56 protein-coding genes (1 of these 56 running past the window's edge) are annotated in these 55622 nt (G+C 59.9%); 31 read left to right on the top strand and 25 right to left on the bottom strand.

Annotated features, from left to right (window positions below; genetic code table 11):
• The 3 genes in view from RSF91_RS07000 to RSF91_RS06990 are tightly spaced (at most 11 nt apart) and all read left to right on the top strand, a layout consistent with a single transcriptional unit that may run on beyond the window.
• Positions 1-47: the end of an L-rhamnonate dehydratase gene (locus RSF91_RS07000; RefSeq protein WP_332567732.1), read on the top strand. Its footprint begins 1126 nt before the window's first position; 47 of the gene's 1173 nt are visible here — the last part of the coding sequence; its start codon lies beyond the left edge, outside the window; its stop codon occupies positions 45-47.
• A gap of 11 nt (positions 48-58) precedes the next feature.
• On the top strand, positions 59-988 hold the full coding sequence (locus RSF91_RS06995) for a dihydrodipicolinate synthase family protein (protein ID WP_332567731.1): 930 nt from the start codon (positions 59-61) through the stop codon (positions 986-988).
• A 10-nt stretch (positions 989-998) separates the two neighbouring features.
• Entirely contained in the window at positions 999-2453 is a 1455-nt protein-coding gene (locus tag RSF91_RS06990) for an aldehyde dehydrogenase family protein (RefSeq protein ID WP_332567730.1), read from the top strand.
• An 86-nt stretch (positions 2454-2539) separates the two neighbouring features.
• Here the strand turns inward: RSF91_RS06990 and RSF91_RS06985 are convergent, their stop codons facing one another.
• From RSF91_RS06985 to RSF91_RS06975, 3 genes are all read right to left on the bottom strand, one after another.
• Entirely contained in the window at positions 2540-2884 is a 345-nt protein-coding gene (locus tag RSF91_RS06985) for a DUF4148 domain-containing protein (protein WP_332567729.1), read from the bottom strand.
• A gap of 268 nt (positions 2885-3152) precedes the next feature.
• Entirely contained in the window at positions 3153-3848 is a 696-nt protein-coding gene (locus tag RSF91_RS06980) for an LrgB family protein (protein WP_332567728.1), read from the bottom strand.
• 3 nt (positions 3849-3851) lie between these two features.
• Entirely contained in the window at positions 3852-4328 is a 477-nt protein-coding gene (locus RSF91_RS06975) for a CidA/LrgA family protein (RefSeq protein ID WP_332567727.1), read from the bottom strand.
• 76 nt (positions 4329-4404) lie between these two features.
• On the opposite strand from RSF91_RS06975, the gene RSF91_RS06970 reads away from it, so the two are divergent.
• On the top strand, positions 4405-5319 hold the full coding sequence (locus RSF91_RS06970; protein WP_332567726.1) for a LysR family transcriptional regulator: 915 nt from the start codon (positions 4405-4407) through the stop codon (positions 5317-5319).
• A gap of 86 nt (positions 5320-5405) precedes the next feature.
• The gene (locus RSF91_RS06965; protein ID WP_332567725.1) at positions 5406-6047 is read left to right on the top strand and encodes a pseudouridine synthase; all 642 of its coding nucleotides are present in this window, start codon (positions 5406-5408) and stop codon (positions 6045-6047) included.
• A 6-nt stretch (positions 6048-6053) separates the two neighbouring features.
• Here RSF91_RS06965 and RSF91_RS06960 read toward each other — a convergent pair whose 3' ends face one another.
• The 3 genes from RSF91_RS06960 to RSF91_RS06950 form a co-directional block, all read right to left on the bottom strand.
• A complete protein-coding gene (locus tag RSF91_RS06960) occupies positions 6054-7148 on the bottom strand; it encodes a hypothetical protein (protein WP_332567724.1) in 1095 nt (364 codons plus the stop codon).
• 129 nt (positions 7149-7277) lie between these two features.
• Positions 7278-7766: a hypothetical protein gene (locus RSF91_RS06955; protein WP_332567723.1), complete on the bottom strand. Its 489-nt coding sequence runs from the start codon at positions 7764-7766 to the stop codon at positions 7278-7280.
• A gap of 133 nt (positions 7767-7899) precedes the next feature.
• Positions 7900-8538: an MBL fold metallo-hydrolase gene (locus RSF91_RS06950; protein ID WP_332567722.1), complete on the bottom strand. Its 639-nt coding sequence runs from the start codon at positions 8536-8538 to the stop codon at positions 7900-7902.
• Positions 8539-8877: 339 nt separating this feature from the next.
• On the opposite strand from RSF91_RS06950, the gene RSF91_RS06945 reads away from it, so the two are divergent.
• Both RSF91_RS06945 and pntB read left to right on the top strand, forming a co-directional pair.
• Complete coding sequence (locus RSF91_RS06945) at positions 8878-10491, top strand: Re/Si-specific NAD(P)(+) transhydrogenase subunit alpha (protein WP_332567721.1); 1614 nt, start codon at positions 8878-8880, stop codon at positions 10489-10491.
• A gap of 21 nt (positions 10492-10512) precedes the next feature.
• A complete protein-coding gene (gene pntB / locus RSF91_RS06940; RefSeq protein WP_332567720.1) occupies positions 10513-11925 on the top strand; it encodes a Re/Si-specific NAD(P)(+) transhydrogenase subunit beta in 1413 nt (470 codons plus the stop codon).
• A 110-nt stretch (positions 11926-12035) separates the two neighbouring features.
• On the opposite strand, the gene RSF91_RS06935 is transcribed toward pntB, so the two are convergent.
• Complete coding sequence (locus RSF91_RS06935) at positions 12036-12656, bottom strand: LysE family translocator (RefSeq protein ID WP_332567719.1); 621 nt, start codon at positions 12654-12656, stop codon at positions 12036-12038.
• Positions 12657-12761: 105 nt separating this feature from the next.
• Between RSF91_RS06935 and RSF91_RS06930 the strand changes: the two genes are divergently transcribed.
• Positions 12762-13217, top strand: a complete 456-nt coding sequence (locus tag RSF91_RS06930; protein ID WP_332567718.1) for an Lrp/AsnC family transcriptional regulator — start codon at positions 12762-12764, stop codon at positions 13215-13217.
• A 161-nt stretch (positions 13218-13378) separates the two neighbouring features.
• On the opposite strand, the gene azu is transcribed toward RSF91_RS06930, so the two are convergent.
• Together azu and RSF91_RS06920 are read right to left on the bottom strand one after the other, a co-directional pair.
• Entirely contained in the window at positions 13379-13834 is a 456-nt protein-coding gene (azu, locus tag RSF91_RS06925) for an azurin (RefSeq protein ID WP_332567717.1), read from the bottom strand.
• A gap of 187 nt (positions 13835-14021) precedes the next feature.
• Positions 14022-14825 (bottom strand): exodeoxyribonuclease III, encoded by an 804-nt coding sequence (locus tag RSF91_RS06920; RefSeq protein ID WP_332567716.1) that lies wholly within the window; start codon positions 14823-14825, stop codon positions 14022-14024.
• 10 nt (positions 14826-14835) lie between these two features.
• On the opposite strand from RSF91_RS06920, the gene pyrE reads away from it, so the two are divergent.
• Entirely contained in the window at positions 14836-15537 is a 702-nt protein-coding gene (gene pyrE, locus RSF91_RS06915; protein ID WP_332567715.1) for an orotate phosphoribosyltransferase, read from the top strand.
• Between the two features lie 8 nt (positions 15538-15545).
• Positions 15546-16217 (top strand): DUF4124 domain-containing protein, encoded by a 672-nt coding sequence (locus RSF91_RS06910; protein WP_332567714.1) that lies wholly within the window; start codon positions 15546-15548, stop codon positions 16215-16217.
• A 43-nt stretch (positions 16218-16260) separates the two neighbouring features.
• Here RSF91_RS06910 and RSF91_RS06905 read toward each other — a convergent pair whose 3' ends face one another.
• The 5 genes from RSF91_RS06905 to RSF91_RS06885 form a co-directional block, all read right to left on the bottom strand.
• Entirely contained in the window at positions 16261-16620 is a 360-nt protein-coding gene (locus RSF91_RS06905; RefSeq protein WP_332567713.1) for a hypothetical protein, read from the bottom strand.
• Positions 16621-16714: 94 nt separating this feature from the next.
• Positions 16715-16933, bottom strand: coding sequence for a hypothetical protein (locus tag RSF91_RS06900; RefSeq protein WP_099740087.1), 219 nt, complete (start codon positions 16931-16933; stop codon positions 16715-16717).
• Between the two features lie 90 nt (positions 16934-17023).
• Positions 17024-18154, bottom strand: coding sequence for an HPP family protein (locus RSF91_RS06895; RefSeq protein WP_332567712.1), 1131 nt, complete (start codon positions 18152-18154; stop codon positions 17024-17026).
• A 136-nt stretch (positions 18155-18290) separates the two neighbouring features.
• Positions 18291-18863 (bottom strand): nitroreductase family protein, encoded by a 573-nt coding sequence (locus tag RSF91_RS06890; RefSeq protein ID WP_332567711.1) that lies wholly within the window; start codon positions 18861-18863, stop codon positions 18291-18293.
• Positions 18864-18956: 93 nt separating this feature from the next.
• Complete coding sequence (locus tag RSF91_RS06885) at positions 18957-19988, bottom strand: hypothetical protein (protein ID WP_332567710.1); 1032 nt, start codon at positions 19986-19988, stop codon at positions 18957-18959.
• A 262-nt stretch (positions 19989-20250) separates the two neighbouring features.
• Here RSF91_RS06885 and serA point away from each other — a divergent pair, with 262 nt between their 5' ends.
• Together serA and RSF91_RS06875 are read left to right on the top strand one after the other, a co-directional pair.
• Complete coding sequence (serA, locus tag RSF91_RS06880) at positions 20251-21480, top strand: phosphoglycerate dehydrogenase (RefSeq protein WP_332567709.1); 1230 nt, start codon at positions 20251-20253, stop codon at positions 21478-21480.
• A 207-nt stretch (positions 21481-21687) separates the two neighbouring features.
• Positions 21688-22026, top strand: coding sequence for a YegP family protein (locus RSF91_RS06875; RefSeq protein WP_332567708.1), 339 nt, complete (start codon positions 21688-21690; stop codon positions 22024-22026).
• 1646 nt (positions 22027-23672) lie between these two features.
• Here the strand turns inward: RSF91_RS06875 and RSF91_RS06870 are convergent.
• The 5 genes from RSF91_RS06870 to gatC form a co-directional block, all read right to left on the bottom strand.
• Positions 23673-24662, bottom strand: coding sequence for a hypothetical protein (locus RSF91_RS06870; RefSeq protein ID WP_332567707.1), 990 nt, complete (start codon positions 24660-24662; stop codon positions 23673-23675).
• Between the two features lie 135 nt (positions 24663-24797).
• A complete protein-coding gene (locus RSF91_RS06865) occupies positions 24798-25493 on the bottom strand; it encodes an excinuclease ABC subunit A (protein WP_332567706.1) in 696 nt (231 codons plus the stop codon).
• A 148-nt stretch (positions 25494-25641) separates the two neighbouring features.
• Complete coding sequence (gatB, locus tag RSF91_RS06860) at positions 25642-27099, bottom strand: Asp-tRNA(Asn)/Glu-tRNA(Gln) amidotransferase subunit GatB (RefSeq protein ID WP_332567705.1); 1458 nt, start codon at positions 27097-27099, stop codon at positions 25642-25644.
• A gap of 25 nt (positions 27100-27124) precedes the next feature.
• Positions 27125-28615 (bottom strand): Asp-tRNA(Asn)/Glu-tRNA(Gln) amidotransferase subunit GatA, encoded by a 1491-nt coding sequence (gene gatA, locus RSF91_RS06855; protein ID WP_332567704.1) that lies wholly within the window; start codon positions 28613-28615, stop codon positions 27125-27127.
• Between the two features lie 21 nt (positions 28616-28636).
• On the bottom strand, positions 28637-28936 hold the full coding sequence (gatC, locus tag RSF91_RS06850) for an Asp-tRNA(Asn)/Glu-tRNA(Gln) amidotransferase subunit GatC (RefSeq protein ID WP_332567703.1): 300 nt from the start codon (positions 28934-28936) through the stop codon (positions 28637-28639).
• A 212-nt stretch (positions 28937-29148) separates the two neighbouring features.
• Between gatC and RSF91_RS06845 the strand changes: the two genes are divergently transcribed.
• From RSF91_RS06845 to mrdA, 4 genes are all read left to right on the top strand, one after another.
• Entirely contained in the window at positions 29149-30195 is a 1047-nt protein-coding gene (locus RSF91_RS06845; RefSeq protein ID WP_099739859.1) for a rod shape-determining protein, read from the top strand.
• 167 nt (positions 30196-30362) lie between these two features.
• Positions 30363-31382 (top strand): rod shape-determining protein MreC, encoded by a 1020-nt coding sequence (gene mreC / locus RSF91_RS06840; protein WP_332567702.1) that lies wholly within the window; start codon positions 30363-30365, stop codon positions 31380-31382.
• Complete coding sequence (mreD, locus tag RSF91_RS06835; RefSeq protein ID WP_332567701.1) at positions 31379-31897, top strand: rod shape-determining protein MreD; 519 nt, start codon at positions 31379-31381, stop codon at positions 31895-31897. Before mreC ends, mreD begins: the two co-directional genes overlap by 4 nt.
• Positions 31898-32020: 123 nt before the next feature.
• A complete protein-coding gene (gene mrdA / locus RSF91_RS06830) occupies positions 32021-33970 on the top strand; it encodes a penicillin-binding protein 2 (RefSeq protein WP_332567700.1) in 1950 nt (649 codons plus the stop codon).
• 52 nt (positions 33971-34022) lie between these two features.
• On the opposite strand, the gene RSF91_RS06825 is transcribed toward mrdA, so the two are convergent.
• Together RSF91_RS06825 and RSF91_RS06820 are read right to left on the bottom strand one after the other, a co-directional pair.
• Complete coding sequence (locus tag RSF91_RS06825) at positions 34023-34781, bottom strand: sulfite exporter TauE/SafE family protein (RefSeq protein WP_332567699.1); 759 nt, start codon at positions 34779-34781, stop codon at positions 34023-34025.
• Between the two features lie 576 nt (positions 34782-35357).
• Positions 35358-37031, bottom strand: coding sequence for a GMC family oxidoreductase (locus RSF91_RS06820; protein WP_332567698.1), 1674 nt, complete (start codon positions 37029-37031; stop codon positions 35358-35360).
• A gap of 335 nt (positions 37032-37366) precedes the next feature.
• Here RSF91_RS06820 and RSF91_RS06815 point away from each other — a divergent pair, with 335 nt between their 5' ends.
• The 5 genes from RSF91_RS06815 to RSF91_RS06795 all read left to right on the top strand — a co-directional run bounded on the left by RSF91_RS06815 (position 37367) and on the right by RSF91_RS06795 (position 41807).
• Positions 37367-38494, top strand: a complete 1128-nt coding sequence (locus RSF91_RS06815; RefSeq protein ID WP_332567697.1) for an MlaE family ABC transporter permease — start codon at positions 37367-37369, stop codon at positions 38492-38494.
• Positions 38495-38616: 122 nt separating this feature from the next.
• Positions 38617-39477, top strand: coding sequence for an ABC transporter ATP-binding protein (locus RSF91_RS06810; RefSeq protein ID WP_442878813.1), 861 nt, complete (start codon positions 38617-38619; stop codon positions 39475-39477).
• Positions 39477-40430, top strand: coding sequence for an MlaD family protein (locus tag RSF91_RS06805; protein ID WP_332567696.1), 954 nt, complete (start codon positions 39477-39479; stop codon positions 40428-40430). The genes RSF91_RS06810 and RSF91_RS06805 overlap by 1 nt, the downstream gene beginning before the upstream one ends.
• A 27-nt stretch (positions 40431-40457) precedes the next feature.
• Positions 40458-41135, top strand: coding sequence for an ABC-type transport auxiliary lipoprotein family protein (locus RSF91_RS06800; protein WP_332567695.1), 678 nt, complete (start codon positions 40458-40460; stop codon positions 41133-41135).
• A 168-nt stretch (positions 41136-41303) separates the two neighbouring features.
• Positions 41304-41807: a hemerythrin domain-containing protein gene (locus RSF91_RS06795; protein WP_332567694.1), complete on the top strand. Its 504-nt coding sequence runs from the start codon at positions 41304-41306 to the stop codon at positions 41805-41807.
• A 96-nt stretch (positions 41808-41903) separates the two neighbouring features.
• On the opposite strand, the gene RSF91_RS06790 is transcribed toward RSF91_RS06795, so the two are convergent.
• Together RSF91_RS06790 and RSF91_RS06785 are read right to left on the bottom strand one after the other, a co-directional pair.
• A complete protein-coding gene (locus tag RSF91_RS06790) occupies positions 41904-42551 on the bottom strand; it encodes a MarC family protein (RefSeq protein ID WP_332567693.1) in 648 nt (215 codons plus the stop codon).
• A gap of 47 nt (positions 42552-42598) precedes the next feature.
• The gene (locus RSF91_RS06785) at positions 42599-43192 is read right to left on the bottom strand and encodes a hypothetical protein (RefSeq protein WP_332567692.1); all 594 of its coding nucleotides are present in this window, start codon (positions 43190-43192) and stop codon (positions 42599-42601) included.
• A 171-nt stretch (positions 43193-43363) separates the two neighbouring features.
• Here RSF91_RS06785 and RSF91_RS06780 point away from each other — a divergent pair, with 171 nt between their 5' ends.
• On the top strand, positions 43364-44056 hold the full coding sequence (locus RSF91_RS06780; RefSeq protein ID WP_332567691.1) for a dienelactone hydrolase family protein: 693 nt from the start codon (positions 43364-43366) through the stop codon (positions 44054-44056).
• A 162-nt stretch (positions 44057-44218) separates the two neighbouring features.
• Here RSF91_RS06780 and RSF91_RS06775 read toward each other — a convergent pair whose 3' ends face one another.
• Together RSF91_RS06775 and hemB are read right to left on the bottom strand one after the other, a co-directional pair.
• Complete coding sequence (locus RSF91_RS06775; protein WP_332567690.1) at positions 44219-45430, bottom strand: magnesium transporter CorA family protein; 1212 nt, start codon at positions 45428-45430, stop codon at positions 44219-44221.
• A gap of 130 nt (positions 45431-45560) precedes the next feature.
• Positions 45561-46571: a porphobilinogen synthase gene (hemB, locus tag RSF91_RS06770; RefSeq protein WP_099739872.1), complete on the bottom strand. Its 1011-nt coding sequence runs from the start codon at positions 46569-46571 to the stop codon at positions 45561-45563.
• Positions 46572-46702: 131 nt separating this feature from the next.
• On the opposite strand from hemB, the gene RSF91_RS06765 reads away from it, so the two are divergent.
• The 9 genes from RSF91_RS06765 to tuf all read left to right on the top strand — a co-directional run.
• Positions 46703-47119: a CopD family protein gene (locus RSF91_RS06765; RefSeq protein ID WP_099740090.1), complete on the top strand. Its 417-nt coding sequence runs from the start codon at positions 46703-46705 to the stop codon at positions 47117-47119.
• Positions 47120-47191: 72 nt separating this feature from the next.
• Positions 47192-48280, top strand: a complete 1089-nt coding sequence (locus RSF91_RS06760) for a VanZ family protein (RefSeq protein ID WP_332567807.1) — start codon at positions 47192-47194, stop codon at positions 48278-48280.
• 21 nt (positions 48281-48301) lie between these two features.
• Complete coding sequence (locus tag RSF91_RS06755) at positions 48302-48658, top strand: (2Fe-2S) ferredoxin domain-containing protein (protein WP_332567689.1); 357 nt, start codon at positions 48302-48304, stop codon at positions 48656-48658.
• A gap of 165 nt (positions 48659-48823) precedes the next feature.
• Positions 48824-49462 (top strand): alpha/beta hydrolase, encoded by a 639-nt coding sequence (locus RSF91_RS06750; RefSeq protein WP_332567688.1) that lies wholly within the window; start codon positions 48824-48826, stop codon positions 49460-49462.
• A gap of 140 nt (positions 49463-49602) precedes the next feature.
• Positions 49603-50775, top strand: coding sequence for a D-alanyl-D-alanine carboxypeptidase family protein (locus tag RSF91_RS06745; RefSeq protein ID WP_332567687.1), 1173 nt, complete (start codon positions 49603-49605; stop codon positions 50773-50775).
• 208 nt (positions 50776-50983) lie between these two features.
• Complete coding sequence (gene rpsL / locus RSF91_RS06740; RefSeq protein ID WP_012202325.1) at positions 50984-51361, top strand: 30S ribosomal protein S12; 378 nt, start codon at positions 50984-50986, stop codon at positions 51359-51361.
• A 167-nt stretch (positions 51362-51528) separates the two neighbouring features.
• Positions 51529-52002, top strand: coding sequence for a 30S ribosomal protein S7 (gene rpsG, locus RSF91_RS06735; RefSeq protein WP_332567686.1), 474 nt, complete (start codon positions 51529-51531; stop codon positions 52000-52002).
• Between the two features lie 147 nt (positions 52003-52149).
• Entirely contained in the window at positions 52150-54258 is a 2109-nt protein-coding gene (fusA, locus tag RSF91_RS06730; RefSeq protein WP_332567685.1) for an elongation factor G, read from the top strand.
• Positions 54259-54435: 177 nt separating this feature from the next.
• On the top strand, positions 54436-55622 hold a 1187-nt coding region (gene tuf, locus RSF91_RS06725), incomplete at its 3' end, for an elongation factor Tu (RefSeq protein WP_169107896.1).

Raw genomic sequence — 55622 nt, 5'->3', positions numbered from 1 at the left:
TCTCGCTCAAGACCGAGTACCTCGACCAGTTCGACATCATTGAATAAGGAGCCGCACCATGCCCGGACTTTCCAATCCCCGCTATCGCGGCATCTACCCCGTCGTTCCCACCACCTTCAACGAAGACGGCACGCTGGACCTGGTCAGCCAACGCCGTTGCGTGGACTTCATGATTGACTCCGGCGTGGACGGCCTGTGCATTCTGGCCAACTACTCCGAGCAGTTTCTGCTGGCCGATGAGGAGCGTGAAATTCTCACCCGCCTCGTGCTGGAACATGTGGCGGGCCGCGTGCCGGTGATCGTCACCACCACCCACACCAGCACTGCCATCTGCGCTGCCCGCAGCCGCCGCGCGCAAGACATGGGTGCGGCCATGGTGATGGTGATGCCGCCCTACCACGGCGCAACGTTCCGCTTCGGTGAGCCGCAGGTTCAGGCCTTCTTCCAGGGCGTGTCCGATGCCATCGATATTCCCATCATGATCCAGGACGCCCCGGCCGCAGGCACGCCGCTGCCACCGGCCTTCCTGGCCCGCATGGCCAAGGAGATAGCCCAGGTCAGCTACTTCAAGATGGAAACCGCCGGCGCGGCCAACAAACTGCGCGAATTGATTGCCCTGGGCGGCGAAGCCATCGAAGGCCCCTGGGATGGCGAGGAGGGCATCACCCTGCTGGCCGACCTGGAGGCCGGTGCCACGGGTGCCATGACCGGCGGTGGTTTTGCCGACGGCATTCGCCCGATCATCGAAGCCCACCGCAACGGCGACAAAGACAAGGCTTTCGAGCAATACCAGCGCTGGCTGCCGTTGATCAACCACGAGAACCGCCAGGCCGGATTTCTGGCCGCCAAGGCGCTGATGAAAGCAGGCGGCGTGATTGCCTGCGATGCACCACGCGCGCCATGGCCTGCACTGCACCCCGAGGTGCGCCGTCAGTTGCTGGATATTGCCCGTCGCTTGGACCCGCTGGTTCTGCGCTGGGCACGCTAAAAGGGTTGTGATGCCACGCTTTGACAATCTGATTGCCGGCCAATGGACGGCTGGCAAAAGCTACGCCCCCAACACCAACACCAACCCCAGCGATCTGTCCGATGTCATCGGCGAATACGCTCAAGGTGATGCCTCGGATGTGGAAGCGGCTGTTGCCGCAGCCACGGCCGTTTTCCCTGCCTGGTCCACCTCGGGCATCCAGGCCCGCTCCGACGCGCTGGACAAGATCGGCAACGAGATTCTGGCCCGCAAGGAAGAACTCGGCGATCTGCTGGCCCGCGAAGAAGGTAAGACCCGCGCCGAAGGCATTGGCGAAGTGGCACGTGCCGGTCAGATCTTCAAGTTTTTTGCCGGTGAATGCCTGCGCCTTGCGGGCGAGACCTTGCCTTCGGTTCGCCCCGGAATCGGCGTGGAGATTACGCGTGAGCCTATCGGTGTGGTGGGCCTGATCACGCCGTGGAACTTCCCCATCGCCATTCCTGCCTGGAAGATTGCCCCGGCCCTGGCCTTTGGTAACTGCGTGGTCTTGAAGCCCGCCGACCTGGTACCCGGCAGCGCCTGGGCCCTGGCCGACATCATCCAGCGCAGCGGTATTCCCGCAGGCGTGTTCAATCTGGTCATGGGTCGTGGCCGTGTGATTGGCGAAGCCCTGGTGCAGCATCCCGGCATTGCGGCCATCAGCTTCACCGGCTCGGTCGGTGTGGGCCATGGCATTGCGGCGGCCTGCGTGGCCTCGGGCAAAAAAGTGCAGTTGGAAATGGGCGGTAAAAATCCGCAAGTGGTGCTGGACGATGCCGATCTGGCCCAGGCCGTGGAGCTGTCGGCACAAAGCTGCTTTTACTCCACCGGTCAGCGTTGCACAGCATCCAGCCGCCTCATCGTCACCGACAAAATCTACCCGGCCTTTGTCGAAGCCCTGCAGGCCCGCATGGCAAAGATCAAGGTCGGCGATGCGCGTGCTGCCGGCACCGACATCGGCCCCGTGGTGAGCCAGGCCCAGCTGGAGCAGGACCTGAGCTATGTGGAAATCGCCCAGGCCGAAGGCGCAGTACTTGCTTCGGGCGGCGGCCGCGTGGCCTGCCACACCGGCAGCGGCAAGCAAGGCTTCTTCATGCAGCCGGCACTGCTGGTAGACAGCACGCCCAGCATGCGCATCAATCGCGAGGAAGTCTTCGGCCCCGTGGCCAGCGTGATCCGCGTCAGCGGCTACGAAGAAGCTCTGGCAGTGGCCAATGACACGGAATTTGGTCTCTCGGCTGGCATTGCCACCACCAGCCTTAAGTACGCCACGCACTTCAAGCGCCACAGCCAGGCCGGCATGGTGCTGGTCAACCTGCCCACGGCAGGCGTGGACTACCACGTGCCGTTTGGCGGCCGCAAGGGCTCAAGCTACGGCCCGCGTGAGCAAGGCCGCTATGCCCAGGAGTTCTACACCACGGTGAAGACGGCCTACACCCTGGCCTGATTCTCCTCAACGCCAAAAAGCACCGTTTCCTTGCCTGGATTCGGTGCTTTTTTTGCCCCCTGCAAGTTAGGCCTTGGGGGCAGCCATTAACCGGCCATGGCTCGATTGCGAGCTTCACGCTCTGCCGGCGTTTCGTTGCGCAGTTCGCGGAGCACTTCTTCGCGCGTTTTACCGGGTCCTTTGACGGCGGGAGGCATGGGGAAATTGCTTTCACTATATGACAGACGACCTTCTCGCATGGCGGCCTCTGTCTCTGCCTTGACCTGGTCGCGCGTTTTCTGGCTGATGAAATGCTCTGGATGCACCACAACGCCTGCTTCAGTGTTGGTCGGATGCTCGTAGGCCGCAGAAGCCATGCCGGGTAAAGCCAGGGCCAGCACGGCGCCAGCATTGGCAAGCAGTAAAGAAATGGACAGATGACGTTGGGACATGGCGCAATCTCCTGATGGAAGTGGATAAGACCTGACTCCCTCATGCCTTGGCGATGGGGTGAGTAGATGGCTTCATCGTAGAAACCCGAGCCCAACAGAATCAGGACAGCGAGGTGATATTCCTGTCAGTTTTCATAGCGCAGGAAAGTATCTCGATGCGACCATGAAAAAGGCAGCGCCTCTGGAGCAGGAAGCGCTGCCTTTTTTCTGAATATTTAGGTGTTTTCGGCCGCTAACGCAGACCTGATATACGCAAACAGCTCCTGCTTTAGAAAAACAGCAGGCGCACCCAAGGCGCTGCCATCACGTTCAGCGCACCGGCAATCATCATCACCAGCGAAGCCATCACGGCCTGAACCTCACCTGATTGGCGGGCGCGGGCCACGCCGCTGCCGTGGGCGGCACCGCCCCAGCTGGCGCCAGTGGCAAGCTTGCTGCGAATGCGGGGCAGAACGCGCAGCACGGTTTCGCCCAGCAGCATGGCGCTGACGCCGGTCAGCATCACAAACAGCGCGGCCAGATCGGTGGGGCCGCCCAGCACTTTTTCGGCCTCGACCGCAAACGGCGTGGTGATGCTGCGCACGGCCAGACCTTTTTGCAGCGCCTCGGACAGGCCAAAGCCCTCGGCAAACGCAATGGTGGTGGAAATGGACACCACGCTGGCCACCAGCACACCGGTGGCAATCGACATCCAGTGCTTGCGCAGCAGGGCGCGGTTCTCATGCAGCGGCAGGGCAAAGGCTACGGTGGTGGGGCCCAGCAGCCAGACCAGCCAGTGCGTCTGGGCGATGTACTGCGGGTAGCTCACGTGGGTGAGCAGGGACAGGCCGATCAGCACCATGGGTGTGGCGACGATGGGCATCAGCAGCGGGTGCGGGTGCTTGCGGTACAGGCGCTTGTTGACCCCGTAGCAGGCTACGGTGGCCAGCAGTGACAGCACGCCAAGCACTTCATTGGAGAGCATGGCTTACTCCATGCCCTGCGCCGCAACATCACGGCTGGATTTGCGCCGCGCCAGCCACAGCTCGAAGCGGTAGACGTGGTCCACGGCCAGTGCGGTCACGGCCATCACGCAGGCGGTGCTTGCCACGATGACGGCCAGAATGCGCAGGCCTTGATGGCGGATCAGCTCGGGATACTCGGTCACCACCAGCATGGCGGGCACAAAGAACAGCAGCATCTCGGCCAGCAGCCAGTTGGTGCCGGTCTGCAGCCAGCGGGCTTTGATGAGGCCGCTGAAGAGACCTACAGCCAGAAGCGCAAAGCCGATCAGCCCGGCCGGCATGCTCCAGCCAAAACGCTGGCGCAGCACATCCATGGCAATCCAGATAGCGCTAAGAAAAGCGACTTGCAGCACGGCTTTGGCCATGTGCCAAAGGGTCTGCTGAAGGGGATGGCTGCTGCCCTGAGCGCTGGGGGCTGCCGCTTCGGAAATCGATGACATGGGTAAATTCTAGGGTTTTCACTCATATTCTTGAAATGACTTATTCTCATTTTTTGCATGCAAAAAAGGAATCTCTATGGACTTGCGTGCCCTGCGTTATTTCATTGAAGTCGTGCGTCAGAACGGCTTTACCCGTGCGGCTGAAGCCCTGCATGTGACCCAGCCCACCATCAGCAAAATGGTCAAGGCGCTGGAAGACGAATTCGGCGGCCAGTTGCTGCTGCGCGAAGGCCGTGGCGTGCAGCTGACCGATGCCGGGCAGGTGGTGTACGACCGGGGCCTGGAGATCCTTGAGCAGGCTCAGTTGCTGCGCAGCCAGGTGGCCGAGGTGGACAACATCACGCGTGGCGACTTGTCCGTGGGCATCATGCCTACCGCCGGGCACTACATGGCACCGGTGATTGCGCTGTTTCAGCAGCGCTATCCGGGTGTGAACCTGCAGGTCAACGAGCAGGGTGCACGCGCCCAGTACCAGTTGATTCAGGAAGGCAAGCTGGACATGGCGCTGGGCCTGTTCTCTGAGCCCGATCCGGCGCTGGAGCGCTACACGGTGGCACGCCAGAAAACCCGCGTGGTGCTGCCCGCCAACCGCGTGACCGACCCTGAAGAGCCCATGCACTGGAGCGATCTGCGTGACTTGCCCTTTGTGCTCTACACCTCTGACTTTGCCCTGCACGAGCATGTGCTGCAGCAGTGCGAAGCAGCGGGCTTTACGCCCCAGGTCAAGCTGCAGACGCGTTACTGGGACTTTATCGGTCACCTTGTCGCTGCCAACGTGGGCGTGGGTGTGATGTTTGAGCATGTGATTGCGCGCTACGACCCGCAGCGCGTGGCCAGCCGCCCGCTGGTGGGGCCGGAGATCACCTGGGATGTGGCCCTGATGTGGCGGCCCGGCTATCTGTCGCGCGCCGCGCAGGCCTGGCTGGACTGCGTGCGAGAGGTGTATCCGCAGCCACTGGTGGGGGCGGCCGTTCCTGAATTTCAAAATTGATAGCTGCTTGCGCTTATCCAGTAAGTGCTACAAAGATTTTTGATTGAAAGCGCAGGCCTATGCCGCTGGCGCTAAGCTTCTGAACTATGCCTCGTCCGTTTTCATCCAATCGCCCCAGTACCGCAAAGCCCAATACGGCGCGCCGCAGCAACGTGGTGCGCCAGCCCGCGCCCCGCCCCGAGGTGCCTCGCCTGCTGTGCTTTCACAAGCCCTATGGCGTGCTGAGCCAGTTCACGCCCGAGGGCAAATGGCAGGGCCTTAAAGACTGGATTGATGTGCCCGGCGTGTACGTGGCGGGCCGGCTGGATGCAGACAGCGAAGGCCTGCTGCTGCTGACCAATGACGGCCAGTTGCAGGCCCGCATTGCCGACCCGCGCCACAAGATGGAAAAAACGTATTGGGTGCAGGTTGAGGGCACGCCCGCTGAAGCTGCGCTGCAGCGCCTGCGCGATGGGGTGGAGCTGAACGACGGCAAGACCTTGCCCGCCAAGGCCCGCCTGATAGCGCCGCAGCCTGAAATGTGGCCGCGCAACCCGCCCATTCGCGTGCGCCAGAACATTCCTGATTGCTGGATAGAACTCATCATCCGCGAAGGCAAAAACCGCCAGGTGCGCCGCATGACGGCGGCCATCGGTCACCCCACGCTGCGGCTGGTGCGCATGGCCGTGGGGCCTTATTCCATCGAGGGGCTGGAGCCGGGCCAGTGGGTGGATGTGCTGCCCGCCTGAGGCGGCTTAGCGCAGGGTATCGAGCTTGAGCAGCTCGTCTTCGTCCTCAGGCAAATCTACTGTCTGCCAGCGGGGCCAGCTCAGCCACGGGCGAAATACATCCCAGCCAAAATCGACCTGCTGCAGATTGCCCTTGAGCAGGGGCAGCGCAGCGTTGAGCGCAGTCTGGCGGCTGTGCACGCATTGCTGCACGGCTTGCATCATCTGCGAGCCCTGACCCAGAAAGCGCTGCCGCGCCAGCCCCTGCGCTGAAGGCAGGCATTGGGCATAAGCCAGCTGCAGTCTGTCAATGCTTTCGTTTTCGACAACGGCCACCAGCGGCTGCAGATGGCGCTGCAGCTGCGCTTCATCCATCAGTCCGCCCAGTCGCAGCTCCAGCACGCCTGCCTGAAAGCGGTAGCGTGCAGGCAAGGCCGCACGCAGGGTGTAGCTGCTGCCGCTGCGCGAGCTGGCGCGGTGGCTGAAGACCTGACTACCTTGCTCAAGCAGTGGCTGCACCAGCGTCAGCAGGGCTTGGCGGTGCTCTGCATCATCGACCTTCAGCGCAATATCAAGCTGAGTGCTGGCATAGCCGCGCAGCTCCTCGCGCAAGACCATCCAGCCTGCCGCATGGGGCGATGCAAACATCATCAAAGGCATGGAAATAAAGCCCAGAAAGCTGGCTGCCAGTGCCCATGCCGCGCGTGTTTGTGCGGCTTGCTGGGCTGGCTGGCGGGTGCTCAGCACATTGCCTGTGGTGTTGATCAAGGCACCCAGCGCAATCGCAAATGCAATGCCTGAAGCCAGCGATAGCATGTCGGGCGAATACAGGCCGCGGGGCAGCAGCAAAAAGGTGACCATACCCGCCGCGCAACCCGCCCAGATGACCAGCAGCGTCAGCAGATAGTGCGTGGCAGTGTTCTGCTGCGCCGCCTGTTGCCAGTCCAGTGCGGGGTTCTGCTCCAGCTCGCGTAGCAGTCGATTGCGTCGCCACTGGCGCAGGGGCAGCCACAGGATGGCGCTGACGATCAGCCCGGCCGCCATGCTGATGAACAGCGCCGCAAACGCCCACATCAGTAGCAGCGCCACTAATACCATGCCAATCCCGGCAATCCAGTTCATTCATCTTCCTTTTCTATAGCAGGCAGCGCTTGATACATAAGCGCAAGAGCGCAAGAGTGTGTTTTAACGGATCCTAAAAAAACGCCTGCTTTTGCAGGCGCTTTGGGGGCAAAGGTTTGAATCTGTCGTTCAGGAACAGGTCTTGTTATTAGCTCCGTGAGCGCCGGCTGCCTTGGCAGCGGCTTCGCTCATGTACTTGCCGGCCTTGGTCTTGCCGTAGTAGCGGTCGCCCTGGCAGTGGTAGATCTTTGTGCCTTCATTCACCCAGACCTGGCCGGGGCCACCGCCAGCCGCTGCGGTGGTTGCCGGTGCGGTCTTGGATGCGGCAGCAGGGGCAGCAGCCGGAGCGGCGGCGGCTGGCATAGCCTTGGCTGCAGGTGCCGCCGGTGCTGCGCTTGCCTTGGCCGTGGCGTCCTTATCTATGCCTTTATGACCTGCGCAAGTGCCTTTGGCGCTGGCCGCGCTGACGCTGGTGCCGTCTTTGCACACAAAGTTCTGCATGGCCGCTGCGGCAGGTGTAGCGGCAGGCGCAGCGCCTGCAGCAGGCGTTTGAGCAAAGCTTGCAAATGAGCCGCAGACCAAGGCCGAGGCCAGCCAGACTTTCAACGAAGTGTGCATGTGAGAACTCCCAGAGTTGGAACGACGTCACCAAGGCAGTGACGGGCACATGCTGCGCCAGCCGCTTTGTGTCTGCAAGAGGGCAAGTGTCAAATTCTGTGCAGGTGCTGGCCTTCAGCGGCTTTTAAGCTTCTCAGGTGCCGCTGACGTAGGGGTTCACCTTGCGCTCGCGGCCAAAGCTGCTTTCGGGGCCGTGGCCGGGGATGAACACTGTCTGGTCGCCCATGGGCCACAGGCGCTGCACGATGGAGTCAATCAGCTGCTGATGGTTGCCCTGGGGGAAGTCGGTGCGGCCAATGCTGCCGGCAAAAATCACATCGCCCACAAAGGCGCGGTCAATCTGTGCCGAGTGGAAAACCACGTGGCCGGGGGTGTGGCCGGGGCAGTGGCGCACGTTCAGCGTTTCCTGGCCAATCGTCACCGTATCGCCGTCATGCAGCCAGCGTGTGGGCACAAAGGGATCTGCATGTGGAAAGCCAAACATCGCGCCTTGCTGGGGCAGGCCGTCAATCCAGAACTGGTCGCCTTCGTGCGGGCCGATGATGGGCAGGTTGTGCTTGGCCGCCAGCTCGCTGGTGCCGCCTGCGTGGTCAATGTGGGCATGGGTAATCCACAGCGCCTTGAGATTCAGGCCCAGGCGCTCGACCTCCCATTCGATCTGCTCGATATCGCCGCCGGGGTCAATGATGGCGGCGTCCATGGTCTGGTCGCACCAGACGATGGAGCAGTTTTGCTGGAAGGCGGTGACGGGAACGGTGTGGTATTGCAACATCTGTGACTTGTATTTTTCGTGGGATGACGTAGTCTCGCGCGACGCGAACCCCGCAAGCATGACACGGCAGAGCCGAGGCATCAAAAGTGCCCATTCAGATTTTGGCGTCATCCCTCATTTGAGCTAGCAAAAATGCGCGTGCCCTATTTTGGTGCGTGCTGCTAACGTATTTGTGCTGCAAGGCAACGGGTAATGGCTTCATGGGAAGCGGCCCGACCCAGTTTCAAGATCATTCAGGCCGTATCCATGCCCGCGTAACGCACTGTCCTCCCAATTGGAGGAGTGGTTAGGGGTGGGTGAGCGTCTGGAGAACCGTTTTCAAACTCCAGGAGACTTTTCATGTCTACCCCTGCCAACCAGTCGACCAGCGCTCAGCGCATCGGCATCCCACGGGAAACCTTCCCGCTGGAAAAGCGCGTGGCCACCGTGCCCGAAGTGGTCGAAAAACTTATCAAGCTGGGCTTTTCGGTCTCGGTCGAATCCGGTGCTGGCGATGCGGCCAACTTCAGCGATGACGCTTACCGCGCAGCTGGCGCTGAAGTGTTGCCCACCGCCGCTGCGGTCTGGGCCGCTGCCGACATCATCTTCAAGGTGCGCCCGCCCACCACGGAAGAGGTGGCGCTGATGCGCGAAGGCCAGATTTTGCTGGACTTCATCTGGCCCGCCCAGAACCCCGATCTGATGCAGCAACTGGCCGCCAAGAAGGTCACGGTGCTGGCGATTGATTCGCTGCCCCGCACCTTGTCGCGCGCCCAGAAGATGGATGCGCTGACATCCATGGCCGGTGTCTCCGGCTACCGCGCCGTGATTGAAGCCGCCAACGCTTTTGGCCGCTACTTCAACGGCCAGATCACAGCCGCAGGCAAGGTGCCCCCGGCCAAGGTGTTTATTGCGGGCGCTGGCGTGGCTGGTTTGTCTGCGATTGGCACAGCAGCGAACCTGGGTGCCATCGTGCGCGCCAACGATACGCGGGCCGAAGTGGCTGATCAGGTCATCTCGCTGGGCGGCGAGTTCGTCAAGGTCGATTACGAAGAAGACGGCGCTGGCGGCGGTGGTTACGCCAAGGTGATGAGCGAAGGCTTTCAGGCCGCGCAGCGCGCCATGTACGCGCAGCAGGCCAAGGATGTGGACATCATCATCACCACGGCCCTGATCCCCGGCAAGCCTGCGCCCAAGCTGATTACGGCTGAGATGGTGCAGAGCATGAAGCCCGGCAGCGTGATCGTGGACATGGCTGCCGAGCAAGGCGGTAACTGCGAGTTGACCGTGGCCGATCAAGCCGTGGTGCGCCATGGCGTCACCATCATCGGCTACACCGACCTCGCATCGCGCCTGGCCAAGCAGTCGTCCACCCTGTACGCCAACAACCTGCTGCGCCTGACCGAAGAGCTGTGCAAGGCCAAGGATGGTGTGGCCGTGGTCAACATGGAAGACGACGCGATTCGCGGCCTCACGGTGGTGAAGAACGGTGAAATCACCTGGCCCGCGCCGCCCATTGCGCAAGCGCCCAAGCCTGCCGCCAAGCCCGCTGAAGCACCTGTGGTGCAGAAAAAAGGCGGCCACGGTCATGGCTCCAGCGGCCCGCTGCCTGCCAAGACGCTGGCCATCATCTTTGCGGTGGCAGCTGCGGTCTTCTGGCTGATTGGGGCTTACGCGCCTGCGGCCTTCCTCGGCCACTTCACCGTCTTTGTGCTTGCCTGCTTCATCGGCTACATGGTGGTGTGGAACGTGACGCCCGCGCTGCACACGCCGCTGATGAGTGTGACCAACGCCATCTCCAGCATCATCGCCATTGGTGCGCTGGTGCAGATTGCGCCGCCGGATACGGCAGGCACCGGCCGCCCTGATGAGCTGATCCGCTGGCTGGCGTTTGCCGCCGTGGTGCTGACGGCCGTCAATATGTTTGGTGGCTTCGCCGTGACCCGCCGCATGCTGGCCATGTTCCAGAAATAAGAAGAACGAGAGAGAAACACCATGTCCCAAAGTCTCGCAACGGTGGCCTACCTGGGCGCCGCTATCTTGTTCATCCTCAGTCTGGGTGGGCTGTCCAACCCTGAAACCTCACGCCGTGGCAATCTGTTCGGCATGATCGGCATGGGTCTGGCCGTGCTGGCCACCATCTTTGGCCCCCGCGTCGGCCCTAACGGCATGGCGTGGATTGTGGGCGCGCTGGTTGTCGGCGGCGGCATTGGTCTGTACGCAGCCAAGGTCGTCAAGATGACCCAGATGCCCGAGCTGGTCGCGCTGATGCACAGCCTGGTCGGTCTGGCCGCCTGCCTGGTGGGTTTTGCCAGCTATGTGGATACCTCCATCCAGCTGACAGGCGCAGAAAAAGCCATTCACGAGGTGGAAATTTACGTCGGCATCTTGATCGGTGCCGTCACTTTCTCCGGCTCGCTGATTGCCTTTGGCAAGCTCAATGGCAAGATCGGCGGCAAGCCCCTGCTGCTGCCAGGTCGCCACTGGATGAATCTGCTGGCGCTGCTGGTGGTGATCTGGTTTGGCCGCGAGTTTGTGCGCGCTGAAACCATTGCCGACGGCATGCTGCCCCTGATCGTGATGACGGTGATTGCCCTGCTGTTTGGCGTGCACATGGTCATGGCTATTGGCGGTGCCGACATGCCTGTGGTGGTGTCCATGCTCAACAGCTATTCGGGCTGGGCGGCTGCGGCCACCGGCTTCATGCTGGGCAATGATCTGCTGATCGTGACCGGCGCGCTGGTGGGCTCCTCGGGTGCCATCCTGAGCTACATCATGTGCCAGGCCATGAACCGCAACTTCATCAGCGTGATTGCCGGCGGCTTCGGCTCCGGCACACCCGCCAAGAAGGGCGATGCCGCTGCGGCTGAACCTCAAGGCGAAGTGACCCCCGTGAGCGCACAAGAGACCGCCGAGATGCTGCGCGATGCCAAGAGCGTCATCATCGTTCCCGGCTACGGCATGGCGGTGGCGCAGGCCCAGCACACCGTCAACGAAATCACCAAGACGCTGCGCGGCCAGGGCGTGAATGTGCGCTTTGCCATTCACCCCGTGGCGGGCCGCATGCCCGGCCACATGAACGTGCTGTTGGCCGAAGCCAAGGTGCCCTACGACATCGTGATGGAGATGGACGAGATCAACGATGACTTCCCCGAGACCGATATCGCCATCGTCATCGGCGCGAACGACATCGTGAACCCCGCTGCGCAGGACGACCCCACCAGCCCCATCGCCGGCATGCCGGTGCTGGAAGTGTGGAAGGCCAAGCAGTCCATCGTGATGAAGCGTTCCATGGCATCGGGCTATGCCGGTGTGGACAATCCGCTGTTCTACAAGGAAAACAACCGCATGCTGTTTGGCGATGCCAAGAAGATGCTGGATGAAGTACTGGTCGCACTGAAGAGCTAAAAAATCTTCCTAAAAAAGGAGCGGTTAGCGTTAGTCTTTCAAGGGTTTCAGGTTTAAAACTATCTGAATCCCTTGATTGGCAGGCGCTAGCTGCTCTTCTTTTTGTGCAATCAATGCAGTGCGATTTCGACCAGCAGCAGCGTGGCAATGCCCAGCATCAGCGCGCCCGAAATGCGCGACACCAGCAAGGCGGCAGATGGCCTTGTGCGCAACACCCTTTGCGACCCCCAGCCCACACCAAAGTACACCACGGCGCAACTGGCGGCATGAACGGCGCCCAGCGCCATGATTTGCGCTGACACCGGCCAGCTGTCATCGGGCCGCACAAATTGTGGGAGCAGGGCCAGCAGCAGCAACAGCTGTTTGGGGTTGAGCCCGCTGACGCTGGCGCCTTTCACCGTCCAGCGCCACCGTGCTTGCGGCTGCGCATCGCTGGTGTGGCTGATGGCGGCGGGGCTGCGCCACAGGCCTATGCCCATCCAGGCCAGATACAGCGCCCCGGTCGCCGTCAACGCCGTCAGCAGGGCAGGGCTCTGCGCCACCAGCGCACCCACACCGGCGGCCACTGCCAAGGTCGCCAGCAGTGCGCCGCAGGCCAGGCCGATGACGGCAGGCAGCACCAGCCGGCGCCCGCGCAGGCCCGCTGAAATCGCGTAAGCCCAGTCCGCACCGGGGGTAAGAACCAGAAGCAAGGAGACGGCCCAGAATGCAGTCAAAGCGGCGAACGACACGGTATTCCCTCGAAAAGCGTTGATGCAGAGAGAATATGGAAGTGCTGAGAGAATGTGCTCTCATAAATCGCCTGATTGATGCTTTGAATTGGAAGAAATCACCCCGTGAACTCGCTGGACCGGAAAATTCTTGCTGCGCTGGAAAATGATGGCCGCCTCACGGTCACCGAATTGGCCGAGCAGGTGGGCCTGAGCCTGTCGCCCTGCCACCGCCGCGTGCGGGCGCTGGAGGAGACGGGCGTCATCCGCGGCTACCGGGCCGAGCTGGCCCCGGCGGCGCTGGGGCTGGATTTTTCGTCGCTGGTGTTTGTCACGCTCAAGGACAGTACGTCCGTGCCTGCCTTTGAGGAAGCCGTGGCCCAGCTGCCCAGCGTGATTCAGGCCCAGCGCCTGTTTGGTGACCCGGACTATCTGCTGCAAGTCGTGGTGCGCGATCTGCCCGCCTACCAGCGGCTGTACGACGAGCGCCTGACCCGCCTGCCCGGCGTCTTGCGCATGACCTCTACGCTGGTGATGAAGCATGTGGTGACCAACCGTCCGCTGACTTCGGCCATGGAATAAAAAAAGCGCCGGTGACGCGGGTCACCGGCGCTTTGAAAGCGTTTTTCTGCTCCTGATATGAGATCTTCTATCGCTTGTTCTGCCTATGTTTTGAGATAAAAACTCTCTAAAAACATTGCAGATCAAGCGCTAGCAGCTTCTCTATCAATAGCGTGCTGAGATCAGGAACCCAGCTTGAGCGTGCCCTTCATCAGAGCCGAGTGGCCTGGGAAGGAGCAGAAGAAGACGTAGTCGGTGCCAGCCTTGAGTTTGGTCACGTCGATGTCCATCTTGGTGGTTTCGCCGCCGCCGATGACCTTGGAGTGTGCCAGCACGCGAGCGTCACCAGCCTTCACGTAGTCAGCCGCAGCACCAGCGGCCATGCCGTCGGTGATGGCCGCTTGCATGTCCGCAGCTGTGCTGATCGCGATGTTGTGGCCCATGGCAGTCTTGGGCATCTTGCCCACATGCTTGAGCGTCACGCTGAATTTCTTGCAGGACTTGGGCACATCAATGTTCTTGACGTTGAACTGCATGGCATCGTTGCTTTCCACAACGGTTTCGCAGCCTGCCGCCATGGCGGGCGCGCTCAGAGCGCCAGCAGCACACAGGGCCAGGGTCATCAGAATCTTCTTCATTGGTATTTCCCTTTTCTAAATAAAAACGGGAGCCACATGGCGCTGTCGTCACCAAGGCTCCACGTTTCATTTTTTCTAAAACCTGGCCTGCTGGATCAGTACAACTCATGCGCGCATGGGATGCACAGTTGCACCTTGCGCTGAAGGGCTGCGGCATGCATGTGCGTGTTCACCCACTGCGTGAGAATCAGATCGCCATGTCGTAGCCAATGGTGATGGGCGCGTGGTCTGAGAACTTCTCGCCCTTGTAGATCGACTCGGTACGCGCCAGCGCGGCGGTGGTCGGTGTGGCCAGGTGGTAATCCAGACGCCACCCCACGTTGTTTGCATAGGCCTGGCCGCGGTTGCTCCACCATGTGTAGCAGGCGTCCGTGGTGTCGGGCTGTAACTGGCGGTACACGTCAATCAGACCGCCGGTACTTTCAGTTTTGTGCAACAACTTTGTCATCCACGCCCGCTCTTCGGGCGTAAAACCGCTGTTTTTCTGGTTGCCGCGCCAGTTTTTCAGGTCAGCCTGCTGGTGGGCGATGTTGATGTCGCCACACAGAATGAACTCACGCTCGGACTTGAGCGCCATCAGGTGGGCATGCATCTTGGCCAGAAAGCGGAACTTGGCCCCCTGGCGCTCTTCACCTGAGCTACCGCTGGGAAAGTAAGAGCTGATGATGGAGAACTTGCGGCTGGGCGTGTCAAAGCGAACTTCGACATAGCGGCCCTCGGCATCGAACTCTTCCGCATCAAAGCCCACGATGACATCGCTGGGTTCGTGGCGTGTGTAAATGCCCACACCTGAGTAGCCCTTCTTTTCGGCAAACTGGAAGTAGCCCTTCATGCCGGCCAACACCTCGAAACGCCCGGCCATATCCGGGGCCTGGGCCTTGATTTCCTGGACGCAAATACAATCCGGCGCAGTGGCTTCGATCCAGGCGTGTACGCCTTTGGTCGTTGCAGAGCGGATACCGTTGAGGTTGAGGCTGGTTAATTTGAACAAGGATGAATCCATGGTGGTAGATAAGCAGCCAATGGACGGTGCAGACCGTCTGGCGCAGGATTTTGTGCAGTTTGCCGTTGATTCGGGCGTGCTGCGTTTGGGTGAGTTCAAGACCAAGGCCGGGCGTCTGAGCCCGTACTTTTTCAATGCAGGTCTGTTCGACGATGGGGCCAAGATGGCTCTTCTGTCTGAATTCTATGCAAAAGCCATTCTGGCCAGCGGCATGGAGTTTGATATGGTCTTCGGCCCCGCCTACAAGGGCATCCCTCTGGCCGCAACCGTGGCGGTGGAGCTGGCGCGTCAGGGCAAGAACGTGCCTTTTGCTTACAACCGCAAGGAAGCCAAGGACCACGGCGAAGGCGGTACGCTGGTCGGCGCTCCCCTCAAAGGCCGTGTGCTCATCATTGATGATGTGATGTCGGCTGGCACCGCTGCGCGCGAGTCCATTGCTATCATCAAGGCCGCTGGTGCCGAACCCCATGCTGTGGCGATTGCTCTGGACCGCCAGGAAATGGCGACCGAGAACGGTCAGGACGTGGCCCACAGCGCTGTGCAATATGTGCGCAACCAGCTGGGTATGCAGGTTTGTGCGATTGCCAAGCTGGCAGACTTGTTGCTTTATCTTGAGCAGCAAGGCAGCGGTGCCGGTGGTGAACATCACGAACGCGTGCTGGCCTATCGCCAGCGTTACGGTGTAGACGACAAGGAATAAACAGGCAAATGAAGCAGGCGTTACATGCAAAACTGGGTTTGTATGTGGTAGCTACCGTCTGGGCCGGGGCTATGCCCGCTTACGCCCAGGCGCCAGCCAATACCGGCGGTATCTACGCCTGCACGGATGCCAATGGGCGGCGCATTACTGCCGACAGGCCCATTGCCTCTTGCATTGACCGTGAGCAGCGTGTGCTCGGCAACACCGGCGTTGAGCTGCGCCGTGTCGCTCCTACGCTGACAGAGCAGGAGCGCAATGCGCTGGACGCCAAGCGCCGCCAGGAGCAGGCGGATCAGGCGCGCATTCGTGAAGAACGCTCGCGGGATCGCGCCATACTGGCTCGCTACCCCAATCAGGCCGCGCATGATGCCGCCAGAGCCGAGGCCACAGGCCAGGTCGATGATGTGATTGGCGTGGCCCAGCAGCGACAGGTCGAGCTGAAAGAGCGCCGCCGCAAGCTCAACACCGAGCTGGAGTTCTACCAGAACGATCCCAAGAAGGCGCCCGCCAATCTGCGCCGCCAGCTGGATGACAACACCGAAACGCAGGCCGATCAGCAGCGCTTCATCAAGCAGCAAGATGAAGAAAAGCAGCGCATCAACCAGCGCTTTGATGCCGAGCTGCAGCAGCTGCGCAAGCTATGGAGCGAGCAGCCTCCGGTGGCTCCGCGCTCGCACTGATGCACTGATTGGGGCGCTACTGAGGGACGCTACAGGGCGCGCTTCAGTCCTGATCCTCGAGGCTGCTTTTGTGCATGAGCATCACACGGCCCAGCAGCAGGGCCGCAATCCAGGCGATACCTCCGACGATCAAAGGCGCTTGCACCAGCAGCGGCGCTTGCGCCATCAGCATCAATGCATCGGCCTGCCATAGCGTGCGGTAACTGGTGAGCAGGCCGTAACCCAGCCACAGCAGCATGCCAGCACTGGCGATGGAGGCCATGGTGCGCATATTGCGCCCGTCACGGCTGCCTGTGGGCGTGCGCAAAGCGGCGCGCCACAGCCAGCCTATGGCGGACAGCACCAGCAGCACACAGGCGCAAAGAGACAGCGGCAACCACAGGGTAAGAGGAATCAGCGACATGGCGCGGCACTTTAGCCCAGTTGTTTGATATACCCATCGTCAGAAAACAAAATACCCACCGAAGTGGGTATGCATGAAGTGCTCTTCAGGGCTTTCAGGCAGCAAGCCAGACTGCATGATTGCCTGGCACGGGCTGAATGCCCAGCACCGCGGCATGGCGGGCCAGTAGCTCCTCAAACGTCTTGATGGATTCGCTGCTGGCAGCGCTGCCTTCGTATTCTGTAGCGACTTGCGTTGCGGTGAAGGAATGGGCTCCAAAGCTTTGCACGATATTGCGCAGCTTGTCGAGGTTGGGGGTGAACACAGCGTCCATGGCAGCAACTCCTTTTTCGGCAATCAAAGCTCTACGTTCCACAGTTTAGCCAGCAAGTCGTGCAGGGCAAGAGGAACTCTGCGCAGAGGGCTAATGATTCAGCGAAAGCAGGGTGCGAATGACGTCAGAGCGGGTGATGACGCCCACCAGCGTCTTGCCCCGCAGCACAGCAATGAACTGCACGGTGTGCGATGCCAGTTCCTGCAGCAAATCGCCCAAGGGTGTGGCTTCCTGCACACTCATCTCAGGGGCGCGCATCAAATCCTGTGCCACGGATTGCTCTTTCGCTGGCTTGGCACGCAGGCGTTGCCACAGGTTTTGCTGCTGCCGCGCACGGTGGCCTTGCCACAGCCAGTCAAACAGGTCGGCACGCAGAACGCGGCCAATCAGCTCGCCCTGCGCATCAACCACGGGCAGGCACTTGACGAGGTGGCGGTGAAACAGCTCGGCAATTTCTTCCAGCGGGGTTTGCGGGCTCACGGTCACCAGCTTGGCAGACATGACCTCACCACAGCTCACGGCGCTCATGCGGCGCTTGATGGCATCTTCTTCGGCAGCAGCCAGCATCACGCCCAGATCTTCAGGCGAGAGGTTGTTGCTCTGGTCAAAGCGCTGCAGCAGTTGCTCCAGATCCTGCTCGCTCAGCGCCAGTTGTGTGGCTGGGCGCTGGGCCTTGGCGATCTGGGGTGGCTGGTGCAGATAAGGGCGGCCGCAGGCGCGGTGGTAGAGCACGCCCACGGCGACCAGCACTGCCGAGAGCGCGGCCATGGGCACCAGCAGATACCAGCCCATCGGCAGCAATTGCTCGGCAGAAAGCACCGTCAGCAAGGCCACGGCGCCGCCCGGCGGGTGCAGCGCACGCAGTGCCAGCATGATGGCAATGGCACCCGCCACAGCCAGTGCGGCCATGGAGGTCTGAGAGAGTGTGGGAAATGCCCAGAGCAGCAGCAACGAATAGAGTGCAGGCGCGGTGTTGCCGACTACGCAGTTCCACGGCTGGGCCAGCGGGCTGCTGGGCACAGCAAACACCAGCACCGCAGTCGCCCCCAGTGGCGCGAACAGAAAGAGGGCATGGGGAACGAAGTGATCGACCATGCCCACCAGCATGCCGGCCAGAGCCAGCCCCAGACCCGCGCCTATGCAGGAGCGAATCAACTCCTTCCACGATGCGCGGGAGGCCACAGGGCCCAGGCGTTGCCACAGTGTTTGAATGAGGGGCATATCTTTGAGCGGTTAGTTATCAAAAATGATAGCTGTCTGCGCAATGTTGTAGGTCTTATGCGGTAATTTTGACAAAAAAAAGCGCCACAGGGCAAGCTGTGGCGCTTTGGGCACAGAGGTGCCTGTCGTGTCTGTATCAGGCGGCAGCGGCTGCAGGCACGGCTCCGGCGCTCAGCACCTCGGCCAGTGGCTTGCGCTGTGAGGGCACTTCACGCTCGCGCAGATCGTCGGGCAGGGTGGAGGCATCGGCTCGGCGACCGACGGCAATCACGATCTCGGGCACCAGATGCTCGGGCAGGCCCAGCACCGTGCGGGCTTCATCGGCAGAGAAGCCGCCCATGGCGTGTGTGGCAAGGCCCATGGCGTGGGCCTGCAGCGCCAGATAGCCCCAGGCGCAACCCGCATCAAAGCTGTGCTTGGCGGATGCCTGCTTGTCCGACAGCAGCACGATCAGCGCGCCGGCATTTAGGCACCAGCGGCGGTTGAGTTCATTGGGCAACTGCGAGAAAGCCTGCCAGTTGGCATCGCCGCGCAGGGCGTAGGCAAAGTGCCAGGGCTGCTTGTTGCTGGCCGAAGGAGCCCAGCGGGCGGCTTCTGCCAGTTGCTCCATCTGGGCGGTGCTCAGCGGCTCAGCCACAAAGGCGCGGGGCGACATGCGCTCCAGAAACTGGGGCTGGACGGGGGCGGTGCTTGTACGTGTGGTGCTCATCGTGATATCCGGAAAATGAAACAGGCCCGCTCCCAGAAAGAGCGGGCCTGAAACCATAGCGCAAGCTCCAGCCTGTGTGCTGGAGTCAGGAGATCAGGACTTTTGACCTGATTGCGCGCTGGTGCTGCGCATGTGGCGCTCGATGCGGATCATCACCAGCACCATCATCACCATGACCAGGCAAGAGATCAGCATGGTGGCAAATGCGGTGTCAATGCCCAGAAAGTCCCACTTCTCGGCATCGGGGTTGTCGCCGCGAATCTTCATGGCCGTGCGGTCAAACGACAGCGTGTAGTTGGTCAGCAAGGTGCTGACAATCTGCGCTGCCGGTTGCTGCTGCAGTTTTTTCGCCAGGTTTTCGTTGCCCAGCACGGCTTGCAGCGCCGCAGGCAGGCCCTTGACATAGGCGGCATAAGCGCCTTCGCCATGCTCCATTTCGGCAGCCTGTGCGCGGTCGTTGATTTCAGAGGCAAGGTTGACGGCATCCGTCAGCATCTCGTCCATGGCCTGTGCAGCGATCTCAGCGGCGGCATCGTCAGCCGCCTGCGCTGCGGCGCGGGCCAGACGCTCTTCACGGGTGAAGGTGATGCGGCGGGCTGTCCATGCGGCATCCACCTCGGCGGCGGCAGCATCGGCAGCTTCCTTGTCGCAGCAGGCGTTTTCACGCGCTTCGCGCATCTTGATCTGTCGGTTGACCTCGTCAGCAGACGGTATGGCATCGCCCTTGAGCAGGGGGTGAATCGGCTCCAGCCCCTGGCTGAGGTTGTCCTTCTCGATGCGTTTGCGGGCGGCAGTATCGTTGTAGATAAAGCCGCGCAGCAGGCCGTCGGCCTTCTGGAAGTCCGGGCGCAGGGCGGGGTCTGCCAGACGCTTTTCCAGAGGTACCGAATTGCTCATGCTGCTGAGGTCGCGGCCCGTTTCATCCTCCATGAACTTGACGTCATAGGGGGCGTCCTTCCAGTTCAGCGCCGTGGGTGTGGCCAGAGCTGCATCGTGCTTTTTGGGTTTGTAGTGATCCCAGAGCCAGTTGCCCATGCCGACGATGACGAAGACGGAGAAGGCCAGAAGCACAAGGCGCAGAACTTGTATCAACAAGTCCTCAGCACGGCGCAAGAGGGTCAACATAGGCAATAAATCCTTTTCAAAAGCTTGTGGCATAAGCGCTTGCAACTATGAAATTGGAAGCGCCGAATGACTGGAATTTTAGGAAGTGAATCAGAACGTCGTATTTTGTTACTGGCTTCTGAGCGCAGCAGACCATGGTGCCCCAGGCGGATGTGCAAAACAGGTGTGGAGAGAGTCACTCAGCGCCAGACGATGCACCTAGTTGCTGTAACGAAATTCTGAAACCGCTGTAATAAGGGTTTGAAGGACTGGAGGCCACATCATGGGCAAGACATCGCTGGATAAATCGAAAATCAAGTTTCTGCTGCTCGAGGGAATTCATCCTTCTGCGCTCAAAGTGCTGCACGACGCGGGTTACACCAATGTCGAAGCGCTGACCGGCGCGCTGGAGGGCGAGGAGCTGAAGGCCAAGATTGCCGATGTGCACTTTGTTGGCATCCGCTCGCGCACCCAGCTCACAGCCGATGTGTTTGCCGCTGCGCACAAGCTGGTGGCTGCAGGGTGTTTCTGCATTGGCACCAACCAGGTCGATCTGGGCGCCGCCCGCGAGCGCGGTGTGGTGGTCTTCAATGCCCCGTATTCCAACACCCGCTCTGTGGCCGAGCTGGTGCTGGCTGAAGCCATCTTGCTGCTGCGTGGCATTCCTGAAAAGAACGCCGTGGCCCACCGCGGTGGCTGGAAGAAGAGCGCCGATAACTCCTTCGAGATTCGCGGCAAGACGCTGGGCATTGTGGGCTATGGCTCCATTGGCACGCAGCTGTCTGTGCTGGCCGAAGGTCTGGGCATGAAGGTCATCTTCCACGACGTGGTGACCAAGCTGCCACTGGGCAATGCAAGCCAGTCCAGCGGGCTCAATGACTTGTTGGCCAGGGCCGATATCGTCACCCTGCATGTGCCCGAGCTGGCATCCACCAACGGCATGATGGGCGCGGCGCAGATTGCGGCCATGAAGCCCGGCAGCATCCTCATCAACGCATCGCGCGGCACGGTGGTGGATATTGATGCGCTGGCTGAAGCGCTGAAGTCCGGCAAGCTGCTGGGCGCGGCGATTGATGTCTTCCCCGTCGAGCCCAAGAGCAACAAGGATGAGTTTTTGTCTGCGCTGCGCGGCATGGACAACGTCATCCTCACCCCGCATATCGGCGGCTCCACCATGGAGGCACAGGCCAATATCGGCTTGGAAGTGGCGGAAAAGCTGGTCAAGTACAGCGACAACGGCACAACCACCTCGGCCGTCAACTTCCCCGAAGTGGCGCTGCCCGAGCACCCAGGCAACAACCGCATCCTGCATGTGCACGAGAACCGCCCCGGCATTCTCTCGGCCATCAACCAGGTGTTTGCCGACAACGGCATCAACATTTCCGGTCAGTACCTGCGCACCGATGAGAAAGTGGGCTATGTGGTGATCGACATTGATGCCAAATCGTCCGCGCTGGCGCTGGAAAAGCTCTCGCAGATTGCTGGCACCATCCGCTGCCGGGTTCTTTTCTAAGGCAGTTCACCAAAAAGGAAGCTTCGGCTTCCTTTTTTCATAGCTGGATGCGCTTTATCGATAAGCGTTTGAAGCCTCAAATGCGTGGGAATCCCTCCGCACCATCGCCCTGCGCCCATGCGGCGTATCCATCGTCGCGGGCGCAGGTCTTATAGTGGTCTCTTCACCTTTCGGCCACGTGCCGTTTTTGCAACCCAAGGAGATTCCATGGCAGGCTATTTCGAGTTGAGCAAGAGCAAGGATGAACAGTACCGTTTCGTGCTGAAAGCGGGCAACGGCGAGACCATTCTCAACAGCGAGCTGTACACGACCCGCGCTGCGGCGGAAAACGGCATCGCCTCGGTGCAGACCAATAGCCCACTGGCCGAGCGCTACGACAAAAAGACCGCCACCAACGGCAAGGAATACTTCAACCTCAAGGCCGGTAACCACCAGATCATTGGCACCAGCCAGCTCTACGCCTCAGCCGCCGCGCGGGATGCGGGCATCGAATCGGTGCAGAAAAATGGGCCTGTGGGCACTATCAAGGACCTGACCAGCAGCTGAAATGCATAGCAGCTAGCGCTGTCTGGATCAACGAAAGAGGCCGATCAGGCCTCTTTTTTATGGCTGCCCATCAAGCGAGCTGTGGGCCTGCTATGCCGTTAGTCGCCACAAGCGTTTCGGCTGAATGTGAGATCACTTCTTTTAAATTTGATAGCTGCTTGCGCTTGATGTGATTGGGTTTGAGTTCGATTTTCTGTGAGGCGACATGCCTGGTTGGTGGACAGAGGGCGGGTCTCGGCCCGCCTGCCGACCTACTTTCTTCCGCAAGAAAGTAGGCAAAGAGCTGCACCCCTGCTGTTCACGACCCCTTCGCTGCGCTGCGGGGCAACCTGCGTCGTCAACCTCTTAGGGCTGTGCGGCAAAACTCACTGCGTGCCTTTGGCACTTCGTTCAAACAGATTGCCGCAAGTCAGCGGTTGATGCGTCTGCACTCTGCGGTGCAGCCGCCCGCCCCAAGAGGCTGCCGTCCCAGGCGTGGGCACAAGGGGTGAGATACCGAATGCGAGATAGCTTCGTTAATAAATTAATAGCTGCTACCGCAATTGGAATAAACGCTGGAAGCCAATTTCGTCATAACTCTCGCAGGCCGTCCGTATCCGCTCTCACCCGTGTGTCTGCGCCTGCGGCACGCGGTTCGGGCTGTGGGCATTAGCACCGAAGAGTGCTAATGCTTTGTGATCTGACTTGCGGCAATGTGTTTGAGCGGAGCAGCTTGCTGCGCAGGGAGTTTTGCCGCACAGCAGACTGAATGGCGTGACGCAGGCTTGCCCGTAGCGAAGCGCAGGGACGCAGACAGTCGGGTCGCATTCTTTGGGTTACGTTTCTTGTGCGAGCAAGAAAGGTAACTCGCCTGCCGGGGCGACTCCCGGCCTCTGTCGCTGGCGACAAAGCTGCAATTATTTTGATAGCTGCTTGCGCTTGATGTACTTTGGTTTGAGGCTAATTATCTTCAATTTTTTTGTTTGAACGACATGCCTGATGAGTGGACAGAGGGCGGGTCTCGGCCCGCCAGCCGACCTACTTTCTTCTGCAAGAAAGTAGGCAAAGAGCTGCACCCCTACTGCCCACGACCCCTTCGCTGCGCTGCGGGGCAACCTGCGCCGTCAACCTTTTGGGGCTGTGCGGCAAAACTCACTGCGTGCTTGCAGCACTTCGTTCAAACAGGTTGCCGCAGATTTGATGAAGATGCAGTTGCACTCTGCGGTGCAACTGCCAGCCCCAAGAGGCTGCCGTCGCAGGCGTGGGCACAAGGTGCGAGATACCGAATGCGGGATAGCTTAGCTGCCACCGCAATCTAGATAAGCGCTGGAGGTTGATTTCGTCACAACTCATGTAGGCCGTCCGTACCCGCTCCCACCCGTGTGTCTGCGCCTGCGGCACGCGGTTCGGGCTGCGGGCAACGCTGCCGCAGGACAGCGTTGCATCGTGATCTGACTTGCGGCAAGGTGTTTGAGCGGCGCGCGCAGCGCAAAGCGAGTTTTGCCGCACCGCAGACTGAATGGCGTGACGCAGGTTGCCCCGTAGCGCAGCGAAGGGGACGCAGACAATCGGTGCGTGTTCTTTTGCCTTCTTTGCTTGCACGAGCAAGAAAAGAAGGTCGCCTGCCGGGGCGAGACCCGGCCTCTGTAAGCGAAAAGAAGCACAGGTTATTTTGTTTTAGGTGGTTTTGGCATCTCTTTGGGAGAGTTATTACTTTTCTTTTCTTCAAGAATAGTGCCAATCGATATTATCTTGTCGTTATCAGAAAGAAGATTTTCCGATTGCTTTAAATCTGGCGAAGATAGTTTTAAATCTTGTTTTAGTTCTATGGATTTTTCTATTTCTTTGATCTTTAATATATAGCTGATAATGGCTTGTCTTGATTTTAGGTCAAGTAGTCCTTGGTAGCCAGTCCAGTCATTGCCAAAAAGTAGGGTGTAAATTATTAGTGTAATTGGTATCCATTTTGGTACTGATACACCAATCGATTTAAATCTTATGCGGATATCGCCTGGCGAACTAAACTCGGCCTTAACGGTGCTTATGACGGAGAAGTCAACCGATTCAGAGGTGTTGGCGATAGCTTGGAAAGTATGGTGCTCTATCGAAGAAACTAAATTAAAAAGATCTGCGATTGAGGAAGTCTTTAAATTGTAATGAGAGTTTATTAAAAGCGTTGTGTGTAAATATTCATCTTTTACAAAAAATGGGAAAATAGAGTGATAAATACTTTCGGCAAATTTATTTACATTAAATACTGTTAGGTTTGATTTTAAAGAATTTCTCAAATCATAGGGTAATCTATTCCGAGGAATGATTGGGCCCCAAATAACATTACGCCTCAGTGAAATTTTTCCTCTGTAGCTTGGGTCTTCGTCATTTGCATGAAAAATACTATTGCTCAGAATTCTACCGACGCAGATATGGCTTTGATCTAAAGTTATTACCCAGTCGTTGGGGCAAATCTTTTGAATGAATGATCTTATTTGCCGAAGCTTGCCATGATTAATAGCATCGCTGTCGTATAAAGAGTAAATTTCTCTAACTAGATCATCATTAGATGAGGCGAGAGGTAGTTCGTGATTGTCAAGATGAGCAATCCCAATAAATTTTTCTTGAATGAATTTTCTGAAAAGAGTGCCTTTGTCTGCGCGCACAACCCAGAAATTTCTTTGATGATTAAAAATTGGAATCACAAAAAAGCCCCCCGAAGGAGGCTTAATTTACCAGAAGTAACAGTTGGCTATGTGTGCTTTGCACTTGGTCGCTATATCTGGGCGGATCTTGCTCTTTCACGCCCCCGGCAAAAAATACCCCGCCTTATGCTGATTCCGAGCACTACTAACACATAGCTTGAGCCTAGCCTCCATGTACTGCCGCACTTCCGAGCGATCACACATCTGCGCCAGATCTTCCCAGTACAGCAAGCTGGTGAATGAATTTTTCGCCGACTCTGCCGCCTCGCTTTCGGCCACTGCAGGGGCTGCGGGCACGGGTGTGGGCACATAGATAGGCAGGTGCACCGGGGGGTAGTTGCGCACAGGGCGCTCGGCCACTTCTTCCTTGCGGCGGGAGGTCAGCAGAAAGTAATGCTGCTTGGCGTTGGCCAGATGGGGCTTTTTCTCGGCGTCAAACACCTTGTCCAGCCGCTCCACCCCTTTGGCCACATCGGCGGCATAGGTCCAGTTGGTCAGGTACTTGGTTTCGATGAACAGAAAGGTCTGCCGCGCCGTGTCGGAGATGAGCACGTCAGAGAGCTTGCTGCGCAGGCGTTCGTGGCACAGGTAGGCGTGGGTGTCGAACGAGACGTTGGGGCTTTGGATAACCAAGTCTTCGCGCCCTGTGACTTCCTGGATGTAGCGGTTGAAGTGGACGATGCGCTTGGCATAGCCGGCCGTGAATTCATTGAAAAAGTAGCCAGCAAAGAACTTGGTGCAGAGGTTGCGCTCTTTTTCGGATTCGATGAGGGTGGCGTTCGAGAAGATCACTGAATTTTTTCTGAGCTGGCTGCGCAGGGCATGGAGTCCGACGCCGGGGATGACCGGAAAGAAACAAGGCCGCAGGCATGAACTACCTGCGGCCTTGAGCATTATCTGGGGACAGAGGCACGTCTTCAGGGACGTGCATGTAACAGAGTTAGGCCAGTTTGGCCTTCAGCACCTCGTTGACCTGGCCGGGATTGGCCTTGCCCTTCGATGCTTTCATCACCTGGCCGACCAGGGCGTTGAAGGCCTTGTCTTTGCCTGCGCGGTATTGCTCGACGTTGCCGGGGTTGGCGGCGATGACTTCGTCGATGATGGCTTCCAGCGCGCCGGTGTCGTTCATCTGCTTGAGGCCCTTGGCTTCGATGAGGGCATCGACGTCCTGGCCTTCGCCGGTCCACAGGGCTTCAAACACGGTGCGGGCGGCGTTGTTGGAGATGGTGCCGTCGGAGATGCGCGCAATCATGGCACCCAGCTGGGCGCTGCTGACCTTGACGGCATCCATGCCGATTTCTTCCATGTTCAGGCGGCGCGAGACTTCGCCCATCACCCAGTTGGAAGCCAGCTTGGCCTGCTTGCACACGGCGGTGGTGTCTTCAAAGTAGGCGGCTACGGCCTGGCTTTGGGTCAGGATGGTGGCGTCGTACTCGGGCAGGCTGTAGCTTTCGACAAAGCGGGCAGCCATGGCGCGGGGCAGCTCGGGCATGGTGGCCTTGACTTCGTTGACCCAGCTCTCGGCCACGACCAGCGGGGGCAGGTCGGGGTCGGGGAAGTAGCGGTAGTCGGCCGCGTCTTCCTTGGTGCGCATGGCGCGGGTTTCGCCCGTGTCGGGGTTGAACAGCACGGTGGCCTGCTGAATCTTGTGGCCGTCTTCGATCTGCTCGATCTGCCAGAGGATTTCGAAATCGATGGCGATCTGCATATTGCGGAACGAGTTCAGGTTCTTGATCTCGCGGCGGGTGCCCAGCGGCTGGCCGGGCTTGCGCACGGAGACGTTGGCGTCGCAGCGGAAGCTGCCTTCTTGCATGTTGCCGTCGCAGATGCCGATCCAGGTGACGATCTTGTGCAGTTCCTTGGCGTAGGCCACGGCTTCTGCAGTCGAGCGCATGTCGGGTTCGGTCACGATTTCCAGCAGGGGCGTGCCGGCGCGGTTCAGGTCGATGCCGGATTGGCCGATGAACTCGTCGTGCACGGACTTGCCGGCGTCTTCTTCAAGGTGGGCACGAACCAGCCGCACGGTCTTGAGGACGTTTTCCTTGCCTTCTTCCAGATAGAAGCTGACTTCACCGCCTTGGACGACCGGAATCTCGAACTGGGAGATCTGGTAGCCCTTGGGCAGGTCAGGGTAGAAGTAGTTTTTGCGGGCAAAAATGCTGCGCGGCGCAATGGTGGAGCCGAGGGAAAGGCCCAATTTGATAGCGCATTCCACCGCCTTTTTGTTCATGACCGGCAGGGTGCCGGGCAGGGCCAGATCGACGGGGCTGGCTTGCGTGTTGGGCTCAGCGCCAAAGGCGGTGCTGGCACGGCTGAAAATCTTCGACTGGGTGGCCAGCTGGGTGTGGGTTTCAAAGCCGATGACGACTTCGTAGCCATTGATCAGTTTGACTGTCATATGTATCTAGTCCTTCCTGCGTCTCTTAAATACCGGCGGGGTTGCGCAGGTGGAAGTCGGTCGCTTGCTGGAAGCGGTGGGCGGCGTTGAGCAGCTTGGCTTCGCTGAAGTAGTTGCCGATCAGCTGCAGGCCCACGGGCATGCCGCCATCGCCAAAACCGGCGGGCAGGCTCATGCCAGGCAGACCCGCCAGCGATGCGGGCAGGGTGAAGATGTCGGCCAGGTAGTTGCTGACCGGGTCGGCCTTGGCACCAATGGCCCAGGCCGTGGTGGGGGCAGCGGCACCGGCGATGACGTCGCAGTCCTTGAAGGCGGCCTGGAAGTCGTCGGCGATCATGCGGCGAATCTTCTGCGCCTGCAGGTAGTAGGCGTCATAGTAGCCTTCGCTCAAGACATAGGCGCCCATCATGATGCGGCGCTTGACCTCGTCGCCAAAGCCTTCGGCGCGGGTCTTTTTGTACATGTCGTTGAGGTCTTCGTACTGGGCAGCACGGTGACCGAACTTCACGCCGTCAAAGCGCGAGAGGTTGGACGAGGCTTCTGCGGGCGCGAGGATGTAGTACACGGGCACAGACAGCTCGGTGCGCGGCAGGGCCACGGGCACCAGCTTGGCACCCAGCTTTTCGTATTCCTTCAACGCGGCATCGACGGCGGTACGCACGTCAGCGCTCAGGCCTTCGCCAAAGAACTCGGCGGGCACGCCAATGCGCAGGCCTTCGATGCTGTCGTTCAGCTTGGCGCTGAAGTCTTCGGAAGGGTAGTCCAGGCTGGTGGAGTCACGGTCCAGATCGGGGCCGCACATCTCGCTGAGCAGCAGTGCGCAGTCTTCGGCGCTGCGACCCATGGGGCCAGCTTGGTCGAGCGACGAGGCAAACGCGATCATGCCGTAGCGGCTGGCGCGGCCATAGGTGGGCTTGATTCCGGTGATACCGCAAAACGATGCGGGCTGGCGAATCGAGCCACCGGTGTCGGTGCCGGTCACGGCCGGGGCCAGGCGCGCGGCCACGGCAGCAGCCGAGCCACCTGAGGAGCCACCGGGCACGCGATCCGTGCTCCAGGGGTTGCGCACGGGTTGGGCGCTGTCAAAACCGACCGGGGCCACGGCGGAGTTTTCGTTGGCGCCGCCCATGGCGAACTCGTCGCAGTTGAGCTTGCCCAGCGTCACGACACCCGATTCAGCCAGCTTGCGCACCACGGTGGCGTCAAACGGCGACTGGTAGCCTTCCAGCATCTTGCTGGCGGCGGTGGTGGGGAAGTCTTTGGTGGCGAAGATGTCTTTGTGCGCAATGGGCACGCCGGCCAGCTTGCCGCCCTTGCCTTCAGCAATCAGGGCATCAGCCGCCTTGGCTTGCGCCAGCGTGGCGTCTTCGTTGATGGACACAAAAGCGCCCAGGTTCTGATGCTGCTTGGCGCGGGCCAGAAAGTGCTGGGCTGCTTCGACGGAGGAGACCTGCTTGGCGCGCAGCTGCGCGGCCAGCTCGGCCACGCTCAATTGGTGGAGTTCGGTTTGGCTCATTGTTCTGTGTTTCTTGCGCGTTTACTCGATGACCTTGGGGACCAGGAAGTAGCCGTTTTCGGCCGCCGGTGCGTTTTGCATGTTGGCGTCGCGGTTATTGGTCTCACTTACCAAATCGTCACGTAGCCGTAAGGCGATGTCCTGAATGGCTGCGACGGGGTGTGACAAAGGGCTGACGCCTGAAGTATCCACAGCCTGCATTTTTTCGACGATGCCGAAAAAGTTGTTAAGTTGCGCGAGCATGCGCTCACTTTCATCTTGAGACAACTCAAGGCGAGCCAAGTTGGCGATACGCGCAATATCTTGTTCGTTCAATGCCATAGAAATCTTTTAAGAGGTCAGCCACGTGTAAAGCAGTGTTTCTGACCAGGACAGTAGAAGTTATTCACAGGGGATACGGTATTATCTCGGCTTTGCCGCAATACCCTCATTGAGCTGGTCATTGTGCAAAAAAAGCCCACCCACCCAGACTCCCTTACCTATACCCCGGCGACGGCCCGCCGATGCGCTTGCCGTGCCTGAGAGGACCTTGAATGTTCGGAGCTTTCCGTCGGTACTTCTCCACCGACCTTGCCATTGACCTTGGCACTGCAAACACCCTCATTTTCGCCCGTGATAAGGGCATTGTCCTTGACGAACCTTCGGTCGTTGCCATTCGCCACGAAGGCGGCCCCCACGGCAAGAAGGTGATTCAGGCCGTGGGCCGTGAAGCCAAGGCCATGCTGGGCAAGGTGCCCGGCAATATCGAAGCCATCCGCCCCATGAAGGATGGCGTGATTGCCGACTTCGTGATCACCGAACAGATGATCAAGCAGTTCATCAAGATGGTGCATCCCCGCTCGGTGCTGACTCCCAGCCCGCGCATCATCATCTGCGTGCCCTGCGGCTCGACCCAGGTCGAGCGTCGCGCTATTAAAGATGCGGCCGAAGCGGCTGGTGCGACTGCGGTGTACCTGATTGAAGAACCCATGGCTGCCGGTATCGGCGCGGGCCTGCCCGTGTCTGAAGCCTCGGGCTCCATGGTGGTGGACATCGGCGGCGGCACCACCGAAGTGGGCGTGATCTCGCTGGGCGGCATGGTCTACAAGGGTTCTGTGCGCGTGGGTGGCGACAAGTTTGATGAGTCCATCATCAGCTACATCCGCCGCAACTACGGCATGCTGATCGGCGAACCAACCGCTGAAATGATCAAGAAGCAAATTGGCTCGGCCTTCCCTGGCTCTGAAGTCAAGGAGATCGAGGTCAAGGGTCGCAATCTGTCTGAAGGCGTGCCACGCAGCTTCACCATCTCTTCCAACGAAGTGCTGGAAGCGTTGACCGATCCGCTGAACCAGATCGTCTCCGCTGTGAAAAACGCACTGGAGCAGACGCCTCCCGAATTGGGCGCTGACATTGCCGAGCGCGGCATGATGCTGACCGGTGGCGGTGCGCTGCTGCGCGATCTGGATCGCCTGCTGGCCGAAGAAACGGGTCTGCCCGTGCTGGTGGCCGAAGAGCCGCTGACCTGTGTGGTGCGTGGTTGCGGCATGGCGCTGGAGACCATGGACCGTCGTCAGGGCAGCATCTTCACCAGCGATTAATCGCTGCGCACTGTGGTGTCTTGCAGTACGCGGCATAGTGAGCGTACTGCACCCACTTATCCACAAACAGGGCTTGAGTCCGTGATACGCCTGCATACCGCGCTCTCTTTTTGCATTCCTCCTGATCTAGGGGGCTGTGCGTACACGGCTATTGCCCAGAGGCGCGCATGAGCCTGGAAACTCTTGATCACCGCGCTCCATCACTGTTCAAGCAACAGGCCTCGCGCACTTCCCAGCTTGCCCTCTACAGCGCCTTGGCGCTGTTTTTGATGGTGGCCGATGCGCGTTTCAAGATCACGACGCCGGTGCGCTCTGCTGTATCGGCGGCGCTTGCGCCCGTGCAGTGGGTGGTGGCCCAGCCTGTGCTGGCCTATCAAAATGCCAGCCGCTACGCGGAGGTACAGCAGCAGGCGGTGGCCCGCGAAGACGCTGCCCGCAAGGAATTGGTCGTCATGGCCCAGCGTGCCGAGCTGGCCGATGAGCTGATTAAAGAAAACGAACACCTGCGCTCCATGCTGGAGCTGCGCGAACGCAGCATTACGCCGGGGCAGGTGGCTGAGGTGGTTTATGACAGCCCCGACCCTTACACGCGCCGCGTGGTGATTGACAAGGGGCAGGTGGACAAGATTGCGCCGGGCTCGCCCGTGCTGGATGAAAAAGGCGTCATCGGGCAGGTCACACGCGTCTATCCCACTCGCGCTGAAGTCACTTTGCTGATCGACCGCGATCAGGCCATTCCCGTCTTCAACCCACGTACGGGTGCGCGCAGCGTGGCGTATGGCGATGCGTCTTCGTTGCGTTCTGGCGGGCTTGAGCTGCGTTTTATGCCCAGCAATGCCGATGTGCAGGTGGGCGACTTGCTGACCACCAGCGGTGTGGATGGGCTGTACCCCTCTGGCCTGCCTGTGGCCAAGGTGGTGACGGTGGACCGCCGCGCTGATTCGGCCTTTACCCGCATCTATTGCGAGCCCGTAGGCCGGGTGCAGGGCGTGCGCCACGTGATGGTGCTCGCGCCGCAAGGCCGTACCGAACACCCCGAAGCCGCCAATATGCAGGTACAGGGCGATGCCGAAAAGGCCGATCGTGCCGCCAGGGCGCGCAGCAAGAACGAGCAAGCGGCTGCCGAAAAGAAGGCGGCAGAAGCCAAGGCCAACAAGCCTGAAAAGCCCGCAAAGGACCCCGCATGATCATGCCGCGCGGCCAGCAGCTGTTGCTGCCGGTCAATCCTCTGTTCATTGTGGTCACGGTGCTGATTGGCCTTGCCATCAACATGCTGCCGCTGGGCCGCATCGTCTGGCTGCCTGACATGCTGATGGTGCTGCTCGCCTTCTGGAGCCTGAACCAGCCCCAGCGCATCGGTCTGGGCATTGCCTTTGTGCTGGGCCTGATCATGGATGTAGACCGGGCCTCTTTGCTGGGCCAGCATGCGCTGGCCTATACGCTGCTGGTGTATGTCACGGGCTGGATGAGCCGCCGCCTGCTGTGGTTCTCCAGCCCGGTGCAGGCCCTGCACCTGCTGCCGCTGTTTGCCGTGGCGCATGGCATTCAGGTGCTGCTGCGCGTGGCCACGGGGGGCGTTTTTCCTGGGCTGGAGTTTTTGCTGGCCCCTGTTTTTGAAACCTTGCTGTGGCCCATCGTCAGCGTGGCTCTGTTAGCTCCGCAACGCCGTGCGCCGGATAGTGATGAAAACCGGCCGCTTTGATATGGGCACCCCCTTGAGTCGCTTCGCGCCTTCCCCCGCAGGGGGACGACAGCCTTGCTGCGGGGCGGCCCTTGCTTGCTGTCTCGGATTTGAGTTGAGCCAGTGTCATGGGGCTCGTAGCTAATGGAAATTCGTAACACTGAAGTAGAGCTGCAGCGCTTTCGGATGCGCGCAGTCGTGATGTGCTGCGTGGTATTTCTGGCTTTTTGCCTGCTGGTCTGGCGTTTGCTGATGCTGCAGGTGGTGCGCCATGAAGAGTTTGCTGAGCGTGCCGAGAGCAACCGCACGGCGGTCGTGCCCATCGTGCCCAACCGGGGCCAGATTCTGGACCGCAACGGCGTGGTGCTGGCCACCAATTACTCGGCTTATACGCTGGAAATCACGCGCTCCAAGGTCGATGGTCTGGATGACACCATCGACGAACTGAGCGAGATTATCGATATTACCCCGCGTGACCGCCGCAAGTTTAAGCGGCTGATGGATGACTCCAAGAGCTTCGAGTCCATCCCCATTCGCTCGCGCCTGAGTGATGAAGAAGTGGCCAAGTTCACGGCTCAGCGCTATCGTTTTCCGGGTGTGGATATCAAAGCACGCCTTTTCCGCTCATACCCTCTGAAGGAAGTGGGTGCTCACCTGATTGGATACATTGGTCGTATCAATCAGCGTGAAAAAGAAGACATTGATGACTCCGATGACGCAGCGAACTATCGCGGCACTGAAGTCATGGGCAAGCTGGGTGCTGAAAAAAGCTATGAGCTGCAGTTGCACGGCCAGACAGGCTGGGAGGAAATGGAAACCTCCGCTGGCGGCCATGCCGTGCGTCGCCTGGGTAGCCGCCCCGCCACGCCGGGCCACAGCCTGCAGCTATCAATCGACATCAAGCTGCAAAAGATGGTGGAAGACCTCTACGGCAGCCGCCGCGGCGTTGCCATTGCCATTGATCCGCGCAACGGCGAGCTGCTGGCCATGGTCAGCAAGCCCACCTACGACCCCAATCTGTTTGTAGACGGTATCGATCAGGAAAACTGGAAGGCGCTCAACGAGTCGCTGGACCGTCCCTTGCTCAACCGCTCCATGCGCGGGACCTACCCAGTGGGCTCGACTTACAAGCCGTTCATGGCTCTGGCCGGTATCGAAAGCGGCAAGCGCACGGCTGGTACTGTGATTCAAGACGGTGGCTCATGGACTTTTGGCGGGCACACCTTCCGCTCAGGCCATGCGCTTGGGCCGGTCGATCTGGTGCGCGCCATTCAGCATTCCAGCAATGTGTACTTCTACACACTGGCCAATGAGATGGGCGTGGATGCGATTCACGACTTCATGAAGCCACTGGGCTTTGGCCAGATCACCGGCATCGACCTGCCCGGCGAAGTGCGTGGTGTGCTGCCCAGCAAGGAATGGAAGCGCAAGACCTACAAGCGCGCCGCCCAGCAGCAGTGGTTTGGCGGCGAGACGATTTCTCTGGGCATTGGTCAGGGCTATAACAACTTCACCATCCTGCAGCTCTCGCATGCGCTGGCCTCGCTGGTCAACAACGGCATGAGCTACACGCCCCATGTGGGTAAGGAACTGATTGATGCCGTGTCGGGCACACGCACCGCCATTGTTCAGCCAGACCCCGTGAACCTGGGCTACAAGCAGGCCAATGTCGATGCCGTCAAGCGTGGCATGGTGGGCGTGGTGACGGGCGGTACGGGCCGTGGTGTGTTTGGCAGTGCCAGCTATCTCTCGGGTGGCAAGACGGGTACGGCGCAGGCCGTGTCTGTGGGCCAGAAGGAAAAGTACAACGCTTCCCGCCTGACCGAGTACCAGCGCGACCATTCGCTCTACATTGCCTACGGCCCGGCTGAGAATCCCAAGGTGGCAGTCGCGGTGATTGTGGAAAACGCAGGCTTTGGCGCGGCGGCGGCGGCTCCCATTGCGCGCCGCATTCTGGACTACTGGCTGGTAGGCAACTACCCCAGCGAGGCCGATATTGCCGCGGTACGCGTTGGCAAGGCGGGTGCACCCATTGGCACGCCCCGCCGTGCGGCAGATATCTCGGTACTGGCTGACGACGAGACTGCGCCTTAGAGCGTAAACGCGTTCTTAAAAATGATAGCTGCTAACGCTTATCTAATAAGCGTTATCGCAGAAAAGCGTCGTAGCCCGTTTTCAAAATCAACAGGCTGACTACGCCGATGAAAATGCTGCGCACAAAGCCCGTGCCGTGGCGCAGGGCCATCCACGTTCCCAGCATGCTGCCCAGCACATTGGCCACAGCCAGCGGAACCGCAAAGTGCCACCACACATGGCCTTTGAGCGAGAACAGCAGCAGCGCAGCGGCGTTGGATGCCAGGTTCAGTAGCTTGGCGTTGGCCGAGGCATTGAGAAAGTCATAGCCCAGCAGGCGCACGAACAAAAACACGAAGAAGCTTCCTGTGCCGGGGCCAAAGAAGCCATCGTAAAAGCCAATGAGCAGGCCGATGGCGCTGGCCGTCAGCATCTCGGCGCGGCCTGCCAGCCGCGGCTCGTGGTCGCGGCCCAGCTCTTTTTTGGCCAGGGTGTAGCACAGCACGCCCAGCAAGATGATGGGCAGCAGCTTGCGCAGAAAGTCTGGCGAAATCTCTGTCACCGCCCACGCCCCGACAAACGCACCGATCAGCGTGGTGCCAATGGCCGGTAGCAGCGTGGCCCAGGTGATGTGAACGCGCTTGCTGAACTGCCATGCCGAAATGCCAGTGCCCCAGACGGCAGCGCTCTTGTTGGTGCCAAACAACGTGGCCGGCGTGGTGGTGGGGAAGGCGGCGAACATGGCAGGCACCAGAATGAGGCCGCCACCGCCCACGATGGCATCAACAAACCCGGCCAGAGCCGAGGCGAGGGAAACAAGAATCCATTCCATGGTGTGCTGCTTGCAATTGGTGCATGCCGTGAGCGACGACGGGCCTGCTGGCGGGCGTCGCTGGGTGATGCGGGTGTCTGAACGAGAAGGCCGCCTTGAAGACGGCGGGGCATTGTCGCACCGCAGCAACTCACCTGTGAGCGGGCATAAAAAAAGCGCCCCATGAGGGGCGCTTTTGAACGCATCTTTGATGCTTTTATATGTATTAGTCTGGTTGTGTCGAGTTGTCTCCTCGGCCCTCCATGCCACTTCGTAGAGCAGCGAGAGTGACGAGAATGTAAGGGCTGCACCTTCGTGGTGCATTGGGGAATTCCCTTGGGTGATGTAGAAATTGTCTTACAAGGCAAGTGGATTGTTACTGACCGTAGTTTTTTGCTTTTGATAAATGTCAAAAACAATAGCGTCATATCTATATGACAAAACATTCTTAGGTTAATTTGATGGAGTGACCTTCGTCAAGAATGCAAAGCCATAGATCGCGCGAAAAAAGTGCGCAGGCCGAGAAAATTTGGCTCGGATCAGCGCTTGATTTTGCGTTCCCTGAGTAATTTTGTCGGCCTTTTGCGGGATGCACTTTTATGGCGTTTCCTGAATCCAGCCCGCAGCCTTCTCGGCCATCATCAGCGTGGGGCTGTTGGTGTTGCCGCTGGTGATGCTGGGCATGGCCCCGGCATCAATCACGCGCAGACCTTGCACGCCCCGCACCTTGAAGCGGCTGTCCAGCACGGCCATGGGGTCGTCCTCGCGGCCCATCTTGGTGGTGCCCACAGGGTGAAAGATGGTGGTGGCAATGTCGCCCGCCAGCCGGGCCAGATCTTCATCGCTTTGGTACTGCACGCCGGGCTTCCATTCCTCGGGCTTGAATGGCGCGAGCGCAGGCTGGGCCACGATGCGCCGCGTCACACGCAGACTGTCGGCCGCGACCTGGCGGTCTTCGGGCGTAGAGAGGTAATTGGGCGCAATCGCCGGTGCTTTGCGGAAGTCTGAACTTTGCAGCTGCACCGTGCCCCGGCTGGTGGGGTTGAGGTTGCAGACGCTGGCGGTGAAGGCGGCAAAGTCGTGCAGTGGCTCACCAAAAGCATCCAGCGACAGGGGTTGTACGTGATATTCAAGATTGGGGTGGGCGAGCGACGGGTTGCTGCGCGTAAAGGCACCTAGTTGCGATGGCGCCATGCTCATGGGGCCGCTGCGCTTGAACGCGTATTCAAGCCCGATGGCGGCCTTGCCCCAGAGGCTGCTGGCCATGGTGTTGAGTGTCTTGGCGTTCTGAACTTTGTAAACCGAGCGAATCTGCAAATGGTCTTGCAGATTCGCACCCACGCCGGGCAGGTCGCGCCGCACGGTAACGCCGCGCTGCTGCAGCAAATCGCCAGGGCCTATGCCCGAGAGTTGCAGGAGATGCGGTGAGTTGACAGCGCCTGCGCACAGCAGCACCTCGCGCGTGGCCTGCACGGTGACCATTTCATCGCCGGTCCAGACTTCGGCGCCTGTGCAGCGCTGGCTGCCATCGGGTAGGTCTTCCAGAATCAGGCGGCTGACCTGGGCGCGCGTCCACATCTCGAAGTTGGGGCGGCCGTAGCAGGTGGGGCGCAAAAAGGCCTTGGCGGTGTTCCAGCGCAGACCGGCCTTCTGGTTGACTTCAAAGTAGCTTACGCCTTCGTTGCAGCCCCGGTTGAAGTCGTCGGTAGCCGGAATGCCTGCCTGCTGCGCGGCCTGAGAAAAGGCGTCGAGGATGTCCCAGTGCAGGCGCTGCTTTTCCACACGCCATTCGCCGCTGCCGCCGGTGCTTTTGCTGCCGTGCATCTGCTTGAAAGAGTCGCTTGCATTGGCGCTATGTTCTGCATCCAGTCGCCAGTGGTCTTCATGCTGGCGAAAGGCGGGCAGCACCTGATCCCATTGCCAGGTGTCGTCACCCGTGAGCTGTGCCCACTGTGCATAGTCGCGGGCCTGGCCGCGCATATAGATCATGCCGTTGATGCTGGAGCTGCCACCCAGCGTCTTGCCACGCGGGTAGCGCAGGCTGCGCCCGTTAAGGCCTGCGGCGGGCTCGGTCTGATAGAGCCAGTCAGTGCGCGGGTTGCCTATGCAGTAGAGGTAGCCAACGGGGATGTGAATCCAGTGGTAATCATCCTTGCCGCCTGCTTCTATCAGCAGAACCCGGTGATTCTTGTTGCGGGTAAGACGGTTGCACAGCAGCGAACCTGCTGTGCCGCCGCCGATGACGATGTAGTCAAACTGGGTGTCACTCATGGGCAGATCAAAGGCCAAGTACGGGCCGGGTACGGGTTTGCGGGCAGGCCAAACCTTCAGGGGTCATAGGCAAAAAGGCTGATTCATTAAGTGCGATGGAGCAGGTGGTGTCGATAGGGAAAGCGCTTGAGTACTCCTGTTTTTGAAGCAGCTCGCGCAATACTGGTTTCAGATTTTGCGATTTTTTGATAAAAATTGCAGCGGTATCATCGTGTGCTCAAGCGGCAGCGGCCTACGCGCTGCGTTTGGCATGCTCTGTGCGTGTATACGGGCTGGCGCGTTATGCTGACCTCCTCTGGTTAGCCAGCCTCCCTCATGTCCTAGGAAGCGTTTCTTTGTCCAGCTCAGACCAACTACCTCAATGTCCGCTGCAGACCCGTGATGGTCAGCAATGGGCCGTGCCTATGGGCCGCTGGAGTGCTGCGGAGCTGGGCGATCGTCATATCTGGCGTCAGCTGGCCCCGCAGATCAAGGCCGTCCCCAAGGGCGTCGCCTGGGACCTGCAGCAAATGGCCAGGTTCGACCATATCGGCGCGCAGCTGCTGTGGGAGCAGTGGGGCAAGGTCTGGCCCGAGAAGCTGGAGATCACCAGTACCCAGCGCTCCATGCTGGAACGTGTGGCCAAATTCAGTTCAGTGCCTGAACCCAAGCCCGAATCATCGGGCTGGATGTGCAATGTCTACCTGCTGGGTCAGATGGTCATAAGTGCTTGCGGGCACTTCTGGAGCCTGATCCGGCTGATAGGTCAGTTGCTGCTGGACTGCATACGTCTGGTGCGCAACCCGGCTCGCGGCCCCTGGCGCGATATTTCTGGGCATCTTTATGCAACGGGCGCTACAGCCTTGCCCATTACGGCGCTGGTGGGCTTTTTGATTGGCGTGGTGCTGGCCTATCTGATGGCGCTGCAGCTGCGCCAGTTTGGTGCAGAGTCCTTTATCGTCAATATTCTGGGTATCTCGCTCATTCGTGAGCTGGGCCCTTTGCTGGCCGCCATTCTGGTGGCGGGGCGCAGCGGCTCGGCCATCACCGCGCAGATTGGTGTGATGCGTGTGACTGAGGAGCTGGATGCCATGCAGGTCATGGGTATCTCCAAGGGCTATCGCCTGGTCATGCCGCGTGCACTGGCTTTGGCCGTGTCCATGCCGTTGGTGTCGTTGTGGACGATTCTGGCTGCGCTGGCAGGCGGCATGGTGGCGGCAGACCTGACCATGGATATCACGCCGTCCTACTTCCTGCAGTCCTTGCCCGCGGCCGTGAAGGTCGGCAATCTGGCGCTGGCCATGGGTAAGTCCATTGTGTTTGGCGTGATGATTGCGCTGATCGGCTGCCACTGGGGTCTGCAGGTGGAACCCAATACCCAGAGTCTGGGGCGCGGCACTACGGCATCGGTGGTGTCGTCCATCACCATGGTCATCATCGTGGATGCGATCTTCGCCATCCTCTTCAGAAATGTGGGGTTTTAAGATGAATTACCCCCTGAGCAGCTTCGCTGCTTCCCCCTGGAAGGGGGGCGACTCCTTCGCTGTGGGGCGGCCCTTGCTCGGTGTCTCCGACATGGAGCAGGCCGGTTTTGGAGGGCGCGCGAATGGCTGAGGTGATGCAAAACCGCCAGATCAAGGGTGCGGTGGGTGGCTATGTGCCGCCGCAGGATGTGGCGCCACTGGTGCAGGCCAAGGATTTGTGGACCGAGTTCGGCGAGGGCGCGTCGCGCTTTGCTGTGCACCAGGATTTGAATTTCGATGTCTACCCGGGTGAAATCCTCACCCTGGTGGGCGGCTCGGGCACAGGTAAGACCGTGCTGCTGCGCCAAATACTGGGCCTGCTCTCTCCATCACGCGGGACCGTCACGGTCAGTGGGCGTCCTTCGCGTGAAGTCATCAGCGGCGAGCTGGCCGCGAGTCAGGTGGGCATGCTGTTTCAGCAGGGCGCGCTGTACTCGGCCTTCAGCGTGCTGGACAACATTGCGTTTGCGCTGCGCGAGCAGGGCACGCTGCCTGATGCCGTAGTACGCGATGCGGCCATGGTCAAGTTGCAGATGGTGGGCCTCAAGCCCGAGCATGCGACGCGCATGCCAGCCGACCTGTCGGGCGGCATGATCAAGCGCGTGGCGCTGGCCCGCTCGCTGATGATGGACCCGCCACTGCTGCTGCTCGACGAGCCTACCGCCGGGCTGGACCCCAAGGGTTCGGACGAATTTTGTGAACTGCTGCGTGATATTCATGCCGAGCTGGGCCTGACCGTCATCATGGTCACCCACGATCTGGATACGTTGTTTGCGCTGTCAACGCGCGTGGCCGTGCTGGCCGAGAAGAAGGTGCTGGTGACCGGCGCGCCGCGCGATGTGGCTGAGGTCAAGCACCCGTTTATCGAACACTTCTTCCAGGGAGAACGTGGCCGCCGCGCCATGGCCCCGGTGCAAGGCGGCCCTGCCGCAGAGGAAAGCTGATGGAAAACAAGTCCCACGCCATGGCTGCCGGCATCTTTGTGCTGGTGGTTGCAGCCCTGCTGGCAGGGCTGGCCGTCTGGCTCACGCGCGATAACCGCGAGTACCAGCTCTATGAAATGTCCACCAAGGACGGCGTCAGCGGCCTGCAGCCGCAGGCCACGGTGCGCTACAAGGGCGTGCCTGTAGGCAAGGTGGTGCGCATTAGCTTTGACCCGCAGATCCCTGGCAATGTGCTGATTCGCGTGGCTGTGGGCGAGGACACGCCCGTAACCCCCGCCACCTATGCCCAGCTGGGCTACCAGGGCGTAACGGGTCTGGCCCACATTCAGCTTGATGATGATGCCAAAGCGCCGGAGGAGATCAAGCCCGGCCCCAGCGGCTTGCCGCGCCTGCGCATGAAGTCTTCGCCGCTGAACATGCTGGCCGATCAAGGCCCGGTGCTGCTGGAGCGGGTTGATGAAATTTCACGCCGCCTCAACGCCATGCTGGGCGAAGACAACCAGAAGCACATGAGCGAGGCGCTGCAGAACATTGCCGCCGCTGCGGGCAGCGTCAACGAACTGGCTGGCACCATGAACAAGGCTGCTGCTGGCTTTCCACAAATTACCACGGATGCACATCAGACCCTGCAGTCGCTGACCAAGGCAGGTAACGCCGCCACTGGCGTGGCCAATGGCCTGCAGGACACGGTGCGCAAGATCAACGCCCCCGATGGCCCGCTCAAACAAATTGCCGATGGCACGCAGGCGCTGTCTCAGGCGGCAGACTCCATGGGCCGCAACACTCTGCCACGCGTGAACCGCGCTGCCGATGATTTCTCACGCGCATCGCGCAGCCTGAGCAATATGGCCAGCCGCATCGGCGACAACCCGCAGTCTGTCATCTATGGTGCAGGTGTGGGTCAGCCTGGCCCGGGTGAGACCGGTTTTGTGGCTCCGGCAGCCGCGCATTGATCTGACGAAACCGTCACAGGAACCGATATGGCAAAACCTCTCCATTTTTCGTCTGCTCTGCTGCGCGCTGCCACTTTGTCTGCTGCGGCGCTGGTGCTGGCTGCCTGCTCGGCACTGCCCACAGCGCCCATCCAGCCTGTGCGCTATGACCTAGGGCTGACCGATACTGCAGTGCCGCAGGCCAATGCCGCTGCGCCCAGTGTGGCCCCGCCGCCGCTGGTGCTGGCCGAAGTGCAGACGCCTGCAGGTGCCGACAATTCCACGGCCATGCTTTACCGGCTGGCCTATGCCGATCAGCAGGAGCAGCGCGCCTATCAAGGTGCTCGCTGGAGCCTGCCGCCTGCGCAGATGCTGGAGCAGCGGCTGCGCACCCGCCTGGCGCTGGAGCGCCCGGTGCTGACGGAAAAAGACAACCTCAGCGCCAACCCCAATGACCAGCGCCCGCTGGGCTTGCTGCGCCTGGAAGTGGTGGAGTTCAGCCAGGTGTTTGACAGTGCCCAGAGCAGCCAGGCTGTGGTGCGCATCCGCGCCAGCCTGATTGCACAAGACCGCCGCGGTGGCAATGTGCTGCTGGGCCAGCAATTGTTCAGCGCACAGACCCCGGCTGTGACCGGCGATGCCGCTGGTGGCGCGCGGGCAATGGCTGCCAGCGTCAACAACCTGGCCACTCAGCTCAGCAGCTGGTTGCAGAAATACGGCCGATAAGTTTTCAGTGCTCTCACATCACAAAGCCCTGTCATGCAGGGCTTTGTTGATTCTGGGCAAGCTTCTGGCCCAGGTGGGCGAGGCTTTTCTGATGTGCGTCAATGGCCGGGGGCTGCCTTCTTTTTAAGCTGCAGAGTCCTCAAACTCGACCACGCACAAGGAACTGCCATGGCCAGCCTCGAATGGAATGCCGCTCTCGTCCTCGATTTTCCTGTCATGGACGAGGTGCATGAAGAGTTCGTCACCTTGCTGGCGCAGGTCGAAGCGGCTGGCGACGAGCAGCTGTGCGCGCTGTGGGATGAGCTGATTGCCCACACCCAGCACCACTTCGACCAAGAAGACCGCTGGATGCAGGCCACGGGCTTTGCCACGGGTAACTGCCATAGCCAGCAACACAAGGTGGTGCTGGCCGTGATGCGCGAAGGTGCTGTCAAAGGCGGGCAGGGCGACATGGGCTCGATTCGCCACATGGCGGGCGAGCTGGGCCCCTGGTTCAGCCACCACGCACAAAACATGGATGCCGCGCTGGCCCTGCACATGCGCAGCGCAGGCTTTGACCCGATTACGGGCGCGGTGCTGACCCCTGAGGCTTTGCCTGATGAGCCGATTACGGGCTGCGGCGGTGCCTGCAGCACTGCAGAGCATAAAAAAGAAGCCGCAACTGCGGCATAAAACTGGCGCGCCCCAAACCAGAGACAGCGAGCAAGCGCCGCCGCGCAGCGAGGCTGTCGTCCCCCTCAGGGGGAAGGCGCAAAGCGCCTCAGGGGGCTACGGATAAATCGCGGGGGACGCCAGGATAGGGAAGATCTTGACCAGCCCGCCTGCCATCACTTCAATGGCCAGCGCAGCCAGAATCAGCCCCATGAGCCGGGTCATCACATTGATGCCGGTTTTGCCCAGCACGCGGGCAATCGGGTTGGCCAGCGAAAAGCACAGCATGATGGCCGCCGCCACCACCACGCCATAGCCCACCAGTGCCACATGCTGCCAGACGGTGCGCGCCTGATCGGCGTAGATCACCACGGTGGACATGGCTGCAGGGCCCGTCAGCAGCGGAATGGTCAGCGGCACCACGGCAATGCTGTTGCCCTCGGCGGCTTTTTCCACACCGGCCTCCAGCGTGCCGGTGTTGGGCCGGTCTTCTGCAGGGCGCGAGTTGAGCATGTTCATGGCGCTGAGCAGCAGCAGCAGGCCGCCGCCGACCTGAAAGCTCTGCAGTGAGATATTGAAGAACTGCAGAATCTGCAGGCCCAGCAGAGCACACACCGCAATCACGCAGAACGCTGCAAACGCTGCGGTGCGAATGGTCTGCCAGCGCTGATCAGCATTGAAGCCTGCCGTGTAGTGGATGAAAAAAGGAATGATGGCCAGCGGGTTGATGATGGCGACCAAGGTGATGAGCGGCTTCAGATCCATGAAAAATTGCCTCCGGAATTTTCAATCACGCTTTGGGATGCCTGGGGTCAATGCAGCTCGATGGAGCGGAGGATGGACTGATAGGCATTTGGGGGGCTGGGGCGTATGAGCCGCCCGTTAACGAGCACCGCCTCATCGAGAAATTCACAGACGATCAGCCGCTGACCGTGGAGGAACACCAGTACATCCAGTGTGGAATGGGCCGTGCGCATGGGCGTAATGCTGCTGCCTTTGGCATGCAAACGCAGTGCTTTGCGATCATTGAGCGTTATTTTTTGCAGAGGGCTGACATTTTTGTACTGGTCTGCGTAATAGGCGTGTAGCTGCTCCATCACGATGGACTGGTGGATGGCGTTCGCAGGCACGGGGTTGGGTAGCTTTTCTGTGTCCAGCCTTTTCTTCAGGGGCAGCGATCGAACCTCAATGTTCAGAAATGGGTAGTCTTCACTGAGGAAACGAGCTAGATCTTCTGTCCCCGATGACATCATGCGCCGCCAGCCCACGTTATCGGGCAGTGTCAGGCTCAGAATGTGCTCGCCCGGAGTTTCAGGGCTTTCAATGTCGTACCGGGTGTCCGCCTGCGCAGCTTCCATGGCTGCGATCAGGCAAAGGGGCGCAATCAGTTTCAGCAGAAAGTGCATGAGCGATGGAGGATGGTTGGTTGCCCGGGCTGCCGCCAATGCTGCAAGTGCGAAAAAACGCGAGTTCAGCGGGTTAACTCAGGCATTACAGCATTCATTCGCCCAAGATAATGAAATCCTTTGTCGATGCTTTTCGGGCTTACGATGAGTGCAACAAATATAGGAGCATATATGGGTAGCTTTGTTGAACTGACCGCCGTAGATGGTGGCAAGACTTCTGCCTATGTGGCCATGCCTGAGGGCAAGCCGCGCGGTGCCGTTGTGGTGCTGCAGGAGATTTTTGGCGTGAACTCGCATATCCGCTCCGTGGCCGACCGCTATGCCTCTCAGGGCTACGTGGCCGTGGCCCCGGCCATGTTTGCGCGCGTCAAACCCAATGTAGAGCTGGGCTATACCGAAGAAGACATGAAGACGGGCTTCGCCCTCAAGGGCGCGGTGGAAGCCTTGCCCGAACCCGGCGCGCTGCGCGATGTAGAAGCGGCCGTTGCCCATGCCGCCACGCTGGTGCCTGGCGGTAAGGTCGGCGTGGTGGGCTTTTGCTGGGGCGGCCTGATGACCTGGCGCGCAGCTTGCACGCTGCCCAGCGTTTCTGCTGCAGTCTGTTACTACGGCGGCGGCATGACGGGTGAGCAAGAAGCCAATCGTCAGGCTCTGTGCCCGGTGCTGGCCCACTTTGGTAGCAAAGATCACTACATCTCGCTGGAGTCTGTGGAAGCCTTCAAGCTGGCCCAGCCTAAGGTGCAGGTCTATGTCTACGAGGCTGACCACGGCTTCAACTGCGGCCAGCGCGGCTCTTACAGCGCAGCTGCCGCAGCCCAGGCCATGGAGCGCACTCTGGCCTTCTTCGGCGAACATCTGGCTTGATATCAAAACCATAGCTGCTCGCGCTTTATAGATAAGCGTTAGCAGCTATTTTTATCTAAAGCCCGTTGCCGCTGGGCGTTCCCCATCAGAGACATCAAGCAAGCGCCGCCGCGCAGCGAGGATGTCGTCCCCTTGGGGAAGGCGCGTAAGTGTCTCAGGGGGTCACTCTTTCTCTTCGCTCTCCAGATAGCGCCTGCGCCAGAAGTACGCCACCAGCACCACGGTGATGACGACCATGGCCAGCAACGCCCAGATAAAACCGTCTTTCTTGTGCACAAAGGGGATGAACTCGAAGTTCATGCCAAAGATGCCGGCAATCAGGTTGAGCGGCAGAAAGATGGCGGTGACCGTGGTCAGCGTGCGCATGATGTCGTTGGCGCGGTTGCTCTGGGCCGAAAAGTGCATTTGCACCGCCGTTTCGGCGCTTTGCTCCATGCGGTGAATATGGTGGGTCACGCGCTCTATGTGCTCCAGCACGTCGCGTGAGCGCACGCGCAGCAGCTCGCGCTCATGCTGGCGTGAGGCGGTGTGCTCGGGCGGCCAGCCTTCCAGCGCCTCTGTCCAGTCCTGCATGGCGGCACGCTGGTCTTCACAGATTTCATCGAGCTGGTGCAGCGCCAGGCGCACATCCAGTACGCTGGCCCAGTTGCTGAAGCGCTTATGGGGCTTGAGCAGCGCGATCTGCCAGTGATCAATCTGCCGCGTCAGCGTGCGGCGCAGGTCCAGATAGCCGTCCACCATGCCGTTGACCATGCGCAGCATCAGATCGGCGGGCTCTACGGGCATTTTGGCGGTGACGGGGCGGCTATCGTTCTTGGCCGGACCGGCCATCAGGCGCTGCCAGAAGTTCTCCAGCACAAAGCAGTCGTCGGGGTGTACGGACAGCAAAATCTGGTCATACAGGGCAAAGCCCACAGGCTGGGTTTCTACGCGCTGCAGCACTGGCGCTTCGCGGTCTTTTTGCACCGCATGGGCTGAGTGATGCGATGGAGGCGGCGCATTCACCGCAGGAGCATGGGGGGCTGCAGCCATGGCGGGCGGGGTGAGCGCCGGGGTGGTGCTGGCTGCAGGGGCTGTGGCATGTGAGCCGTTCAGCGGCGGCAGGTGGGCATTGGCCAGGCGGCGAAATACCAGCACGTCATACACCGAGGTGTAGTCGTAGTTGGAAGGGATGGCCGGGTTGAGCAGGTCGGAGATATGCAGATCGACCAGTGGTGAGCCGCCCAGCTTCGTCAGCATGGCCTGTATGGCGGGCAGTTGCGATTCCAGTTCGGAGCGCGCGCAGGAAACCCAGTGGAACCCGGTAGTGGCGGGCTGCGTGGGCAGGCCTTCAACAGGCTGGGCATAAAGCGGGGAGATATGCAGCACGCGCATGGGTAACAACACCTTGGGTAGCGGATACGGAAGCGGATACAAGAACGGCCCAGAAGCTGCTTCTGGGCCGTTGGATCATGCCTTAATTGGCCTCAAGCGCAAGTCCGTAAAGCGCTTGCAGCTATCAAATTCATAAGCCACGCAGCTTCTTGGCGGCATCAATGGCGAAGTAGGTCAGGATGCCATCGGCACCAGCGCGCTTGAAAGCGAGCAGGGCTTCCATCATCACCTGGTCATGGTCCAGCCAGCCATTGGCGGCAGCGGCCTTGATCATGGCGTATTCGCCAGACACTTGGTAAGCGAAGGTGGGCACCTTGAACTCGTCCTTGACGCGGCGCACCACGTCCAGATACGGCATGCCGGGTTTGACCATGACCATGTCTGCGCCTTCGGCGATGTCCAGCGCCACTTCGCGCAGGGCTTCGTCGGTGTTGGCGGGGTCCATCTGGTAGACGTTCTTGTCGGCCTTGCCCAGGGCGCCGCGCGTGCCCACGGCATCGCGGAAGGGACCGTAGAAGGCGCTGGCGTACTTGGCGCTGTAGGCCATGATGCGGGTGTGAATGTGGCCTTGCAGCTCCAGCGCTTCACGGATAGCGCCAATGCGGCCGTCCATCATGTCGCTGGGGGCGACCATGTCCACACCGGCTTCGGCATGGGCCAGAGCCTGGCCGACCAGCATTTCGACGGTGTCGTCGTTGATGATGTAGCCGCTTTCGTCCAGGATGCCGTCCTGGCCGTGGCTGGTGTAGGGGTCCAGCGCCACGTCGGTCATCACGCCCAGCTGAGGGAATTCTTGTTTCAGCGCGCGGATGACGCGGGGAATCAGGCCATCGGGGTTCAACGCTTCCTTGCCGTCAGGGGTCTTCAGGCTGGCGTCAATGGCGGGGAACAGGGCCAGGTAAGGAATTTCCAGCTTCACGCACTCTTCGGCCACGGGCAGCAGCAGGTCCAGGCTCAGGCGGTCAACGCCGGGCATGGAGGGCACGGCCTCGCGCTTGTTGCTGCCTTCGTGCACAAACACGGGGTAGATGAAGTCGTGGGACGTCAGCACGTTCTCACGAACCAGATTGCGAGTAAAAGCATCGCGGCGCAGACGGCGGGGGCGATTCTGGGGAAATGGAGTGGGGCTGGACAAATGCATGGGGAAAATTGTGCCCCATTCGCCATGGCTTGGCTGGCAGGTTCGTGACTATTCCATGACGGCAGTCGCATTGCAGGTAAAGACAGCGCTTGCGGCGGGCGATGCGCGGCAGCGGCCCTTACACTGGCTCCATGCTATGGGTCAAAGCTTTTCATATCGTTTTCGTGGCCAGCTGGTTTGCTGGTCTGTTCTATTTGCCGCGCATCTTCGTCAATCTGGCCATGGTCACGCCCGGCTCGGTGGCTGAGCGCGAGCGTCTGCTGCTGATGGCGCGCAAGCTGCTGCGCTTTACCACCCTGCTGGCCGTGCCCGCGCTGGGGCTGGGCCTGTGGCTGTGGCTGGGCTGGGGCTTCAAGGGCGGCTGGTTGCATGCCAAGCTGGCCGTGGTGCTGCTGGTCATCGGTTACCACCACAGCTGCGCCGTGCTGCTGCGCAAGCTGGGGGACAACACCTGTCATAAAAGCCACCGCTGGTTTCGCTATTACAACGAAGTGCCTGTACTGCTCTTGATCGCCGCCGTGATTCTGGTGGTGGTCAAGCCTTTCTAGTCTTGACCGGAACAAGGGACTGTTGTGTCTGAACCTGCGGTGACTCAGGCTGCCGGGCTGCCGGTGATCTCCATGCGCCACACCTCGGCCTGGCCGCTGGCGCTGGTGTATTCCGTGCTGATTGTGTTTGCCAGCCTGTTTCCGTTTGATGGCTGGCGCGCTCAGGGTATTGATCCCCGCGTTTTTCTGTTCGCCAAAATCCCGCCGCCTTACTGGACCTGGTTCGACGTCAACACCAATATCGTTGGCTATGCGCCGCTGGGCTTTTTTCTGGCGCTGGCGCTGATGCGCTCGGGCAAGCCGCGGCTGGCCGTGCCGCTGGCCTTTCTGGCGGGCACGCTGCTGTCGCTGTGCATGGAGTTTTTGCAGATCTACCTGCCGCGCCGCGTACCGTCTAACCTTGACCTGGTGCTCAACTCCGGCGGCACGTTGATGGGCGCGCTGCTGGCCGCTTTGTTGGAGAAGCTGGGTGCACTCTCGCGCTGGAGCGCTTTTCGCAGCCAGTGGCTGGGCGAGGGCGGGGCGGGCGTGCTGGTGCTGCTGGCACTGTGGCCGTTTGCGCTGCTGTTCCCGGCGGCTGTGCCGTTTGGGCTGGGGCAGGTGCTGGAGCGGCTGGATGAAACCTTGCAAGACTGGCTGCTGAACACCCCGTTTGAGGACTGGCTGCCGCTGGGCGACTTTGCGATGACGCCGCTTTCCATGGTGACGGAGATGTTCTGCGTCACGCTGGGGCTGTGGGTGCCTTGCCTGCTGGCCTATTGCGCCGTGCGCCACATGGGACGCCGGGTCTTGGCGGCTTTGCTGCTGCTGGGGGCCGGAGTCAGCGTCACCGCGCTGTCAGCGGCGCTCAGCTGGGGCCCTGCTCATGCATGGGAGTGGGTGGACTTGCCGGTGCGCCTTGGTATCTGGGGTGGCCTGGGCCTGGCCGTGATTGCGCTGCCTGCCTCGCGCAACATCTGCGCCGTGCTTTTGCTGCTAGTGCTAGTGCTGCACCTGAGCATCCTCAATCAGGCGCCCACTAATGTGTACTTTGCCCAGACGCTGCAGGCCTGGGAGCAGGGGCGTTTCATCCGCTTTTACGGACTGGGTCAGTGGCTAGGCTGGCTCTGGCCTTACGTGACGCTGGCGTATGTAGTGGTTCGCGTTTCCAGGCGGCAATAGCCTGCCTAGAATGACCGCACTATGAGTGACACCCCGAACCAAGACAAGGCCGATGGCTACTACCAGCGCCATATTTTCTTTTGCCTGAATGAGCGCCCCAATGGTGAGGACTGCTGCGCCCTGCATGGCGCCAAAGCAGGCTTTGACCATTGCAAGCGCCGTGTGAAGGAAGAGGGGCTGGCTGGCAAAGGTCAGGTGCGTGTGAACAAGGCGGGCTGCCTTGACCGCTGCGCTGGTGGCCCCGTGGCCGTGGTCTACCCGGAAGGGGTCTGGTACACCTTTATCGACGATAGCGATATCGACGAGATCGTCGAGTCCCACCTCAAGAATGGCAAGGTGGTTGAGCGTCTGGTGCTGCCTGAGGACGTAGGCCGCTGAATTCCAGCGAATCTCAAAAAATGCAGGGCACTGCCTTCGGGTGGTGCCGGTTAAGACTGGCGCTTCTCTATAGGAGGGCGCCAAGCAAGGGGCGCCCCGCAGCGGGGGTGCCGTCCCCGTGGTGAAGTGGCAAAGCCGCTCCGGGCAAAAATTAGGATAGCAACCGTGAACTCCCAGACTGAACGACTGACGTTGACCGGCGGTGCCGGCGTGATTGAAGCCCTGCGTGACCCGGCGCAACTGGTCGATGGGCAAAGCCCCAAGGGCGTGGCCATCATTGCCCACCCGCACCCGCTGTTCGCTGGCACGATGGATAACAAGGTGGTGCAGACGCTGGCGCGTGCCTTTGTGCAGTGCGGCTATACGGCGGTGCGTTTCAACTTCCGCGGCGTGGGTGCCAGTGCGGGTGAGTATGACGCGGGCAAGGGTGAGCTGCAGGACTTGCTGGCGGTGGTGCGTCAGGTCGCGCCTGAGGGGCCGATTGCACTGGCCGGCTTCTCCTTCGGTGCTTTTGTCACCAGCCATGCGCTGGCCGCGTTGTGGGATGAAGGCCGTGTGGCCAAGGCCGTGCTCGTCGGCACCGCTGCCAGCCGCTTTGAGGTGGCGCCCGTGCCCGCGGCAGCGCATGACAGCACGCTGGTCATTCACGGCGAGGCCGATGACACCGTCGAGCTGTCTTCCGTCATGGACTGGGCACGCCCGCAGATACTGCCTGTTACCGTGATTCCGCAGGTGGGGCATTTCTTTCACGGACAATTGCCTCTGCTCAAGAGCTTGGTCGTGCGACATCTGAAGTCACAGTAAGCACTTACCTTCTAAACCCTGACGCCCTGGTCTTGGTTAATCCCCTTTTCATAGCACCAAGCCAAGGTATATCCTTGGCTTTGGCTGTTTTCGATGGTGAATCACCGTCGCCTACCTTTGCTTTAGCGAGAGTTTTCTTCATGAAGCCCATTTATTCCACGCTGCGTGTTCTGGCTGTTGCTGCCGCAGTCGCACCTGTTTTTGCCATGGCACAGGTGGCGGCTCCCGTTCCTCCCGAAATTGCTGCCCGCAATTACCTGCTGGTGGATGTCACCGCCGGTCAGGTGCTGGGAGCCAAGGATGTCGATGCCCCCGTGGAGCAGGCATCTCTGACCAAGCTGATGTCGGCCTATGTGGTGTTCGAGGCATTGCGTGCCAAGAAGGTTACGCTGGAGCAGCGCATGCCCGTGAGCGAGCGCGCCTGGAAGATGCCCGGCTCGCGCATGTTCATCGACCCCAAGATGCAGGTGCCCGTCAACGACCTGCTCAGCGGCATGATCATCCAGTCCGGCAACGACGCCACCATGGCGCTGGCCGAATCGGTTGGCGGCACGGCTGAGAACTTCGTCAAGATGATGAATGACCAGGCCAAGGCTCTGGGCATGAAGAACACGACCTACAAAAACCCCGAAGGTCTGACCGAACCCGGTCACCTGACGACGGCGCGTGATTTGTCCATTCTGGCCCAGCGCCTGCTGCATGACTTCCCCGAGTACATGCACTACTACTCGACCAAGCAGTACAGCTACCCGGGCACTCCCGTTTCCAACGGCAGCAACCGCAATGCGTTGCTGTTCCGCGATCCGACGGTAGACGGCCTGAAGACCGGTCACACCAATGCCGCAGGCTACTGCCTGGTGGCCACGGCCAAGCGCGACCTGCCCAATGTGGGTCAGCGCCGTCTGCTGTCCATCGTGCTGGGTACCGCCAGCGAGAAGGCTCGTGCCAACGAAAGCCAGAAGCTGTTGAACTGGGGTTACACCGCCTTTGATGCGGTCAAGTTGTTTGATGCTGACCAGCCTGTGGCCACGCCCGCCGTCTGGAAGGGTGCTGCCAATGCGGTCAAAATCGGCAAGCCCGATGGCGCTGTGGTGGTGACCGTGCCCTCGGGCACCGGCGGCAAGCTGACCACCGAAGTTGTGCGCCAAGATCCGCTGATTGCCCCAATCGCCAAGGGTCAGGTGATGGGCGTACTCAAGGTCAAGTCGGGCGCTGATGTTGTGGCTGAAGTGCCACTGGTCGCTCTTGAGGCTGTTGAGCAGGCTGGCTTCTTTGGCCGTCTGTGGGACACCATTCGCCTCTGGATTAAGTAAGACTCCTCGCTGGCAAGGGGCAAATCCTTTGCCAGCTGCGGGAGCCTGACGTACGCGCTTGGAAAAATTGGCAATTTGCGGGGCTATTGCGTCGCAGTAGTTGTGCGATTTTTCTCAAGCTGGTACATTCGAGAGCTTTTCGGAATTTCCGAAGGGATTCACGTTTTCGCTTTTCACGAAGCAAATTCACGTTTAGGGACGTTATTTAATGCCAACCATTAACCAACTCGTGCGTCAGGGCCGCACGGTAGAAGTTGTTAAATCCAAGAGCCCTGCTATGGAAAACTGCCCCCAACGCCGTGGCGTGTGCACCCGTGTGTACACCACCACACCTAAGAAGCCTAACTCGGCTCTGCGTAAGGTGGCTAAGGTTCGTCTGACCAACGGTTTCGAAGTTATTTCGTACATCGGCGGTGAAGGCCACAACCTGCAAGAGCACAGCGTTGTGCTGGTGCGTGGCGGCCGTGTGAAGGACTTGCCCGGTGTGCGTTACCACATCGTGCGCGGTTCTCTTGACCTGCAAGGCGTCAAGGACCGTAAGCAGTCCCGCTCCAAGTACGGTGCCAAGAAGCCTAAGGCTAAGTAATCAGCCCTGGTTTTTTGAAAACAAACGGTGTTTGATTCGCCTGACTGGCGCGATCGAACGTAGTGACCCGAAGCACAAATTTTTGTGTGGGTCGAGTAAGTGAGAGTTTTGAATAGCTCTCGCGGTATCTGAAAAGATGCCAACTGAAGCAAAGATAGAGGTAAAAAATGCCACGTCGTCGCGAAGTCCCCAAACGTGAAATTCTGCCGGATCCAAAGTTCGGCAATGTAGAGCTGTCCAAATTCATGAACGTGATCATGGAAGGCGGCAAGAAGGCTGTTGCAGAGCGCATCATTTACGGTGCTCTGGACCTGATCGCCAAGAAGCACCCCGGTAAGGATCCTCTGGAAGCCTTCGTGGTTGCTATCAACAACGTCAAGCCCATGGTCGAAGTGAAGTCCCGCCGCGTTGGTGGTGCTAACTACCAAGTGCCCGTTGAAGTGCGTCCCGTCCGTCGCCTGGCTCTGTCCATGCGCTGGATCAAGGAAGCTTCCCGCAAGCGCGGTGAAAAGTCCATGGCTCAACGTCTGGCCAACGAGTTGCTGGAAGCAACCGAAGGCCGTGGCGGCGCCATGAAGAAGCGTGACGAAGTTCACCGCATGGCCGAAGCCAACAAGGCTTTCAGCCACTTCCGCTTCTAAACGGAATCTCGCTCGAGATACAGGGCCGCATGCAAAAAAATTGCTGCGGCCTTGTGTCGATTCTGAGCGCCCCCATATAGAACTGCTGCTCCCAATGTACAAGCCGGGGCAAGGCAGTACTCCCATACGATCAAGCAAGGATCCATCATGGCTCGCAAGACTCCCATCGAGCGCTACCGCAATATCGGTATTTCTGCTCACATTGACGCTGGTAAGACCACCACCTCCGAACGTATCCTGTTCTATACAGGCGTGACTCACAAGCTGGGCGAAGTGCACGATGGCGCTGCGACCACCGACTGGATGGAGCAAGAGCAAGAGCGCGGTATCACGATTACTTCGTCGGCCGTGACCTGCTTCTGGAAGGGTATGGATCTGTCTCGCCCTGACCACCGCATCAACATCATTGACACCCCCGGCCACGTGGACTTCACTATTGAAGTGGAACGCTCCATGCGCGTGCTGGACGGCGCCGTGATGGTTTACTGCGCTGTGGGTGGCGTGCAGCCCCAGTCTGAAACTGTGTGGCGTCAGGCTAACAAGCACAAGGTGCCTCGTCTGGCCTTCGTGAACAAGATGGACCGTACTGGTGCCAACTTCTTCAAGGTCGTTGAAGGCATGAAGACTCGCCTGAACGCTAGCCCCGTGCCAATCGTCATCCCAATCGGCGCCGAAGACAAGTTCGAAGGCGTGGTCGATCTGATCAAGATGAAGGCCATCTACTGGGACGAAGCTTCCCAGGGTATGAAGTTCGAATACCGCGATATCCCCGCTGATCTGGTGGATTCCGCCAACGAATGGCGCGAGAAGATGGTTGAGTCGGCTGCTGAAGCAACCGAAGAACTGATGAACAAGTACCTGGAAGAAGGTACCTTGACCGAGCAGGAAATCATGGCTGGTCTGCGTCAGCGCACCATTGCCACCGAAATCCAGCCCATGCTGTGCGGTACTGCGTTCAAGAACAAGGGTGTGCAGCGGATGCTGGACGCCGTTCTGGATCTGCTGCCTTCGCCTGTGGACATTCCTGACGTTGCCGGTACCGATCCCGATGACGAAGAGAAGAAGCTGTCGCGTAAGGCTGACGACGCTGAGAAGTTCTCGGCTCTGGCATTCAAGCTGATGACCGATCCGTTCGTGGGTCAGCTGACTTTCGTGCGCGTTTATTCTGGCGTTCTGACCAAGGGCGAAACCGTCCTGAACTCGGTCAAGGGCAAGAAAGAGCGTATCGGCCGTATCGTGCAGATGCACGCTAACGAGCGTGAAGAAGTTGAAGAAATCCGCGCTGGCGACATCGCTGCTTGCGTGGGTCTGAAGGACGTGACCACCGGTGAAACACTGTGTGCTCTGGACGCTCCTATCGTGCTGGAACGCATGGTCTTCCCTGAGCCCGTGATTGCACAGGCCGTGGAACCTAAGACCAAGACTGACCAGGAAAAGATGGGTATCGCCCTGTCGCGTCTGGCTGCTGAAGATCCTTCCTTCCGCGTGCGTACTGACGAAGAGTCCGGTCAGACCATCATCGCTGGTATGGGCGAGCTGCACTTGGAAATTATCGTTGACCGCATGAAGCGCGAATTCAACGTGGAAGCCAACGTGGGCAAGCCCCAGGTTGCCTACCGCGAAACGATTCGCCAAAAGGTTGTGGACGTGGACGGCAAGTTCGTTCGTCAGTCCGGCGGTAAGGGTCAGTACGGCCACGTGGTGTTCACTGTCGAACCTCAAGAAGCCGGTAAGGGCTTTGAGTTCGTGGACGCCATCAAGGGTGGTGTGGTTCCTCGCGAATACATCCCTGCGGTGGAAAAGGGCGTGATCGAAGCCCTGACTTCCGGCGTGCTGGCTGGCTACCCCGTTGTGGACGTGAAGGTCACTCTGACTTTCGGTTCGTACCACGATGTGGACTCGAACGAAATGGCGTTCAAGATGGCCGCTATCTTCGGTTTCAAGGAAGCTGCTCGCAAGGCCAGCCCCGTCATCCTCGAGCCAATGATGGCTGTGGAAGTGGAAACTCCTGAAGACTACGCCGGCACTGTGATGGGTGACTTGTCTTCCCGTCGCGGTATGGTGCAGGGCATGGACGACATGATCGGTGGCGGCAAGGCCATCAAGGCCGAAGTGCCTCTGTCGGAAATGTTCGGCTACGCCACGTCGCTGCGTTCCATGACTCAAGGTCGTGCCAGCTACACCATGGAATTCAAGCACTACGCTGAAGCTCCTCGCAACGTGGCTGAAGCCATCGTTGCAGCCCGCGCCAAGTAATTGACGCAGGTTTGACGAATCCGTCATAATCTCGGGTTCTGATCGCGACAACTCCTTGTGGGTTGTCGCGATTTTGCCGGTCTGCGATCTCATGCCGTTCTGTTTCCTGTGCAGAGCGAATCAGCAATGAGGTGCAGACCTTAAACATCACACAGGTTTTTGCTCTTTGGAGAAATCATGGCAAAAGAAAAATTCGAACGCACAAAGCCCCACGTTAACGTTGGCACCATCGGTCACGTTGACCACGGCAAGACCACTCTGACTGCTGCTATCGCTACCGTGCTGTCCAAGCACTTCGGCGGCGAAGCTAAGGATTACTCGCAGATCGACAACGCTCCCGAAGAAAAGGCTCGTGGTATCACGATCAACACTTCGCACGTTGAGTACGAAACTGCTGCTCGTCACTACGCTCACGTTGACTGCCCCGGTCACGCTGACTATGTGAAGAACATGATCACTGGTGCTGCTCAGATGGACGGCGCTATCCTGGTTTGCTCCGCTGCTGACGGCCCCATGCCCCAGACTCGCGAGCACATCCTGCTGTCGCGTCAAGTTGGCGTTCCTTACATCATCGTGTTCCTGAACAAGGCCGACATGGTGGACGACGAAGAACTGCTGGAACTGGTCGAAATGGAAGTGCGCGAGCTGCTGTCCAAGTACGACTTCCCCGGTGATGACACTCCTATCATCCGTGGCTCCGCCAAGCTGGCTCTGGAAGGCGACCAATCCGACAAGGGTGAACCCGCTATCCTGCGTCTGGCTGAAGCTCTGGACACATACATCCCCACTCCCGAGCGTGCTATCGACGGCGCCTTCGTGATGCCTGTGGAAGACGTGTTCTCGATCTCCGGTCGCGGCACTGTGGTGACTGGCCGTATCGAACGCGGCATCATCAAGGTCGGCGAAGAAATCGAAATCGTTGGTATCACAGATACTGCCAAGACGATTTGCACCGGCGTAGAAATGTTCCGCAAGCTGCTGGACCAAGGTCAAGCTGGCGATAACGTTGGCCTGCTGCTGCGCGGCACCAAGCGTGAAGACGTCCAGCGCGGCCAAGTTCTGGCCAAGCCCGGCTCTATCAAGCCCCACACACAGTTCACTTCCGAAGTGTACGTGCTGTCCAAGGACGAAGGCGGTCGCCACACTCCTTTCTTCAACAACTACCGCCCTCAGTTCTACTTCCGTACAACTGACGTGACCGGCTCCATCGAACTGCCAGAAGGCAAAGAAATGGTGATGCCTGGTGATAACGTTTCGATCACTGTCAAGCTGATCGCTCCTATCGCCATGGAAGAAGGTCTGCGCTTCGCTATCCGCGAAGGTGGTCGTACTGTTGGCGCCGGTGTGGTTGCCAAGATCATTGC

This window comes from Comamonas sp., from assembly GCF_036643215.1.
Lineage (GTDB): Bacteria > Pseudomonadota > Gammaproteobacteria > Burkholderiales > Burkholderiaceae_C > Comamonas.
Note: the sequence above shows the minus strand (reverse complement) of the source record. Positions and strands in the feature narration are given on the sequence as shown.

What these genes read in the sequence shown, in the direction of transcription:
- pyrE (WP_332567715.1), top strand. Translation starts at nt 14,836, where the DNA reads ATGGTGGTAGATAAGCAGCCAATGGACGGTGCAGACCGTCTGGCGCAG.
- RSF91_RS06990 (WP_332567730.1), top strand. Translation starts at nt 999, where the DNA reads ATGCCACGCTTTGACAATCTGATTGCCGGCCAATGGACGGCTGGCAAA.
- rpsL (WP_012202325.1), top strand. Translation starts at nt 50,984, where the DNA reads ATGCCAACCATTAACCAACTCGTGCGTCAGGGCCGCACGGTAGAAGTT.
- RSF91_RS06895 (WP_332567712.1), bottom strand. Translation starts at nt 18,154, where the DNA reads ATGCCCCTCATTCAAACACTGTGGCAACGCCTGGGCCCTGTGGCCTCC.
- RSF91_RS06765 (WP_099740090.1), top strand. Translation starts at nt 46,703, where the DNA reads ATGCTATGGGTCAAAGCTTTTCATATCGTTTTCGTGGCCAGCTGGTTT.
- gatA (WP_332567704.1), bottom strand. Translation starts at nt 28,615, where the DNA reads ATGAGCCAAACCGAACTCCACCAATTGAGCGTGGCCGAGCTGGCCGCG.
- RSF91_RS06810 (WP_442878813.1), top strand. Translation starts at nt 38,617, where the DNA reads ATGGCTGAGGTGATGCAAAACCGCCAGATCAAGGGTGCGGTGGGTGGC.
- RSF91_RS06955 (WP_332567723.1), bottom strand. Translation starts at nt 7,766, where the DNA reads ATGCACACTTCGTTGAAAGTCTGGCTGGCCTCGGCCTTGGTCTGCGGC.
- RSF91_RS06885 (WP_332567710.1), bottom strand. Translation starts at nt 19,988, where the DNA reads ATGTTGACCCTCTTGCGCCGTGCTGAGGACTTGTTGATACAAGTTCTG.
- RSF91_RS06970 (WP_332567726.1), top strand. Translation starts at nt 4,405, where the DNA reads ATGGACTTGCGTGCCCTGCGTTATTTCATTGAAGTCGTGCGTCAGAAC.
- RSF91_RS06985 (WP_332567729.1), bottom strand. Translation starts at nt 2,884, where the DNA reads ATGTCCCAACGTCATCTGTCCATTTCTTTACTGCTTGCCAATGCTGGC.
- RSF91_RS06795 (WP_332567694.1), top strand. Translation starts at nt 41,304, where the DNA reads ATGGCCAGCCTCGAATGGAATGCCGCTCTCGTCCTCGATTTTCCTGTC.
- RSF91_RS06800 (WP_332567695.1), top strand. Translation starts at nt 40,458, where the DNA reads ATGGCAAAACCTCTCCATTTTTCGTCTGCTCTGCTGCGCGCTGCCACT.
- mreC (WP_332567702.1), top strand. Translation starts at nt 30,363, where the DNA reads ATGAGCCTGGAAACTCTTGATCACCGCGCTCCATCACTGTTCAAGCAA.
- RSF91_RS06890 (WP_332567711.1), bottom strand. Translation starts at nt 18,863, where the DNA reads ATGAGCACCACACGTACAAGCACCGCCCCCGTCCAGCCCCAGTTTCTG.
- RSF91_RS06900 (WP_099740087.1), bottom strand. Translation starts at nt 16,933, where the DNA reads ATGGACGCTGTGTTCACCCCCAACCTCGACAAGCTGCGCAATATCGTG.
- RSF91_RS06785 (WP_332567692.1), bottom strand. Translation starts at nt 43,192, where the DNA reads ATGCACTTTCTGCTGAAACTGATTGCGCCCCTTTGCCTGATCGCAGCC.
- RSF91_RS06820 (WP_332567698.1), bottom strand. Translation starts at nt 37,031, where the DNA reads ATGAGTGACACCCAGTTTGACTACATCGTCATCGGCGGCGGCACAGCA.
- RSF91_RS06790 (WP_332567693.1), bottom strand. Translation starts at nt 42,551, where the DNA reads ATGGATCTGAAGCCGCTCATCACCTTGGTCGCCATCATCAACCCGCTG.
- hemB (WP_099739872.1), bottom strand. Translation starts at nt 46,571, where the DNA reads ATGCATTTGTCCAGCCCCACTCCATTTCCCCAGAATCGCCCCCGCCGT.
- azu (WP_332567717.1), bottom strand. Translation starts at nt 13,834, where the DNA reads ATGAAGAAGATTCTGATGACCCTGGCCCTGTGTGCTGCTGGCGCTCTG.
- RSF91_RS06805 (WP_332567696.1), top strand. Translation starts at nt 39,477, where the DNA reads ATGGAAAACAAGTCCCACGCCATGGCTGCCGGCATCTTTGTGCTGGTG.
- RSF91_RS06965 (WP_332567725.1), top strand. Translation starts at nt 5,406, where the DNA reads ATGCCTCGTCCGTTTTCATCCAATCGCCCCAGTACCGCAAAGCCCAAT.
- RSF91_RS06945 (WP_332567721.1), top strand. Translation starts at nt 8,878, where the DNA reads ATGTCTACCCCTGCCAACCAGTCGACCAGCGCTCAGCGCATCGGCATC.
- mrdA (WP_332567700.1), top strand. Translation starts at nt 32,021, where the DNA reads ATGGAAATTCGTAACACTGAAGTAGAGCTGCAGCGCTTTCGGATGCGC.
- fusA (WP_332567685.1), top strand. Translation starts at nt 52,150, where the DNA reads ATGGCTCGCAAGACTCCCATCGAGCGCTACCGCAATATCGGTATTTCT.
- RSF91_RS06875 (WP_332567708.1), top strand. Translation starts at nt 21,688, where the DNA reads ATGGCAGGCTATTTCGAGTTGAGCAAGAGCAAGGATGAACAGTACCGT.
- RSF91_RS06780 (WP_332567691.1), top strand. Translation starts at nt 43,364, where the DNA reads ATGGGTAGCTTTGTTGAACTGACCGCCGTAGATGGTGGCAAGACTTCT.
- RSF91_RS06845 (WP_099739859.1), top strand. Translation starts at nt 29,149, where the DNA reads ATGTTCGGAGCTTTCCGTCGGTACTTCTCCACCGACCTTGCCATTGAC.
- RSF91_RS06980 (WP_332567728.1), bottom strand. Translation starts at nt 3,848, where the DNA reads ATGCTCTCCAATGAAGTGCTTGGCGTGCTGTCACTGCTGGCCACCGTA.
- RSF91_RS06910 (WP_332567714.1), top strand. Translation starts at nt 15,546, where the DNA reads ATGAAGCAGGCGTTACATGCAAAACTGGGTTTGTATGTGGTAGCTACC.
- RSF91_RS06995 (WP_332567731.1), top strand. Translation starts at nt 59, where the DNA reads ATGCCCGGACTTTCCAATCCCCGCTATCGCGGCATCTACCCCGTCGTT.
- RSF91_RS06775 (WP_332567690.1), bottom strand. Translation starts at nt 45,430, where the DNA reads ATGCGCGTGCTGCATATCTCCCCGCTTTATGCCCAGCCTGTTGAAGGC.
- RSF91_RS06950 (WP_332567722.1), bottom strand. Translation starts at nt 8,538, where the DNA reads ATGTTGCAATACCACACCGTTCCCGTCACCGCCTTCCAGCAAAACTGC.
- RSF91_RS06825 (WP_332567699.1), bottom strand. Translation starts at nt 34,781, where the DNA reads ATGGAATGGATTCTTGTTTCCCTCGCCTCGGCTCTGGCCGGGTTTGTT.
- RSF91_RS06905 (WP_332567713.1), bottom strand. Translation starts at nt 16,620, where the DNA reads ATGTCGCTGATTCCTCTTACCCTGTGGTTGCCGCTGTCTCTTTGCGCC.
- serA (WP_332567709.1), top strand. Translation starts at nt 20,251, where the DNA reads ATGGGCAAGACATCGCTGGATAAATCGAAAATCAAGTTTCTGCTGCTC.
- RSF91_RS06745 (WP_332567687.1), top strand. Translation starts at nt 49,603, where the DNA reads ATGAAGCCCATTTATTCCACGCTGCGTGTTCTGGCTGTTGCTGCCGCA.
- RSF91_RS06760 (WP_332567807.1), top strand. Translation starts at nt 47,192, where the DNA reads ATGCGCCACACCTCGGCCTGGCCGCTGGCGCTGGTGTATTCCGTGCTG.
- RSF91_RS06755 (WP_332567689.1), top strand. Translation starts at nt 48,302, where the DNA reads ATGAGTGACACCCCGAACCAAGACAAGGCCGATGGCTACTACCAGCGC.
- gatC (WP_332567703.1), bottom strand. Translation starts at nt 28,936, where the DNA reads ATGGCATTGAACGAACAAGATATTGCGCGTATCGCCAACTTGGCTCGC.
- gatB (WP_332567705.1), bottom strand. Translation starts at nt 27,099, where the DNA reads ATGACAGTCAAACTGATCAATGGCTACGAAGTCGTCATCGGCTTTGAA.
- pntB (WP_332567720.1), top strand. Translation starts at nt 10,513, where the DNA reads ATGTCCCAAAGTCTCGCAACGGTGGCCTACCTGGGCGCCGCTATCTTG.
- mreD (WP_332567701.1), top strand. Translation starts at nt 31,379, where the DNA reads ATGATCATGCCGCGCGGCCAGCAGCTGTTGCTGCCGGTCAATCCTCTG.
- RSF91_RS06960 (WP_332567724.1), bottom strand. Translation starts at nt 7,148, where the DNA reads ATGAACTGGATTGCCGGGATTGGCATGGTATTAGTGGCGCTGCTACTG.
- rpsG (WP_332567686.1), top strand. Translation starts at nt 51,529, where the DNA reads ATGCCACGTCGTCGCGAAGTCCCCAAACGTGAAATTCTGCCGGATCCA.
- RSF91_RS06975 (WP_332567727.1), bottom strand. Translation starts at nt 4,328, where the DNA reads ATGTCATCGATTTCCGAAGCGGCAGCCCCCAGCGCTCAGGGCAGCAGC.